This window comes from Variovorax sp. P5_A3, assembly GCF_056400665.1.
This window is the reverse complement of sequence record NZ_JBFUKW010000019.1, coordinates 57,531-114,562: the sequence shown is the minus strand read 5'-3', so window position 1 is coordinate 114,562 and position 57,032 is coordinate 57,531. Positions and strand designations below refer to the sequence as shown.

Below are 57,032 nucleotides of genomic sequence, written 5' to 3'. Positions count from 1 at the left end.
CACGCCGCGGGTCTTCACATTGGTCAGCACGCGCTGCAAGCTGCCCACGCCGACGGCCAGCGTCTGCATTTCACCGAGTCCCTTGTGGACCTGCTCGAGCCGGTCCGCGACCTGCTTGAAACTCTCGCCCAACCGGGCTTCGAGCGTGCTCTGCAACTTCTCGTCGACCGTCTTGCGCATCTCGTCCAGCTTGGCGCTGTTGTTCTGCTGGAGCTGCGAGAGCTGGGTTTCCATCGTGGCGCGCACTTCTGCGAGCCGGCGAGCATTGGATTCGCTCAACCCTTGGAGCTGGGTGTTGAGCGTGTCGGCCAACGTCTTCTGCAACAGCGTGAGCTGCTGCGCGAAGGCGTCGATCTGCGCGTTCTGCGTGCGCGTCGACTCCGCCCCCTGCTGGGTCAGCGCCTGCTGGAAGGTGGCAAAGGCCTGCGCGGTTTCCTGCCGCGCGCCGCGGGAGGATTCGCCGATCTCGTGGCGCAACTCGCGCTCGATGCGCTCGTTGCCCGCTCCCAGCGTCGCGACCAGCGCCGAATGGTCGGGCGCTGGCTGCTTTCGCAGCAACAGCCAAAGGATGAGGATGAAATTCAGGGCGGCAAGGGCCAGCAGGATCCAGGTTTCGGTCACGGGAATGGTTGTCTTCTTACTTGGCCGCAATGACTGCGGGATTGAGCGGCGTGACCGGCTTCCGGTTCACCAGGTAGCCGATGAGATTGTCGACCGCCAGGTCGGCCATCGCGCGCCGCGTCGGCACGGTGGCGCTCGCGATGTGCGGCGTGAGGACGACGTTGGGTACGGCAAGCAGATCGGGATGCACCTTCGGTTCGCCCTCGAACACGTCGAGGCCGGCCGCCGCAATGCGTTTGTCACGCAGCGCCATTGCCAGCGCCGCATCGTCGACGATCCCGCCACGCGCGATGTTGATGAGCGTGGCGGTAGGCTTCATCAGCGCCAGTTCGGCCGCGCCGATGGTGTGATGCGATGCCGGCGTGTAAGGCACCACGAGCACGACGTGATCGGCCGTCTTCAGGAGTTCTTCCTTGCTGGCATAGCTGGCCTTGCATTCCGCCTCGAGCCTCGCGTCGAGCCGTGAGCGGTTGTGATAGATCACCTTCATCCCGAAGCCGTGCGCGCCGCGCTTCGCAATGCCCTGCCCGATCCTGCCCATGCCGATGATGCCGAGCGTGGCGCCGTGGATGTCGGAGCCGGAGAACATGTCGTAGCTCCACTTTTCCCACTTGCCCGCGCGCAGGAAATGCTCGCTCTCCGCGATGCGGCGAGCCGTTGCCATGAGCAGCGCGAAGCCGAAGTCCGCCGTGGTTTCGGTCAGCACATCCGGCGCATTAGTGCCCAGGACGCCGTGCGCCGTCATCGCGTCGATGTCGAAATTGTTGTACCCGACGGCCATGTTGGCGCAGATCTTGAGATCGGGGCAGGCATCGAGCACCTCGGCGTCGATGCGCTCGCTGCCGGTGGTGAACGCGCCCTGCTTCCCCTGGAGCTTTTCGATCAGCGTGGCCTTGCTCCAGGTCTCGTCGTTCGGGTTGGACTCGACCTCGAAGTGTTCCTCGAGCCGGGCAATGGTCTCGGGAAAGATCGAACGGGCCACGAGGATCTTGGGTTTGCTCATGATCAGCGGAAGAAGATGAAGGTGGCAATGATGAAGAGCGGCACCAGGATGACGCCCGACCACAGCATGTAGCCGAAGAAGGTCGGCATCCGCACCCCGCGGCTTTCAGCGATGGCCTTGACCATCAGGTTGGGCGCGTTCCCGATGTAGGTGTTCGCGCCCATGAACACGGCGCCGGCCGAGATCGCCGCCAGCGTCGCCGCGTAGGTGGTCATCAGCGCCTGCGGATCGCCGCCGGCGGTGTTGAAGAACACCAGGTAGGTCGGTGCATTGTCCAGGAAGGAACTCAGGATCCCGGTGGCCCAGAAATACATGGCGGGATCAGGCTGGCCATCGGGACGCGTCACGGCCGAGACAACGGCGCCGAACGGTCCGTTCACACCCGCCTTGAGCATGGCGATCACCGGAACGATCGTCAGGAAGATGCCGGCGAACAGCTTGGCGACCTCGATCATCGGCTCCCAGCCGAACTGGTTGGCGGCATGCACCTTGGGCGATGTGATCTTGAGCGAGATGAGCGTGATCACGACCAGCGCCACATCGCGCACGACGCCCGGAAGACCGACGTAGGTGCCGAAGACGTCGAAGGCCACCGGCGACTTCCAGATACCGCTCAGCAGCACGAAGAAGAGGACACCCGCCAGCAGCAGGAAATTGATCGCCCCATCGAAGCCGATCGATTCCGTATCGGGCGTCGGATCGAAGGGCAGCACGCCTTCGTTGCGAAAGTAGAAGCTGTCGAGCGCGAAGAAGATGACCAGGAGTGCGCCGACGACGAACAGGGTGTCGGGAAAGATGTTCCTCGCGGTCCAGAAGAACTCGACGCCCTTCAGGAAGCCCAGGAAAAGCGGCGGATCGCCCAGCGGCGTCAGCGACCCGCCCACGTTCGACACGATGAAGATGAAGAACACGACCACGTGAACCTTGTGCTTGCGGTCGTCGTTCGCGCGGATCAGCGGCCGGATGAGGAGCATCGACGCACCCGTCGTGCCCATGATGCTGGCGAGCACGGCGCCGATCGCCAGGATCGCCGTGTTGAGCTTCGGCGATCCGCGCAGATTGCCGCGAATGTGGATGCCGCCTGCCACGGCGAAAAGCGCCCCGAGCAGGATGATGAACGGGATGTATTCGGCCAGCAGTGCGTGCACCAGTTGGGCGCCCCCCAGCGGGAAGCCGTAGACCGCCGCAAAGGGCAGCAGGAAGGCCAGCGCCCAGGCCGCCGTCACCTTGCCATAGTGGTGATGCCAGAAAGACGATGCCAGGAGCGGCATCAACGCGATCGACAGCAGGAGGCCCGCGAACGGCACGCCCCACAGCGGCGAGAGTTGGCTACCGTCGACATCGGCCGCAAAGGCCATGGCCGGCGCCATCGTCAGCAGCACGGCGGCCGCGAGCAAGCGCGAGGCGCTCTTCAGGGAGGGAGGGGTCGTCATGCGGCAGGCTGCGCGATCTCGAACACCTGGCGCAGGTAAGCCAGATACCTTTCGTCTTCACACATGTTCTTGGAAGGGGTGTCCGACAGCTTGGCCACCGGCTGGTCGTTGCAACGGATCATCTTGATCACGATCTGCAGCGGCTCGTAGCCCAGGTCATTGGTGAGGTTGGTGCCGATGCCGAAGGCCAGTTGGCATCGGCCGCGGAACTGCTGGTAGAGCTCGATGGTCTTGGGCACCGTCAGGCCGTCGCTGAAGATCAGTGTCTTGGTGCGCGGGTCGACGCGATTGGCAATGTAGTGGGCCAGCATGCGCTCGCCCCACTGGAAGGGGTCGCCGCTGTCGTGCCGCGCGCCGTCGAACAGCTTGCAGAAATACAGGTCGAAGTCGCGCAGGAAGGCCGTCATGCCGTAGACATCCGACAGTGCAATTCCCAGGTCGCCGCGGTACTCCCGTGCCCACGACTCGAAGCCGAAGATCTGGCTGTCGCGCAGCCGCGGCCCGAGCGCCTGGCAGGCCTGCAGATACTCGTGCGCCATGGTGCCCAGCGGGATCAGGCCGAGCTTCATGGCGTACAGCACGTTGCTCGTCCCCGCCAATTGCGGCAGCTTCGCCAGGGCATTCGGCTGATGGGGCGCAGTCACGGCGCCCAGCCGCGATGCCAGCGTACGCAGCACCTCTTCGTGCCAGTCCTTCGAGAAGCGGCGGCGCGTGCCGTAGTCGGCGATCTTGAGATCCGCCAGGCCTTCGTCCTGCAGTTGCGCGATCTTGGTGTCGAGCCTCCGGCGGCCCTCGGCGATGTCCGGCCGGGGCTGGGTATTGCGGAAGTACACCTCGTTGACGATCGCCAGCACCGGGATCTCGAACAGAATGGTGTGAAGCCAAGGCCCCTCGATGCGGATCTCGAGTTCGCCGGAAGCCTTCGGGATGATGTTGATGTACTTCTCGTTGAGCCGGAACAGGCCGAGGAAGTCTACGAAATCGCTTTTGATGAAGCGCATCGTGCGCAGGTAGCTCAGCTCGGCATCCTTGAACTGCACGGAGCAGAGGTGGCGCACCTCGTCTCGAATCTGGCCGGCGAACTGCGCCAGGTCGATGCCGGGATTGCGGCACTTGAAGCGGTACTCCACGCGCGCGCCCGGAAAGTGATGCAGGACCACCTGCATCATCGTGAACTTGTAGAGGTCGGTGTCGAGCAGGCTGTGGATGATCATGGTGCGGGACGCTGTCTCCGGGTTCGATGTGCGTTCGATTATCACGGGCCGCGTCGGCATGTGCCTACGACCCGTTCCCTGAGCGTCCTACCGGTGTACCGATGGCTTGACGCAACAGTGTCTTCACGCCGGCCAGCACACGTTTCAGGCCGGCGACGAAACCTGATCGGAAGGAGATACGTCATGAACAAGGACACCGTCGAAGGGAACTGGAAACAGCTCAAGGGAAAGATCAAGGAGCAGTGGGGCAAGCTCACCGACGATGACTTCGATGTCATCGCCGGCAAGCGTGACCAACTCCTCGGCCGCATCCAGGAACGCCACGGCATCAGCCGCGACGAGGCCGAAAAACAGGTGGCCGACTGGGAATCCCGTGATGGCCGCACCCCTGCCGCCATCTGGATGGAACGGGTCTGATCCCTTCCATTCAACAACCGATTTCACAACTCTAGAGGTAACTGCCATGAAAAAACATCTGCTCATGATCGCCATTGCATCCACGTGTCTGATCGCCGGTCAGGCCGCCAGCGCAATGACCTCGGACGAATACAAGGTCGCGAAGGAAAAGATCGAAGCCGACTACAAGGTCGACAAGGCGAAGTGCGACACGTTGAAGGACAACGCGAAGGATGTTTGCGACAAGGAAGCCAAGGGCAAGGAAAACGTTGCCAAGGCCGAACTGGAACAGCAATACAAGCCCAGTGAAAGCCACGCTCGCAACGTCAAGGAAGAACAGGTGAAGGCCGCCTATTCGGTCGCGAAGGAAAAGTGCGACGACCTGAAGGGCGATGCCAAGAGCGCCTGCGAGAAGCAAGCCAAGGCTGACGAAGCCAAAGGCATGGCCGACGTGAAGGCCATGAAGACCAGCTCCCGCTGACGAACTCGAACTCACCAACGAAAAACGGCGTCCTGGGACGCCGTTTTTCTTGTGGGCGATCAGATCCTGAGCTCGTCCACCACGGCTTGCAACGCTTGTGGCAGCTTGACGGGCCGCTGACTCGCCCGGTCGACGTACACGTGGATGAAATGCCCTTGAGCGGCGGCCGTTTCTGCCCCTTGCGCAAACAGTCCGATCTCGTAGCGCACACTGGAACTGCCCGCGTGCGCCACCCGTATCCCTGCTTCCACTGTCTGCGGAAAGGCCAGCGGAGAAAAGTAGTTGCATTGGGTCTCCACGACAAAACCGACCGTGGTGCCGTGATGAATGTCCAGCGCGCCCCGCTCGATCAACAGCGCATTGACGGCGGTGTCGAACCAGCCGTAGTAGACGACGTTGTTGACGTGCCCGTACATGTCGTTGTCGGCCCACCGCGTGGGGATGCTGCGAAAGGCGCGGTAGCTGCTGCGGAGTTCGGGGGAAGGTCGGGCGCTCATGGCGCGGCATTTTGCCAGCGCCGCCAGTATTCGAAGGCGACCTTGAAGGTGCCGAGTTGCACCTGAACCGTCTCCGCGATGTCGCTGGCATAGCCGCCGGCCATTGCGAAGGCCAGCGGAATGCGTCGCTGCCACGCGAAATCGAAGACGCGCCGGTCGCGAGCCTCCAGGCCGTCGAAACTCAACTTGAGTCGCCCCAGGCGGTCGCGTTCGAAGGGATCCGCACCGGCAAGATAGATCACCAGGCCCGGCTTGAACCGTCGGTCCAGCTCATCCAGCGCGAGCTCCAAGGCCGCAAGGTACTCGTCGTCGCGACAGCCGTCAGGCAATTCGACATCGAGATCGCTCGCTTCCTTTCGGAAGGGAAAGTTCTTCTGACCGTGCATCGACAGGGTGAACACGCTGGGATCGTCGCGAAAGATGCTGGCGGTGCCGTTGCCCTGGTGCACGTCCAGATCAATGACGGCGACGCGCAACGCGGTTTTCCCTCGCCGGCCGTGCTCGGCCTGCATGAGCCTTGCCGCCACCGCCGAATCGTTGAAGACGCAGAAGCCGCCACCCTTCCCCGCGCTCGCATGGTGCGTCCCGCCGGCCATGTTGGCGGAGACCCCTTCGGTCAAGGCGGTCCGGCAGGCGGCGATGGTCGCCCCGGTCGACCGGCGAGAGCGCTCGACCATGGCTTCGCTCCACGGGAAGCCGATCTCGCGCATCGCCTCGGCACTGACGCTCCCGTCGCTGATCGACGCGATCCATTGCGGGGTGTGCGCCAGCGCCAATTCGCCATCAGTGGCGCGCGGCGCTTCGAACATCCGGACCCGGGGAAGGTGCCCTTCGAGCTGTTCGCGCAACAGCGCATACCGGCTCATCGGAAATCGATGGCCTGCGGGCAGCGGCAAGACGAACTGGCCTGAATAAAACGCACGCATCGGGGACATTGGACCCGAATTAGAAAGCGGCTTCTAAATTGCTGCGATGCAGCAGAAAAGCCTTGTTCCCAAAGCGAAGCTGCCTATACTTGAGCCCATGCTGCACTGCAACAAGAGTTCAGGTCAGCTTACCGAGAATTCGCCTCAATTCCCTTACTTATTTGTTTAACTGGAGCACTACATGGCCCTCACCGCTGACCAAATCATCTCTGCTCAAAAAGCCAGCCTGGAAACCCTTTTCGGCCTGACCACCAAGGCTTTCGAAGGCGTCGAGAAGATCGTCGAGCTCAACGTGACCGCCTCCAAGGCAGCACTGACCGAAGCCGCCGGCACGACGCAAGCCCTGCTGAGCGTCAAGGATGCGCAAGAGTTGCTCGCCCTGCAAGCCAGCCTGTATCAGCCCCTGGCTGAAAAGACCGCTGCCTACAGCCGTCACCTGTACGACATCGCCCAAGGCACCAGCGCCGAATTCACCAAGGCTTTCGAAGTCAAGGCCGCTGAAGCCCAGCAAGCCTTCGTCGGCCTGGTCGACAGCGCCGCCAAGAACGCACCCGCCGGTTCGGAAACCGCCGTTGCCGTGATGAAGAGCGCCGTGGCTGCTGCCAACAACGCTTTCGAATCGGTGCAAAAGGCTGTCAAGCAAGCTTCCGACGTCGCCGAAGCCAACTTCCAGGCTGTGCAGACCACGGCTGTGAACGCAGCCAAGAGCACCGCTCAAACCGCTACGCGCAAGCGCTGATCTTCCAAGCCCGCACGACAGCGGGCGAGATTGTCTCCTTGGGTCCTTCGGGATCCAATTCAGGGGCCCCATCCTTTGGATGGGGCCTTTTTTTATGCTCGCCCCCAGGCTTGCCCACTTCGTGTGGCCGCCTACCCCCTGACCGGGGGCAACACCGGTGGACCGGCGGAGCCGGATCCACGGTGTTTCTGGAAGGGGCCTGGCTTCGCCGGCCACTGGTCGAAGGCGGGAATAATCTCGTACTCATATCGTTCAGGAGATTTCTTATGCAGATCGACGGCAAGGTTTTCATCGTCACAGGCGGCGCTTCGGGGCTGGGTGAGGGTACGGCGCGGATGCTGGCGGCGAACGGCGGCAAGGTCGTCATCGCGGACATGCAGGCGGACAAAGGCGAGGCGGTTGCCAAGGAAATTGGTGGCGTTTTCGTCAAGTGCGACGTCAGCCAGGAGGCGGACGGGCAGGCGGCCGTGGCTGCTGCGCAGAAACTGGGCAAGTTGATGGGGTTGGTCAACTGCGCGGGGATCGCGCCGGCCGAGAAGACGGTGGGCAAGACGGGTCCGCATGCGCTGGCGGTGTTCAGCAAGACGGTCACGGTCAATCTGATCGGCAGCTTCAACATGATTCGCCTTGCGGCCGATGCGATGAGCAAGAACGAGCCCGAGTCGACCGGCGAGCGCGGCGTGCTGATCTCGACCGCCTCGGTGGCGGCGTATGACGGGCAGATCGGCCAGGCGGCCTACAGCGCTTCCAAGGGCGGCGTCGTCGGCATGACACTGCCGATCGCGCGTGACCTGGCACGCAACGGCATCCGCAACATGACGATCGCGCCCGGCATCTTCGGTACGCCGATGCTGTTCGGCATGCCCCAGGAGGTGCAGGATGCGCTGGCCGCGAGCGTGCCCTTCCCTTCGCGCCTCGGAACGCCGGAGGACTACGCCAAGCTCGCCAGGCACATCATCGAAAACGACATGCTCAACGGCGAGGTGATCCGACTCGACGGCGCGATCCGGCTGGCGCCGCGCTGACGCTTCCGAGTGCGCCCTCGGTGTCATCGAGCGGCGTCACCAAGCCCGTTCGCTCGAGGCGCTCGTATTGGGCGATCACCTGGGCGCCGAAAAGCACCAGCGTGGCGGCAATCTCCAGGCTGAGCAGCACGACGATTGCCGTCGTCAACGAACCGTAGACGACGTTCACCTGCGACAACGTCGCGAAGTAGAGCACCAGTACCCGGCGCGTGACCTCCCACAGCAGCGCCGCGGTCACCCCGCCCAGCAAGGCATGCCGCAGGCGGAGCCGGCCCACCGGCATCACCAGGTAGAGCGAGGTCAGCATGAAGATCTCGCCGGCCAGGCCCAGCAGGTACAGCAGCACGCCCGATACACCCGACAGCGACCAGCTGCGGCCGAGCAGGTCGATGCTCTCCTCCCCGATCACCTGCAGCGCGCCCGAAACCAGCGTGACCAGCATCAGCCCGATGCACAGGCACAGGATGTAGATGTAGGGCATCACCACCGAGATGAGGAAATGGCGTGAATGGTCCGCCTTGCGGTGATGGAAGATCACCGCCATGGCGCTTTCGAGCACAGTGAAGGCGAGTGAGCTGAAGAAGATCATCGTGACCAGGAGCACCGGCCCCAGCACGTCGGCGTGGGTCAGAAAGTTCGACAGCTCGGCGATGATCGCGCGTGACTGGCCGGGCAGGAGCCATTCAAGATAGCGCCCGACCGCGTTCAGCAGCGCCGCCTGCTCGATGAAATGCGAGAGCCCGATCACACTCACGATCAGCAGCGGCACGATCGACAGCAGCGCGTAATAGGCGACCGCGCCCGCGAGCAGCAGGCCCTGGTTGGCCTTGAAGCCCTTCAGCGCCTGCCACATGAATCGCATCGGATGGCGCAGCAAGGGCGCTGCATGAGTGATGGTTCGGCGGATCATGCGTCGATTTTCGGGAGGCCAGTATGCCGCCGACCGGCGACGTGTTCGTGGCTTGCGTATCATTTGCCGCTCTCCGCCTACATGACCATCCCCGCTTCATTCATCCAGGAACTGATCGCACGTGCCGACGTGGTGGAAATCGTCGGCCGTTACGTTCAGCTCAAGAAGGCGGGCGCCAATTTCATGGGGCTTTGCCCATTTCATGGGGAGAAGTCACCCTCCTTCTCGGTCAGCCCGACCAAGCAGTTCTATCACTGCTTCGGCTGCGGCGTGCATGGCAACGCGATCGGATTCCTGATGGAGCATGCCGGGATGGGCTTTGTCGAAGCCGTGCACGACCTGGCAGGCCAGTACGGCATGCAGGTGCCGGAGGACGACGCGTCACCCGAGGAGCGCGCCCGCGCCGCCGGCCAGCGCCAGAAACAGGCCACGCTGTCCGAAGTGCTGGAAAAAGCGGGAGAGGCCTATCGGAAGCACCTGCGCCAGTCGCCCGGCGCGATCGGCTACCTCAAGGGACGCGGGGTTTCGGGCGAGATCGCCAAGCAGTTCGGCATCGGCTACGCGCCGGCAGGCTGGCGGACCCTGGCGAGCGTGTTTCCGGATTACGACGACCCCCTGTTGGCGGAAAGTGGCCTGGTCATCGCCGGCGAATCCGACGACAACGGGGATGGCAAGCGCTACGACCGCTTCCGCGATCGCGTGATGTTCCCGATCCGCAACGTCAAGGGCGAGTGCATCGGCTTCGGTGGACGGGTGCTGGGGGACGAAAAACCCAAATACCTCAACTCGCCCGAGACGCCGGTCTTCAGCAAGGGCCGGGAGCTCTATGGGTTGTACGAAGCGCGCGCCGCTTTCCGCGACCGCGGCTATGCCCTGGTGACCGAGGGCTATATGGACGTGGTGGCGCTCGCGCAGCTGGGCTTTCCGAATGCAGTCGCGACCCTGGGCACGGCCTGCACGCCGGAGCACGTGCAGAAGCTGTTCCGCTTCACCGAGTCCGTCGTGTTCAGCTTCGATGGCGACGCCGCCGGCCGGCGGGCCGCGCGCAAGGCGCTCGACGGCGCCCTGTCCTACGCCACGGATGTGCGCAGCATCAAGTTCCTGTTCCTGCCATCGGAGCACGATCCGGACAGCTTCATCCGCGAGTTCGGCGCCGACGCGTTCGCACGCTTCGTGAACGAGGCGACGCCGCTGAGCCGCTTCATGATCGAGGCCGCCCGCGAAGGCTGCGATCTCGGGACGGCAGAGGGTCGCGCGCACATGGCCAGCAACGCGCGGCCGCTCTGGAGCGCCCTGCCCGAGGGCGCGCTCAAACGCCAATTGCTGGGCGAGATCGCCACACTGGTCCAGCTGAGCGGCCAGGAACTGGGCGAGTTGTGGGCGCCGGCCGCGCCGCGCGCACCGGCGCCTTCCGCGCCGGCACGTTCCGACGGCGATTGGAGCGACTGGAATGACCGGAGCGAGCGCGTCGAATGGATCGACGAACTCCCTCGGCCTTCGTCTTCGACGGGGAAGCGGCGCTCGAGGTTCTCGCGGTCGCCCCCGTCGCCTCGCCCGCCGCCCGGTGGCCGGAAGCTGCCGACCAGCCGTCCCGACGTGGCGGCACGGCTCATTCTGTCGAACATGACGGAATGGGAGCGCCTCTCGCAGGAGTTGCACGCGCTGCTGTGCGACCTGCCGGGCGAACACGGCCAGCTCTTCGCCTGGCTCGACAGCCAGGCGCACGAGCACGGAATGCAGCCCTGGGCGGCACTGCGCGAAGGCCTGCGGGACACGCCCTTCGAGGCGCTCGCACTGCGCGTCATGACGGGGCCCGACGGCGGGCCCATCGGCGACGCCGAGGGCGAACAGGCGGCCGACTCGGCCCGGGAACTGCGCAACGTGCTCGACTACATGCTGGACGACCTTCTCAAGGTCCAGCAGAGCGAAGCGATCGCCGCGGTAGGGACCGATCCGCGCGCCCTGGAGCGGTACAAGGCGCTGGAAGCCCGGCGCCTGGAGTTGCGAAATCGCCTCAATCCCGGTTCAAACACTGCTTGAAAATTCAGCACCGCGCTATAATTTAAGGCTTCGCTAGACGCGAAACAGGCAAGAGCGACAGCAGCACCTCCGGGCCGACCCCATGCGCAATGCACTTCCCAACGGGAAACGGGTCAATACACCGCAAGGACTGCACACCAAATGTTCGCCCGACATCTTGCCTATTGAAGGCTCTTCGAGGACTTGTGTCCTCCTGGCCTCATTGTTTGTGCTCCTGCCTGCGCCGGGTTTGTGGCGCGTGTGATTCCGCTTGGTCCATCTTGTTGTATTGAGGTTGTATGCCCAGTTCAAAGAAGCCTGCCGTGTCCGCTGCCAAGAAGCCCGCTGCAGATCAAAAGCCGTCCAGGGCCGCCGCCCTGCCGGCAACCAAGACAGGTGCCGCCGCGTCCAAGGCGTCTGCCGCAACGAAAGTGAAAACCGTGCCCACGAAATCGACCATCGCCGAAGAAACTCTGAAACCAGCCGCCAAGAAGGTAGGCCGTCCCCCCAAGGCTGCAGGCGCCCCCGCCGCAGCCGGCGGCGCCAAGCGCGGACGCAAGCCCAAGGCCGCAAATGAGGCGCCTTCGAGCGACGTCGACCTATCCGACATCGAAGACGAACTGGTCGGCGACGAGCCCTCCGCCTCGACGACCGAGGAAAAGGTCAAGCCGCTGCGCATGAAGATCAGCAAGGCGAAGGAACGCGCCTTGATGAAGGAATTCGGCCTGGACGAAACCGTCCTGTCCGAGGAAGACCTCGCCAAGCGCCGCTCGCGCCTGAAGACCCTGATCACGCTGGGCAAGACGCGCGGCTACCTCACGCACGGCGAAATCTCCGACCACCTGCCCGACAAGCTGGTCGACGCCGAGACCATGGAAGTCGTGGTCACCATGCTCAACGACATGGGCGTGGCCGTCTACGAGCAGACCCCCGATGCGGAAACCCTGCTGCTGAACAACACCGCCCCGACCGCCACGACGGTCGAGGAAGCCGAGGAAGAAGCCGAAGCCGCCCTCTCCACCGTCGACAGCGAATTCGGCCGCACCACCGACCCTGTGCGTATGTACATGCGCGAAATGGGCACGGTCGAACTGCTGACCCGCGAAGGCGAAATCGAGATCGCCAAGCGCATCGAGGGTGGCCTGATGGCCATGATGGAAGCCATCTCCGCTTCGCCCGCGACGATCGCCGAGATCCTGCGCCTGGGCCAGGAAATCCGTGACGGCAAGGTCGTCATCTCGACCATCGTCGACGGCTTCTCGAACCCGAACGAGGCCGACGACTACGTGGCCGAAGAAGACTTCGATGAATTCGACGAGGAAGACGACGACGACGGCAAGGGCGGCTCCAAGGCGCTGACCAAGAAGCTCGAGGAACTCAAGCGCGACGCGCTGGAGCGCTTCGACCGCATCGCCGTGATGTTCGAGAAGGTCCACAAGATCTACGACAAGGAAGGCTACGGCACGCCGGCCTACCAGAAGGCGCAGCACTCGCTTTCCGAGGAGCTGATGACCATCCGCTTCACCGCCCGCACTATCGAGAAGCTGTGCGACCTGGTGCGCACGCAGGTCGACGACGTCCGCAAGAAGGAGCGCGAACTGCGCCGCATCATCGTGGACAAGTGCGGCTTCCCGCAGGAAGAGTTCATCCGCGACTTCAGCGGCTACGACAAGAACGGCAACCGCGTCGCGTCCAACCTGCTCAACCTCAAGTGGGTCGAGAAGCAGGCCGCCGCCGGCAAGCCCTGGAGCGCCGTGCTCGCGCGCAACATCCCGCCGGTGCAGGAACTCCAGCAGCGCCTCGCCGACATCCAGTCGCGCGTGGTGGTGCCGCTCGCCGAGCTCAAGGACATCAACAAGCGCATGAACGAAGGCGAATCGTCTTCGCGTGACGCCAAGAAGGAAATGATCGAGGCCAACCTGCGCCTCGTGATCTCCATCGCCAAGAAGTACACCAACCGCGGCCTGCAGTTCCTCGACCTGATCCAGGAAGGCAACATCGGCCTGATGAAGGCGGTCGACAAGTTCGAATACCGTCGCGGCTACAAATTCTCGACCTATGCGACGTGGTGGATCCGCCAGGCGATCACCCGATCGATCGCCGACCAGGCGCGCACCATCCGCATCCCGGTGCACATGATCGAGACGATCAACAAGATGAACCGCATCAGCCGCCAGCATCTGCAGGAGTTCGGCTTCGAGCCCGACGCCGGCATCCTGGCCGCGAAGATGGAGATCCCGGAAGACAAGATCCGCAAGATCATGAAGATCGCGAAAGAGCCGATCTCGATGGAAACCCCCATCGGCGACGACGACGATTCGCACCTGGGCGACTTCATCGAGGACAGCAGCAACACGGCGCCGATCGAGGCCGCGATGCAGGCTGGCCTGCGCGACGTGGTCAAGGACATCCTCGACAGCCTCACGCCGCGCGAAGCCAAGGTGCTGCGCATGCGCTTCGGCATCGAGATGTCGACCGACCACACGCTGGAAGAAGTCGGCAAGCAGTTCGACGTGACGCGTGAGCGCATCCGCCAGATCGAGGCGAAGGCGCTGCGCAAGCTGAAGCATCCGAGCCGCAGCGACAAGCTTCGCAGCTTCATCGATACCCTGTAAGCTCGCACTCGCTGCAAGCTGGAACGAAGAAGGCGCCCTCGGGCGCCCTTCTTTTTTCAGGACACCAGGAAATCGAACGGAGACACCGCGCATGAACCCCGACGCCCACAAACTCTGGCTGGCCCCGCGCTGGGCGCTGGCCGTGCTGCTGGCGGTGCTGGGCATGCTCGGTCCGTTTTCCATCGACACCTATATCCCCGCGTTCTCGGGCATCGCACGTTCGATCGGCGCCACGCCGGTCGAGATGCAGCAGACGCTCTCGGCCTACCTCTTCGGCTTCGCGTTCATGAACCTGTTCCACGGCGCGCTGTCGGACAGTTTCGGCCGCAGGCCGGTCGTGCTGTGGGGCCTGGCGGTGTTCACGATCGCCTCGCTGGGCTGCGCGCTCTCGCAGACCATCGGGCAGCTTGTCCTGTTCCGGGCGCTGCAAGGGCTTTCGACCGGTGCCGGCATCGTGGTCTCGCGCGCGGTGATCCGTGACATGTTCCCACCGGCGGAGGCTCAGAAGGTGATGAGTCAGGTCACGATCTATTTCGGCATCGCACCGGCCATCGCGCCGATCGTGGGGGGCTTCCTCTTTGTGCACCTCGGATGGCATAGCATCTTCTGGTTCCTCGTGGCGGTCGGCGTGGTGCTGTTCGCCGCCAACTACAAGTTGCTGCCCGAGACCCTGCACCTTGATCAGCGCCAGCCCTTCGAGGTGCGGCACCTCATGCGCGGCTACTGGGACCTGTGCTCGGACCCGCGCTTTCTCCTCCTCGCGCTGGCAAGCGGCGTCCCGTTCAACGGCATGTTCCTCTATGTGCTGGCCGCACCCGCCTTCCTCGGCGAACACCTCGCACTGGAGCCCACGCAGTTCTTCTGGTTCTTCCTGCTGACCATCGGCGGCATCATGGCCGGCGCATGGGCCAGCGGTCGCATGGCGGGCAAGGTCGCGCCGAAGCGGCAGATACGCGACGGCTTCGTGATCATGTTGGCGACCTCGATCGTCAACGTGGTGGCCAACGCCCTGTTCACGCCACACGCGGCTTGGGCGCTCTGGCCGCTGGCCGTGTTCGCCTTCGGCTGGGCGCTGATGGTGCCGGTGGTGACCTTGCTGGTGCTCGACCTTCACCCCGAACGTCGCGGCATGGCCTCGTCGCTGCAGGCGGTGATCGGCTCCACCGCCAACGGCATCGTGGCCGGCGTGATCGCGCCGCTGGTGATGCATTCCACATTCGCGCTGGCGGCGACGTCGATCCTCATGCTCGGCATCGGCCTGGTCGCCTGGGTCTGGCTGCACGGCCGGTGGCCCGAGATCGGACGCCTCGTAGCCGGCGAAGCGGCCTGACGACGATGCGTCTGGAGACTCTCGCAACATTCGCTCGCGCCTGGATTCCGGGTCCGACGGTCGTCGACGGACGGGAACGGCTGAGGGCCGTCGGCGGCGCAGCGCTGGGACTCCTGTTCACGGCTCTGGTCTGCCAGTTCCTGGCCGGGCCGTCGGCCAGCGGCAACTGGCTGATCGCCCCCTTGGGCGCCAGCGCGGTGCTGGTGTTCGCGCTACCGGCGAGCCCGCTCGCGCAGCCCTGGCCGGTGATCGGCGGCAACACCCTTGCGGCCCTGGTCGGCGTGGCCTGCGCCCGATGGCTGCCTGATGCGTGGTGGGTCGGCGCAGTCGCGACCGCCCTCGCCATCGGGCTCATGTTCAGTCTTCGCTGCCTGCATCCGCCGGGCGGCGCGGTCGCGTTGCTGGCCGTGCTGACACACACGCCGGAGTTTCCCTTCGCCATCTCCCCGGTGCTGACCGATTCGCTCCTGCTGGTGCTGGCCGGGGTGCTCTACAACAGCTTGACCGGTCGGCGCTATCCGCACGTGCAGATCACCCAGCGACAGGCTGCGGGCGACACGCGCTTCAGCTCTGCCGACATCGACGCCGTGCTGGCGCGCTACAACCAGGTGCTCGACATCAGCCGCGACGACCTGGAGTCCCTGATCCAGCAGACCGAGATGGAATCCTGGCACCGCCGTCTCGGCACCGTGCACTGCGTCGACATCATGTCGCGCGAACCAGTGACGGTCGAATTCGGTACCCCGCTGCAGGAGGCCTGGTCGCTGATGCACGAGCGGCGCATCAAGGCGCTTCCGGTGACCGACCGCACCCGGCGAGTGATCGGCATCGTCACCCAGGCCGACTTCTTCCGGCACATCGACCTGCAGCACCACGAGGGCCTGGGCGGCCGGTTGCGCGACTTCATCCGGGCGACGCGAACGGTGATGTCGAACAAGCCCGAGGTCGTCGGTCAGATCATGACGCGGCAGGTGCGCGTCTCGAGCGAGGACCGCCCTTTGGCCGACCTGGTACCGCTGTTCTCCGAAGGCGGCCACCACCACATCCCCATCATCGATGGCGAGCGACGGCTCGCCGGCATGATCACCCAATCCGATTTCGTGCGGGCGCTGTATCGCGCCGTTGGCCCGCAGGCCTAGATCGCTTGCCTTCGGCGGCTCCCTGGGGCCAGTACCGGCCATCGGCAAGTCGATCCACGAGGAAGTCGAGCAGCGCGCGCAACGAGGCCGGCATCTGGCGCCGTGAGCCATAGAGCCCGTAGACGCCCAGTCCCTGCGGCACGACGCCTGGAAGCAACGCAACGAGCTTTCCCTGCGCGATCGGCCCGCTCGCCGAATACACCGGCTGCATCGCAATGCCCGCGCCTTCGATGGCCGCAGCGAGCAGCACCTGCGATTCGTTCGCGCAGAGATTGCCGCTGACAGGCACGGCGACGCCTTCCCCTTCGTACTCGAAATGCCACAGGCTCTTGCCGAAGTACGAATAGGTCAGGCAGTTGTGCGTTGCCAGATCGTGGACGCTGCGCGGCGTGCCACGGGCGGCCAGGTAGGCAGGCGATGCGCAGATAACCGAAGCGCAATGGCCCAGCGGGCGCGCAATGAGGTTTGGGTCGAGGTCGTTGGTGATGCGGATCGCCAGATCGATGCGCTGTTCGACGAGATTCACCGGCCGCGCGTCGATGTGCAAGTCGATTGCGGCCAGCGGATAGCGGCGCAGGTATTCCGCCAGTGCCGAAGCCAGCACGTCCTGCGCAAGCGACTGCGCACAAGCCACTCGCAGCAGGCCTCTCGGCACGTCGGCTTCGGCGGCCGGCGCGATGGCCATGTCGGCAGCCACTTCGAGCATGCGTCGGCAGCGCGCGAGCGTTTCCTCGCCCGCCTCCGTCAGGCTCAGGCGCCGGGTCGTTCGATGAAGCAGGCGCGCACCCGCCCACTGCTCCATCTGCGCCAGATAGCGCGTGACCATGGCGCGCGACATGTCGAGCGCATCTGCCGCGCTTGTCATGCTCGCGCGCTCGGCGATGCAGACGAACACTTCGGCGGCGGCAATGCGGTCCATATTCGATCGATCTGGGCAACAAATATGTGCATGCTAAGTCCTTTTTCGATCGAATAAAGCAACATACGATCGTGCCCTCACAGCAACCGAATCCAAGGACCACCACCCCATGAGCAAGATCGTCATCCTCGGCATCACGGGCCGCGCAGGCTCGCGCATCGCGAACGAGCTGCTGCAACGCGGCCACACCGTCACAGGCATCGCCCGCAAGGTCGAAGGCGCCGAAGCGCGACCCGGCCTGTCGTTGAAAAAGGCGGATGCGACCTCCGTCGATGCGCTGGTCCCCCTGCTACGCGGCCACGATGCGGTGATCAGCGCTACCCATTTCGCGGGCGGTCCGGACGCCGCGACCCTCGTTGCAGCGGTCACGCAGGCCGGCGTGCCGCGCCTGCTGGTCGTCGGCGGCGCAGGAAGCCTCGAAGTCGCGCCCGGCAAGGCGTTGCTCGACACGCCCGAGTTCCCCGACGCCTACAAGGCCGAAGCGCAGGCCGGCGGCGTCATGCTCAAGGCGCTTCGCGCCGAGAAGGAACTTGACTGGACTTTTCTCTCGCCCTCCGCGCTATTCGCACCCGGCGAGCGCACCGGCAAGTTCCGCCTCGGCGGCGACAGCCTCCTGAGCGATGCGAACGGCAAGAGCTGGATCTCGATGGAGGACTACGCGATTGCCCTGGCAGACGAGGTCGAGGCGCCAAAGCATTCGCGCCAGCGCTTCACCGTGGGGTACTAGGGACTCCCTCAGGCTTGCCCACTTCGTGTGGCCGCCCACCCCCTCGAGGGGGCAATGCCGGCGGACCGGCGGAGCCGGATCCGCGGCATTGCCGGGATCTGGGGGCGGGCGCTATTGCTCCAGTTGTTTTTTCATTGCCTGCATGCCTGCCTGGATCATGGCGCTGATGGGCTGCTCCATCTTGTTGGGCAACAGATCGGCGATCCAGACGAGTCGGCTGTGCGACGCGTCTTCGGCGAACACCTGCAATGACGCGTTGTGATGCGTCAAGCGCTCGCCGGTTGCGGACCAGACCACACGCCGCGCGGCATCGTCGAGGTCCACGATGACTTCGCGCGCTACGACGCCATTGGCGAAGGTGACGATTCGCGCGTCGCCTTCGAGTCTGCAGTCGGTCACGAAGCCCGGCACCAACCGGTGGTGGATCTCGCCGACATCGCGAACGGCGTCCCATATCTTCTCGGCGCTCGCCGCAACCTGAATTTCCTGTCGAATGGATGCCATGACGTCACTCCAGCGAGGAAAGAGACCCGGCGAGTTTAAGGCTCGACACGCCTGCCGGACAGTCCTGCAGACCTACCTCTTGACCCCCAGCAGCCGCTCGAGCACCTCGGGCTGCGCGGCCAGCGTGGCCGCATGGTCGGCATGCACCACGGTGCCGTGATCCAGCACCACCGCTTCGTCAGAGATCGCGAGGATCGCCTGCGGATGCTGCTCGACGACGATGGCGGCCAGGCCCTCGTCCCGCGTGATGCGCCGGATGGCTCGCAGGAGTTCCTCCACGATGATCGGCGCCAGGCCTTCCAGCGGCTCATCGAGCAGCAGCAAGGTCGGATTGACCACCAGCGCGCGTCCGACGGCCAGCATCTGCTGCTCCCCGCCCGACAGCTGCGTGCCCAGGTTGCCCTTGCGTTCCGCGAGCCGCGGGAACATCTCGTAGACGCGCTGCGGATTCCACTTGCCGGGACGCTCGACCGCCGTCAGGTTCTCGTGCACCGTGAGCGACTTGAAGATGTTTCGCTCCTGCGGCACCCAGCCGATGCCGGCTGCCGCGCGCTGGTGCGGCGACAACTTGTGCAGGGCCACACCGCCAAGCGCGATGGTGCCGCCATGCTGGCGCGTCGCGCCGGCCAGCGTGTTGATCAGCGTGGTCTTGCCGGTGCCGTTGCGGCCCAGCAGCGCCAGGGTCTGGCCCTGGCCCAGCGAGAGGGCGATGTCGTGCAACACGACCGCTTCGCCGTAGCCCGCGCTCAGGTTCTCGATGCGCAACAGTTCAGACATGCGCGGCTCCATGGCCCAGGTAGACCTCTTTCACTTTCGGGTCGTTGGCGATCGTGTCGGGGTCGCCTTCGGTCAGGAGGGTGCCGTTGACCAGTACCGTCATGCGATCGGCAAAGCTGAACACCAGGTCCATGTCGTGCTCGATCAGGAGCACCGACACGTCCGCCGGTAGTGCGGCGACGGTTTCCAGCAGTTCCTCGCGCTCGCCCGCAGGCACACCGGCCACAGGCTCGTCGAGCAACAGAACGCGCGGCTCGCAGGCCAGCGCGATGGCGATTTCCAGCAGGCGGCGCTTGCCATAGGCGAGATGCTTCGTCTGCTGTTGCGCGACGTCGGCGAGCCGGAACTGCTCCAGCAGCGTCCCCGCCCGCTCGGCCACACGCTTCGACGCGCCGAGCGGCTTCCACCACTGGCCGCCGAGGCCCGTGTGCTGCGAGACCACGAGCGCCAGCGTTTCCAGCGGCGTCATCGAGTCGAAGAGCTGGTTGATCTGGAAGGTACGGACCATGCCGCGCGAGACCCGGCGGTGTGGCGCGAGGCGGGTGATGTCCTCGCCTTCGAGCACGATGCGGCCTTCGGTCGGCGTGAGAACGCCGGTCAGGAGGTTGATGAGTGTCGTCTTGCCGGCGCCGTTGGGGCCGATCAGCGCATGGCGCGCGCCACGCCGCAGGTTGAGCGAAACGTTGTTGGTGGCCGTGATCCCGCCGAAGCGCATCACCAGTCCCGTCGCCGACAGGACGATGTCGTTCACGTTGTCTTTCACACTGCTCATGGCTTGGCGCTCCCGCGCGCGCCGAACCATGTCCACGGCCTGAGCAGCCGATCGCGACCGACCAGCACCAGCAGCACCAGGATCAGGCCGATCCAGAACATCCAGTACTGCGGCGTGACCGTGGAGAGCGCGTCCTGCAGGAGCTTGAAGACGATCGCGCCCGCGATGCCGCCATAGAGCCAGCCCACGCCGCCGATGACCAGCATCAGCAGCACATCCGCCGAGCGATCGAACGCCAGCACGTCCAGCGAAGCAAAGCCCGTGGTTTGCGCGAGCAATGCACCCGCCGCACCCGCGATCGCGGCAGCGACGGTGTAGATCACGGCCAGGCGCGATACGACCGGGATGCCGATCGCCATCGCCCGCAGGCGGTTGTCGCGGATCGCCTTGAGCGTGGCGCCGAAAGGCGAATGCACCAGCCGCCGCATCAGCAGGAACAGCACAAGCATCACCGAGAGCGAATACCACGCAGCGGTGCGGCCATACAGATCGAAGTCGAAGAGACCGAGCACCGGCCCCATCACGACGCCTTGCAGCCCGTCCGCGCCCCCGGTGAGCCAGTCGAGCTTGTTGGCGAGTTCGAGCAGCAGCAGCGCCGTGCCGAGCGTGACCATGAGGCGCGTCAGGTCAGTGCCTCGCAGGATGGTGACGCTCGCAATGGCGCCCAGCGCGGCGCTCAGCATGATGGCGACCAGCAGTCCCACCGTCGGGTCCGGCATCACCAGCTTCGCGAACAACGCCGCGGTGTAGGCGCCGAAGCCGAAGAACGCCGCGTGCCCGAGCGACACGATGCCCGTGTAGCCCAGGATGAGGTCCAGCGACATCGCGAAGAGCGCGACGATCGCGATCTCGTTGATCATCAGCGCATGCGACGGGACGAGCAGCGGCAGCACGAACGCGACCGCCCATATCCCGAATTCCCACGGCCGCCAGCGCGCCTTGCGCAGCAATCCAGCTTGGAAGTCCATCAGCGGCCTCCCTTGCGCGTGAACAGGCCCTGCGGCCGCCACATCAGGATCATGATCATCAGCAGGTAGACCGTGAAGGCGCCCATCTTCGGAATGAAGTACTTGCCCGCCACGTCCGCGATGCCGAGCAACAGCGCGGCCAGCAGCGGCCCCGTGATCGACGAGGTGCCGCCGACGGACACGACGATGAGGAAATAGATCATGTACTTGAGCGGAAAGGTCGGGTCGAGCCCCAGGATCTCGGCGCCCAATGCACCCCCGAGCCCGGCGAGCCCCGAGCCCACGGCAAAGGTCAGCAGGAACACCACGTTCACGTTGATGCCCAGTCCCGCCGCCACGCGCGGATCGTCGACCGCCGCACGCAGACGGCTGCCGAAGCGCGTCTTCGAGAGAATCAGTTGCAGCACCACCGTGAGCAGAGCGCACAACACGATGATGAAGATGCGGTAGTGCCCCATGCCCAGCATGAATGCGCCGTCGCCGATTTCGGTGCGGCCGCGCAGCCAGTCGGGCAGATGGATGTTCTGCTGCGACGACCCGACGAAGTAGTCGATCCCCGCCACTGCCATGAACGCCAGCCCGATCGAGAACAGCACCTGGTCGAGATGCGGCTTGCCGTACATCGGCCGGTACAGTGTGCGCTCCATCAGTGCGCCCACCAGCGCCACCACGATGAACGCGAGCGGCAGGCAGGCGAGAAAGGGCACCCCCAGCTTCTGCATCGCGAACACCGTGAGGTACCCGCCCGCCATCGCAAAGGCGCCGTGCGCGAGGTTGATGAAGTTCATCAGCCCCAGCGTCACGGCCAGCCCGACCGCCAGCACAAAAAGCAGCATGCCGTACGCAATGCCATCAAACAGAATCGTCAACATAAATAGTAGGGCTCGCCCCCAGGTTGCCCGCACTTCGTGTCGGGCGCCCACCCCCTACCGGGGGCAACACCTGCGGCCCGGCGCAGCCGGTTCCGCGGTGTTCCCCGACTGGCGTGGGGCAGGTTCATGTGTGCAGAGGTTCGTTTGCTATGGGGTCAGGGTTTCGCCTTGCCCGGGTCCTTCACGGCCTTGATCACGTCGAACTCGACGTTGTAGAGCTGACCGTCCTTCTTCTCGACCTTGCGCAGGTACACGTCCTGCGTGATGTCGCGCGTCTGCGCATCGATCAGCACCTCGCCGCGCGGGCTTTCGAAGACCTGCCCCTTCATCGCCGCGAGCAGTGCATCGCCGCCGCCCTGGCCCTTGGTGGTCTTCAGCGCCTCGTAGATCACGCGCATGCCGTCATAGCCGCCGACAGCCATGAAGTTCGGGCGCATGCCCTTGTTGGCCTTCTGGAAGGCGTCGACGAACTTCTTGTTCATCGCGGACGGGTGCGCAGCCGAGTAGTGGTGCGTGGTCACCACGCCGAGGGCGCCGTCGCCCATGTCGTTGAGTTGGTCGTCATCGGTCACGTCGCCGGTGGCGATCATCTTGATGCCGGCCTTGTCCATGCCGCGCTCGAGGAACTGCTTCATCACAGCCGCGCCCGCGCCGGACGGCACGAAGACGAACAGCGCATCGGGCTTGGCGTCACGCACCTTCTGCAGGAAGGGCGCGAAGTCGGGGTTGCGCAGCGGCACGCGCAGAGACTCGATCACCTTGCCGCCGTTGAGCTCGAAGCGCTCCTTGAAGTACTTCTCGGCGTCGTTGCCGGGGCCGTAGTCGCTGACCAGCGTCACTACCGACTTGATGCCGTTCTTCGGCGCCCAGTCGCCCATGGCGACGGAGACCTGCGGCAGTGTGAAGCTGGAGCGCACGATGTACGGCGAGGCTTGCGTGATGCTCGACGTTGCAGCGGCCATCACGACCAGCGGCGTCTTCGACTGCGTGGCGATCGGCGCGGCGGCCAGCGCGGCCGGCGTGACGCCGAAGCCGGCGAGCACATTGACCTTGTCGTTGACCACCAGTTCCTGCGCCAGGCGCTTCGTGACGTCCGGCAGCGCGGTGTCGTCCTTGACGATCAGCTCGATCTTCCTGCCCGCCACGGTGTCGCCGTTCTGTGCCATGTAGAGGCGCGCCGCAGCTTCGATCTGGCGGCCGGTGGACGCCTGCTGTCCGGTCATGGGCAGGATCAGGCCGATCTTGAACGTTTCGGCGGCATGGGCCAGGGGGATGGCCAGCGCGATGGCGGTCAAGCTGGCGGCCTGGACGAGGTGGCGACGTAGCATAAAGCTCTCCTTCATGGATGGATGCTGGAACGGGGGATATTGTGACCAGATGCAAATGCACCGGGACGTCGGCAAACACCTAGCTTGTCGAAGGCAATGAGCGTTTCTGCGCGATCAGCAAATGGGCCGCGCGATCATCGCGCAAAGCGTGTGCTCTCTCATGGACTTTCGGGTCTCCATGCCGAATCGAGCGTGATCGTGCCGACCGCGCGCGACACGCAGGCGCAGATGCGGCGGCCCGCCTGCTTCTCGTGCTCGCTCAGGAAAACATCCCGGTGATCGATTTCGCCATCGACCGCCAGGACATCCATGGCGCACAGGCCGCACTCGCCGCGGCGGCAGTCCCACAGGGTCTGGACGCCGGCACCTTCGAGCGCTTCGAGCAGCGTGCTGCCGGCTGGGACCGTGATCGCCATGTCGTGGCGCGGGATGCGCACCTCGAAGGCTTGTGCCGCGAGCCGACCGCTGCTGCCGAAGGTCTCGAAGCGAAGATCGGCCGTCGGCCGGCCGGCGGCGGACCACGCGCGCTTGACGGCTTCGAGCATCGGCACCGGCCCGCAGGTGTAGAGCTGGCCGCCAGCGGGCAGGGCCGCGATTTCCGAAGCGAAGTCGATCGGCGCGCTGCCGACGTGGGCCTGCACGCTGGTCGTCGTGCACTGGCCGAATGCCTCCTGCAGCGCCGGGAGATAGGCGAGTTCCTGCTCGCTGCGCGCGCCGTACAGCATGCGCACCTTCACGCCGCTGCGTTGCGCCAGCGTCGCGAGGCGCTGGGCCATGAAGACCAGCGGCGTGATGCCGATACCGCCCGCCACCAGCAGGTAACCGGGCGCGCTGACGTCGAGTCCGAAGTGGCTCTGCGGCTCGCTCACCAGCAGCCGGTCGCCAGTCGCGAGCCGCCACATCGCGAGCGAACCGCCGCGGCCGTCGTCCAGCCGCTTGACGGCGATGCGCCACGCGCGGTCGTCGGGCGCGCCCACCACCGAATAGGAACGGGTCTGCACGCGCCCCGAGCCCGGCTCGCCGACCAGCACCTGCACCTGCAAATGCGCTCCGGGCTCATGCCCGGCGACGATGCCTGACTCGGGTGTGATCTCGAACTCGCGCACCGTCGGCGTGAGGTCGCGGCAGGCCGTGATGCGCGCCGGCATCCAGTGGATATCGCTTTTCATCTTGAAACTGCTTCAGGCCCGGCGGCGGATGAGTTGCACGCCCGGCAAGGGATGGTTCTGCGCGCCATGCAGCGCTTCACGGAGATTGCGCTGCGCAATGCGGCTGTGCTCGCGCATCAGCGCCTCGGCGCGCGAGCCTTCGCGGTTCTCGATGGCGTCGAGTACCTGTCCGTGTTGATCCTGCGCGATCAGCAACATGTCGCGCGCGGCGGGCGAGTTCGCCTGCACGACCACGAAGCCGGAGGGCGATGCGAACGGCAGGTTGATCACCCGCTCCAGCTGTTGCGCGATCAGCGTGCTGCCCGACATCTCGGTCAGCAGGCGGTGGAATTCTTCATTGAACGCGACGTAGCGCGAGAACGCCGCGTCGTCGAGCGCGGGGTCGCGCAGCAGTTCGTCGATGCGCTTCAGGCAGGCGCGAGCCTCACGCATCACGACGGGTGGCGCGCCCCGCTCGGCAGCGAGCCGGGCCGACAGCCCTTCGAGCGTGCCGCGCAGCTCGATCGCGTCGGCCACGTCGCGCTCGGAAAAGGTGCGCACGGCATAGCCACCGTTCGGCAAGGCCTCCAGCAGACCTTCCTGTTCCAGACGCATGAGCGCGCTGCGCACCGGCGTGCGTGAGACACCAAGCAACTCGGAGATCGCGACCTCGGCAATGCGCGCGCCGCCCGGCAACTCGCCCGCCAGCACCATTTCGCGCAACCGCAACTGGGCCTTGACCGCCTGGGACCCCCCGGCTTCGGCCGCTTCGCCCGTGGCGGGCGCCACCGTCGTGTTCACGCGCGCTCCGTCACGGCCGGCTGGATCGGAATGGTCTCCGCGCGCGGCTTCTCGCGCGCGATCATCTGGTCGATGAGCCGCCGCGCCCACATGGCGCCGGCGTCGATGTTGAGGTTGTAGAAGCTGTAGTCGGGCCGCTCGTCGATGGCCCGCTGCTGCGCTTCGAGCACCACTTCGTCTTCGCGGAAGATGCCGGCCACGCCTTCGCGCAGTTCATGAGTCAGACGCTGCTCCCCGATGCAGTAGTTGCGCGCGAAGGCCCAGAAATAGAGGCAAGTCTTGTCGGTCTCGGGCGTGACGGTGTTGAGCACGAAGCCGTTGACGCCCTTGCTCCGGTCGCCCGGCGAACCGTCACGCGGCACCGCCCCGCTGCCCGCCTCGGCCACGCCGACGTCGATGTTGACGGTGCATGGCCCTTCGAAGCGAATGATCTGCCAGCGATCGACCTTGCCCCGATAGCCGTGCGCGTGTTGGATCTGCCCGGCCCAGAATGGCGGCGCGTCGATGTCTTCCATCCAGCGCGTCACAGTGGCCGAACGGTCGCCGTGGGTCGCCACAAAGGGCGCCTCGGCCACGGCGCGGTTGCCGATCGACGAGCCGTGCACGAAGGTCTCGTGCGTGAGGTCCATGAGGTTGTCGACGACCAGGCGGTAGTCGCACGCCACGCGGATCATCTTGCCGTCGCCGGCCCATTCGGGGTCGTCGTTCCAGTGCATGTCGGGCACCAGCGCGGGATCGGCCTTGGCCGGATCGCCCGGCCAGACCCAGACGAAGCGATGCTTCTCGACGACGGGATACGAACGCACGCAGGCCGAGGGATTCAGCGTCTCCTGGCTCGGCATGAAGGTGCAGCGACCCTGGCTGTTGTAGACGAGGCCGTGATAGCCGCAGACGAGTTCATCGCCTTCGAGCCGACCGAGCGACAAGGGCATCAACCTGTGCCAGCAGGCATCCTCCAGTGCCGCGACCTGGCCGTCGGTGCGCCGATACAGCACCAGTTTCTGGTTGCAGATCGTGCGTGCCAAAAGTGCGTGCTTGACTTCGACGTCGTACGCCGCGGCGTACCAGGCGTTCAGCGGAAACGGGCTCGTGGAGGCTTTCATGGATACTGACTGTATACATCGAACGCCTAAAATCCAGTCTTTTCGCCATTTTTCAGGGTAAACACCAGTCTCAATGTATCCACAACGGGCATGCCCTGAACGGATACGATCGACCGTTCTTTTCCAGATTCGACGGAGCACCCCATGTCCCAGCACGCCGCCCTGCCTGCCCGCTACGACCACGTCGGCAGCTTCCTGCGCCCCAAATACCTGCTCGAAGCGCGCGAGCAGAAAGCCAAGGGCGAGATCACGCCCGAACAACTTCGCAAGGTCGAAGACAAGGCCATCACCGAGATCGTCAAGTTCCAGGAAGACGTCGGCCTGAAGAGCATCACCGACGGCGAATTCCGCCGCACCTACTTCCACATCGACTTCCTCGAGCAGCTCGGCGGCGTCAAGACCGACATCCCGGTCACCATCCGCAAGCCCGATGGCACGGAGGAGCTCGCACCGCCCGTCATGCGCGTCATCGACAAGGTGCGCCACGCCAAGAACATCCAGCTGGCGGACTTCCAGTACCTCAAGAGCCAGGTGTCGGCCGGCAACACGCCCAAGGTCACCATCCCCTCGCCCACGATGCTGCACTTCCGCGGCGGCCGCGCCGGCATCAGCAAGGAGGCCTACCCCGAGCTCGACCCCACCTTCTACGACGACGTCGCCAAGGCCTACGGCGACGAACTTCGCTCGCTGGCCGAAGCCGGTTGCACCTACGTGCAGATGGACGACACCAACCTCGCCTACCTCTGCGATGAGCGGATGCGCGAAGCCGCCCGCCAGCGCGGCGACGACCCGAACGAACTGCCGCACCGCTACGCCGCCTTCATCAACAAGGTGGTCGCGCAGAAGCCGGCCGGCATGACGCTCGCGATGCACCTGTGCCGCGGCAATTTCAAGAGCACCCACGCGGCAGCCGGCAACTACGAGCCCGTGGCCGAAGCGCTGCTCAAGGAGATGGACCTCGACGCCTACTTCCTCGAATACGACGATGCCCGCTCCGGCGATTTCCGCCCGCTGCGCTTCCTGCCCAAGGGCAAGACCGTGGTGCTGGGCCTGGTGACCACCAAGTTCGGCGAGATGGAAGACAAGGACGAGCTCAAGAGCCGCATCGAGGCCGCCGCCAAGTACGTGTCGCTCGACCAGCTCGCGCTGTCGCCGCAGTGCGGCTTCTCGAGCACGGTGCATGGCAACAACATCGCCGTGGAGGCGCAACGCGCCAAGCTGCGCCTGGTCGTGGAAACCGCGCAGGAAGTCTGGGGTAGCTGAGCTGCCGGGGGCAACACCTGCGGCCCGGCGAAGCCGGTTCCGCGGTGTTTCACAAAGGACTGGCCTTTTGAGGCCGTTTGTTTTGGGGCTCCGGTGAAGTAGGCTTCGCCACATGAAGCTTTTCACTGGTCCCCTCAGCATGTTCGGCGCCAAGGCGCAGATCGCGTTGCTCGAAAAAGAGCTCGCGTTCGAATGCGTCATGGTGCCCTTCGACCGCGACGACAACTACGAGCCCAGGCAACCCGAGGTTCTGCGCGTCAATCCGAAGCGGCAGGTGCCGGTGCTGATCGACGGCGAGGTCGAGCTGTTCGATTCGACGCAGATCTTCGAATACCTCGAAGACCGCGCCCCCCTTCCCCCGCTCTGGCCCGCCGATGTCGCCGCGAGGGCGCGGGCCCGGCAGTTGGAACTCAAGTCGGACGAGGTGTATTTCCCCCACGTGGTGAAGCTCTTCGGCCTTCAGCACGACATGCAAAGCCCTGCGGCGGTGGCGGCCTGCGGTGCCTGCGCCCGATTTCACGGGGAACTGGATCAGCTGCTGGCCGACCGCGACTATCTCGCGGGCACCTATTCCTACGCCGACATCGCCTTCTACATGGCGCATGTGTTCGCCGACCGCAAGGGCGCGGGCATGACCGAGGCCACCCCACGGCTGGTGAAATGGCGCGATCGCGTCGGTGCACGGCCTGCCGTGCGCGAAGTGGTCGGCGCAATGATGGGCTTCCTTGCCTCGGAGGGCCGCCCGGTGCCTGCCTTCCTGCAGCACCTCCGCACGTGAACCGGCTCGACGACCTGCTCGACGAGCTGCTGGACTGGCTGCCTTCGCCGTCGCAGCATTTGCTGGTCGTCACCTTCGCGCTGCTGGTCTACGTACTGACGACGCGCGCACGGCGCGAACAGCGCGCGCCCAGCACGGCGATCGCATGGGTCATGGGCCTCGTGCTGGTGCCCTACATCATCCTCCCGATGTACCTGCTGTTCGGGCAGCGCAAATTGCGGCCGTCGGGCTCGCCCCGCCCGCCGCGGTCCGCACCGGCCGGCCACTGGGCTGCCGATCTGATCGAGAGCTTCGGCCTCGCCTCGCCGGGTCGCTGTGCCCCGCGCTTTCATTCCGATGGCGGTGCCGCGCGCGATGCCTTGTTCGAGGTGATCGAGGGCGCGCGTGAGCGCCTCGACGTGTGCACGTTCATCATCGGCGACGACGCGCTCGGCCACGACGTGATCAACCGGCTGTCGCGCCGAGCTCGCGAAGGCATCATGGTGCGCGTGCTGCTAGATGGCTTCGGCGCGCTGTCGCTGCCGCGCTCGCACTTCGACGCGCTGCGCGAAGCAGGGGCCGAGGTCGCCGTGTTCCGCCCCATCTTCAGCCTGCGCCGAACCGGCCCGCGCAACCTGCGCAACCACCGCAAGCTCACCATCGCGGACGACAGCCGGCTCTGGTCGGGCGGCCGCAATCTCGCGGGCGAATACTTCACGGGCAACGACAATCATCCGACGCCATGGCGCGACCTGTCCTTCGACCTCCAGGGCAGCGTGGCCGCCGCGGCGGCGCGGCAGTTCGACCACGACTGGACATCGGTGCGCAAACGCAAACCGCGCGCGATCTCGGCGGAAGACGACCCGTCCGCCGACGGCCAGGCGCAGTTCCTGCCCAGCGGTCCCGACCAGACGGAAGACACGGCGCACGCGCTGCTGATCGACGCCTGCTTTCGCGCCGAGCATCGCGTACTGGCGATCACCCCCTACTTCGTACCCGGCGACGGCTTGCGCGACGCCCTGCGCCTTGCCGCGCGGCGCGGCGTGCAGGTCACCATCGCGATGCCCGCGCAGTCGAACCACCGGCTGGCCGACTTCGTGCGCGCCCGCGCCATGCGCGACCTCGCGCGAGCCGGCGTCATCTTCCGGATGCTGCCCTTCATGGCGCATGCGAAGGCGGTCGTCGTCGACGACAACCTGGCGCTCTGCGGCTCCATCAATCTCGACATGCGCAGCCTGCTGCTGAATCACGAGGCGGCGGTGGTGTTCTACGGCCACGACGAGGTCGAATGGCTGGCCCAGTGGATCGAGACCACGTCCTCCGCCGGCGAGTCCTATCGTGCGCGCCGGCCGGGGCTGATGCGTGATGTGGCCGAAGGGCTGCTGCTCACGATCGCTTTCCAGCTCTAGCCTTGTTGGTGTAGCTCGCGTTGCCCAGGCCGGTGCCGATGGTCAGCACGGCCCAGCGCTTCACGTCCTGCATGAACGGCAGCTCGCTCAGGCCCTGGACGACTGCGTCGTTGTGCATCAGAGCCTCGGTGGTCTCGCCGTCGATGACAGGGATCCTCTTGCAGAGCTCGCTGGGCAGATGGAAGTTGTCGCTCTCCCAGTCGCCAGGGAGGTTCTGTGCGCCGCGCGAGATCGAGCCGTCCTTGCGGATCAGCCCCGGGCAGCCGATGCCGATGAAGGGCGCGAGCCTGATGCCCTTCTTCCTGCAATAGCGGATCTGCGATTCGAGCATTTCCGCCAGACGGTCGATCAGCACCTTGCGATTGGGTCCGTCATCCGCGTGGCGCCACTTTTCGCGCCGGAGCACCTTGGCCCGCGACAGATCCCTGGCGCGGTTCCTCCGCGTCTTGACTATGCCGCAGCGCACATTGGTGCCGCCGATGTCCAGCGCGAGGATCGCGTCGTACTTCTTGAGCATGGCCCGCGGCGTGAGGTGCACCCAGCCCAGCAGGCCGCCGTCGTCCGTCTCGTGGCCGATGCGCCCGAGTTGCACCGACACCTTCATTTCCTGAAGGATCGCCGCCGCCTGCAGGATCGCGCGCTCGCCGACGTCGCTCTCCGGAAAGCCGCCGCCGATCACGATCCGCTCGACGCCTTGCCACGAAGGCTGGCGCATGAAGCGCTCGATCACCCAGGCCAGTTCCCTGGCGAACTCCTCGATCACGCCGTGGAGCACATCGGCCGCCTCCGAAGCCTTCGCCTGGCCGAGCGCCTCGTCGAGCGTGCGCTTGCTCAGGTCCTTGGAATGGCGTCCGCCAAGCGGGTCCTTGCCCTTGCGACGGCGCCGTTGGCGCCATCGTTCCAGCAATTCGCGGAACGCGGTCTGGCTGGCCTGGTCCCCGATGAAGCCATCCTTGTCCCGCAACTGAAGGCTGTAGCCCTCGACGATGACGGAGGCCAGTTCGCGAGCGCCGTGGACGTCGGGAAGCGGAAGCAAGTCTCGTTCGGAAGGCATCAGATCTTTCATGAAGCCGTCAATCGGCGGTGGTCTCCAGGATCAGGCGAGCCGTTTCCTCCGGCGCGTCCCAATGGGGAAAATGGCCGCACCGCTCGAACCAGTGCAGGCGGGCATCCGGAAACAGCTTCTGCGCGCGCGCCGCCTGCCGGGGAAAGCACACCCGGTCGAGCCGGCCCCAGCCGATCACCATCGGCTTGGACAGGCTCCCGATCGCCAGTCCTTCCTGTGGCAAGCCGCTCACCATATCGCGCAGCATCACGCTGAAGGACGCCGACGAAGCGTAGCTCCGCATCTCTTCCAGCACCAGTGCCGGTGACAACCTGGCGGCTTGTGCCGACAGCTGCGTCAGGAGCAGCGCACGCGACCAGTCATGGCATGCGATCGCCGGCATCGCAAACTGCAGAGCGCGAACCACCCGCATCGAGAAGCAGATCGAACTCTGGTACGCATAGCGCTCCCATCCAGCCCAGAAGCCACCCGGCCCCAGTGAGATGACCGAGCCCAGCACCCCGCCCCGTCGCGCCAGTTCGAGCACCAGGCGAGCGCCCAATGAACTGCCGACCGCATCGGTTCCCACCAGATCGTGCTCCCACAGGAACTGGGCGACCGCGCTGGCGAGCGTGCGCACCGACACCTCCCCTGCGAGCGGGGGACTCTTGCCGAAACCCGGCAGGTCGATCGCGACCACGGCACGCTCGGCGGCAAGCGGATTCAGCACGGTCTGCCATGAGCGCCAACTGCTGCCGAGGCCGTGAATGAGCAACAGAGGCTTCCCTTCACCGCGTCGGACATAGTTGATCTGCACGTGTTCAGTTTGCATTCACACAGTGCGCCGACACATCAGCCTGCCGCACGAGCCGCTGTAGGAGAACGAGCCCCTCGCCACCACCACCACCACCGATACACTGGACCGATGCTTTCACTGCGCCACCCCTGGCTCGTCACCTGCCGGGGCCTGCTCTGCCTGGGGCTGCTCTGCGCCGTCGCGTTCGCCCACGCGCAGGAACAGGGATTGCGCATCGGTTCCAAGCGCTTCACCGAGTCGTACATCCTGGCGGAGGTCCTGGCCCAGACCGCCGCGCCCGAAATGCCGACACCGCCCGTGGTCCGGCAAGGGCTCGGCAACACCGCGATCGTCTACGAGGCCCTGCGCTCCGGGAGCATCGATCTCTATGCCGAGTACACCGGCACGATCGCGCTGGAGATCCTGAAGGGCTCCCAGTCGATGTCGCGCGAAGCGATGAACGCGGCCCTCGCGCCGCTGGGGCTGGGTGTCGCGATTCCGCTGGGCTTCAACGACGGCTATGCGCTCGCCATGCGAGCGGCCGATGCGGACCGGCTCGGCATTCGCACGCTGAGCGACCTGGCAAGCCATCCTGACCTCAAGCTCGGCCTGTCGAATGAGTTCATCGGCCGCGCGGACGGGTGGCAGGGTCTCGCTGCGCGCTACGGATTCAAGCAGACGCCCACCGGCCTCGACCACGGACTCGCGTACGAAGCGATCGGCGCCAGGCAGATCGACGTGATCGACATCTACACCACCGACGCCAAGATCGATCACCTGGGCCTGCGCGTCCTGCAGGACGACCGCGGCTACTTCCCGCGCTATGACGCCGTGGTGCTGTATCGGCTCGACGTGCCCACGCGCTGGCCGACAGCATGGGCGGCGCTGCAGAAGCTCGAAGGCCGCATCGACGAACGCGCCATGATCGCGATGAATGCGCGTGCGGAACTGCAAGGCGTCGCCTTCGACGTGGTCGCCCGCGACTTCCTCGCACAAGGCCACGCCGCCCCTGCGGATGCGGCTTCGCGCGGCTTCGTCGCCAAGCTGTTCGGCCCCGACCTGGGCCGGCTCACGCGGCAGCACCTGATGCTCGTCCTGGTCTCGGTCGGGGTGGCGATCCTCATCGCGGTGCCAGTCGGGATCCTCGTGTTTCCGCACTTGCGGGCGCGCGCGCTGGTCCTGGGTCTCACGGGGCTCTTGCAGACCATCCCCTCGCTGGCGCTGCTCGCGGTGCTGATCTCGCTGATCGGGGCGATCGGCACGCTGCCTGCGCTGGTCGCGCTCACGCTCTATGCATTGCTGCCCATCATGCGCAACACGGTCACCGGCTTGACCGAGGTTCCCGCAGGACTGCGACAGGCAGCCACCGCGCTCGGCATGACGGGCGGGCAGAGCCTGCGCGCGGTGCTATTGCCGCTGGCGCTGCCCACCTTGCTGGCCGGCGTGCGAACGGCGACCACCATCGCCATCGGCACCGCAACCATCGCGGCCTTCGTCGGAGCGGGCGGCTTCGGCGAACGCATCGTGACCGGGCTCGCACTCAACGACCGCGAACTGCTGATGGCCGGCGCGGTCCCCGCCGCCGTGCTGGCGCTGCTGAGCGAGGCCCTGTTCGAGACCATCGAATACCTGATGCGCCGGCGCACGCAAACCTGAATCCGTCCAACCGGAGGATCTCTCGCCCAATCCCTTACACTCGGCCGGTCAGGAGAGAGCCCCGCGACAGCGGTGCCGCCGAAGGCGCAGGTCCCCTCATCACAAGGGCCCGAACGCTCAGGCAAAAGGACTGACGAGGCGCTCTTTCACACGGGGCGTTTCCTTGCTGGAGAGAGGCGGCCCGTCACTACGTCGGAGGGCCGTCCACCGAAGGAGCAAACCCCGATCGTGGGGCGAATCTCTCAGGTAAAGCGGACAGCAGGGGTGGCCCATGGCTCCGGTCATGGATCTGGACTGCCCCTTTGGAGAGTGCCTTGGCCTCCGCATCGACCAACGATCTTCTGAAGACACCGCTTCACACCCTGCACGTGGAGCTTGGCGCCCGCATGGTTCCCTTCGCGGGCTACTCGATGCCGGTGCAATACCCCGCCGGCCTGATGGCCGAGCACAAGCACACGCGCGAGGCCGCCGGCCTGTTCGACATATCCCACATGGGCCAGCTGCGCCTGGTCGGTCCCGACGCCGCGGCGGCCTTCGAGACCCTCATGCCGGTCGACGTGATCGGACTGGCGCCGGGCAAGCAGCGCTACGGCCTGCTGCTCAATGACGAGGGCGGCATCCTCGACGACCTGATGTTCTTCAACGAAGGCCACGACTCGCTGTTCGTGATCGTGAACGGCGCGTGCAAGGCGGCTGACATTGCGCACATCACGGCGAAGATCGGCCAGCGTTGCCAGGTCCTGCCGATGCCCGACCATGCCCTGCTGGCGCTGCAGGGGCCGCAGGCTGCGGCGACGCTGGCGCGTCTGTCGCCCGGCGTCGAGCGTTTCGTCTTCATGACCGGCGGCGCGGTCCAGATCGGCGGCCTGCCGGCCTTCGTCACACGCAGCGGCTACACGGGCGAAGACGGCTTCGAGATCTCGGTCGCGGCCAAGGATGCCGAAGCCCTGGCCCGCCTGCTGCTCGCACAACCTGAGGTCAAGCCCATCGGCTTGGGCGCGCGCAATTCGCTGCGGCTCGAAGCTGGACTCTGTCTCTACGGCAACGACATCGACGAGACCACGACGCCGGTCGAGGCTTCGCTCGGCTGGGCGATGCAGAAAGTGCGGCGCACCGGAGGCGCGCGCGAAGGCGGTTTTCCGGGTGCGGACAAGATCCTCGCCCAACTCACGGCCGCCAGCGGCACGGCAGGCCATCTCGACCACGAGACGCTGAAACGCAAGCGCGTCGGCCTGGTGGCGCTGGAGCGCGTTCCGGTGCGCGATGGCACGCTCCTTGAATCATTCGAAGGCCTTGCCATCGGCCAAGTGACCAGCGGCTTGCTCGGTCCGACGGTCGATCGGCCGGTGGCGATGGGGTACGTCGCGCTGGCCTATGCGGAGCCCGGCACGCGCATCCAGGGGATCGTTCGTGGCAAGCCTGTGCTCATGGAAGTGAGCACCATGCCTTTCGTCCCCGCCCGGTACTTCCGCGGCTGATTCCCCACTGACATTCTTTTTCCCCAAGGAGCTTCTTTCATGACGATCAAGTACACCAAGGACCACGAGTGGGTCAAAGAGGACGACGCAACCCTCGTGACCGTGGGCATCACGGTACATGCGCAGGACGCGCTGGGCGACGTGGTGTTCGTCGACCTGCCGGAAGTCGGCAAGACCTTCAACCAGGGCGAAGTCGCGGGCGTGGTCGAGTCGGTCAAGGCCGCAGCCGACGTGTACATGCCCGTCTCGGGCGAGATCACCGAAGTCAACGAGGCGCTACGCGCCGATCCGTCGCTCGCCAACAGCGCGCCGATGGACGCCGGCTGGTTCTTCAAGGTCCGGATCAGCGATGCGACCCAACTCGAAGCATTGCTGGACGAAACGGCCTACACGAAGTTCTCGGAAGAGAACTGATCCCTCACCGCCCCTCCTGCCTGACCCACCCATCACCTCCATGTCGACGCCCGTCCTGCCAACCCTCCCCTCGCTCGGCGAACTCGAGAACGCCGAGGAATTCATCGCTCGCCACATCGGCATCGAAGCCGGAGACGAGACGCGCATGCTGGCCGCCATCGGCTCGACGACGCGCGCCGAGCTGATCGACGGCATCGTGCCGCCGGCCATCCGCCGCAGCCGTCCGATGCGCCTGCCGGCGCCGGTGACGGAAGCCGACGCGCTGGCCGAACTCAAGGCCATCGCGGCGAAGAACAAGGTGGCGCGCAGCTTCATCGGCCAGGGCTACCACGGGACGCACACGCCCGGCGTGATCCTGCGCAACGTGCTGGAGAACCCCGCCTGGTACACGGCCTACACGCCCTACCAGGCCGAGATCTCGCAGGGCCGCATGGAGGCGCTGGTCAATTTCCAGACGATGGTCTGCGACCTGACCGGCATGGCCATCGCCAATGCGTCGATGCTCGACGAAGCCACGGCCGCCGCCGAGGCGATGACGCTGGCCAAGCGCAGCGTCAAGAGCAAGAGCAACGTCTTCCTGGTGTCGGGCGACTGCCATCCGCAGACCATCGAGGTCATCAAGACACGTGCCGCGCCGCTGGGCATCGAGGTCAAGGTCAGCACCGTGTCCGAGACCCTGCCGCACCTCATGGCGAGCAGCGAATTCTTCGGCGTGCTGGCGCAATACCCCGCCACCACCGGGCATGTGCACGACCTGCGTCCGCTCGCGGGCCACGCGCACCAGTTCGGCGCCGCCTTCTGCGTGGCGGCCGACCTGCTCGCGCTGACGCTCCTGGCGCCTCCCGGCGAATGGGACGCGGACATCGTCTGCGGCACCACCCAGCGCTTCGGCATGCCCATGTGCAACGGCGGCCCGCACGCGGCCTACCTGGCCTGCCGCGACGAGTACAAGCGCTCGCTGCCCGGCCGGATCGTCGGGGTGAGCGTCGACACGCACGGCGCGCCCGCCTACCGCCTCGCGCTACAGACGCGCGAGCAGCACATCCGCCGCGAGAAGGCCACCTCCAATATCTGCACCGCGCAGGTGCTTCCGGCCGTCGTCGCCAGCATGTACGCGGTCTATCACGGCCCGGAAGGGCTGCGGCGCATCGCGCAGCGCGTCGCGGCGCTCACCGCGGTGCTTGCGCAGGGGCTGGAGCAGATGGGCCGCGAGCTGGTCAATGCGACCGCCTTCGACACCGTCACCGTGAAAACCGGCGAGGACACCGCCAGGATCATCGAACGCGCCGAGGCGGCCAGCTTCAACCTGCGCCACCGCGTACAGAACCACCTGGGCATCTCGCTCGACGAGACCACGACGCGCGCCGACATCGAGACGCTGTGGGCCCTGTTCGTGCCCACGGGCAGGCCGATGCCGCGCTTCGATGACCTCGCGGGTCGCATCACGCCGCGCATTCCCGAGGACCTGCGCCGCACCAGCGACTTCCTCACGCACCCGGTGTTCAACACCCACAAGAGCGAGACCGCGATGCTGCGCTACATCCGCAGCCTCAGCGACAAGGACCTCGCGCTCGACCGCAGCATGATTCCGCTCGGCAGCTGCACGATGAAGCTCAACGCGACGAGCGAGATGATCCCGATCACCTGGCCCGAGTTCGCGAACATCCACCCTTTCGCGCCGGCCGAGCAATTGCAAGGCTACGCCCAGCTCGACAAGCAACTGCGCGCCTGGCTCTGCGAGGCGACCGGCTATGCCGGCATCAGCCTGCAGCCCAACGCTGGCTCGCAGGGCGAATATGCGGGCCTGCTGGCGATCAAGGCCTTCCACGAAGCGAAGGGCGAAGGCCACCGCAACGTGTGCCTGATTCCCTCGTCGGCGCACGGCACCAACCCGGCGAGTGCACAGATGGTCGGCATGCAGGTGGTGGTGACCGCCTGCGACGCCGATGGCAATGTCGACATCGACGACCTCAAGCGCGCCTGCGGCACCCACGGCGACAGGCTCGCGGCGGTGATGATCACCTACCCCAGCACCCACGGCGTGTTCGAGACCCGTGTCAAGGAACTCTGCGAGATCGTGCACGCACACGGCGGCCGCGTCTACGTGGACGGCGCCAACATGAACGCCCTGGTCGGCGTGGCCGCGCCCGGCGAATTCGGCGGCGACGTGAGCCACCTGAATCTGCACAAGACCTTCTGCATCCCGCACGGAGGCGGCGGGCCCGGTGTGGGGCCGGTCTGCGTGGTCGAGGATCTCGTGCCGTATCTTCCCGGCCATGCGACCGGTGGTATCGCCTCGCACGGCGTGGGCGCCGTGTCGGCGGCACCGCTGGGCAATGCCGCTGTGCTGCCGATCAGCTGGATGTATTGTCGGATGATGGGCGCGGTGGGCCTCAAGGCCGCGACCGAGATCGCCATCCTCAGCGCCAACTACATCAGTTCTCGCCTGAAGGACCACTACCCGACGCTGTACGCCAGCCCGAACGGCCACGTCGCGCACGAGTGCATCCTCGACCTGCGACCGCTCAAGGATGCCAGCGGCGTGACCGCGGAGGACGTCGCCAAGCGGCTGATCGACTACGGCTTCCATGCACCGACGCTGAGCTTTCCGGTGCCCGGCACGCTGATGGTCGAGCCAACCGAGAGCGAACCGCTGGCCGAACTCGACCGCTTCATCGACGCGATGATCGCCATCCGCGGCGAGATCCGCCGCGTCGAGGAAGGCGTCTGGCCCAAGGACGACAACCCGCTCAAGAACGCGCCGCACACCGCGGTCAGCCTGCTCGGCAGCGAATGGACGAGGCCCTATTCGCGCGAGCTCGGCGGTTTTCCGCTGGCCACGCTCAAGCAGGCCAAGTACTGGCCGCCGATCGGGCGCGTCGACAACGTCTACGGCGACCGCAACCTGTTCTGCAGTTGCGTGCCGGTGGGCGACTACGCGAAGGCCTGAACCCCGGGTCGACATTTTTTTACAACGACGGTCGAAAAGCTGTCGATTTCGCAGTCGCTGCTTCGACGTTGAAGTAGAGCCCCGGAAAAAGCCCCGGTCACACCGACCGGATGCCGGGCTCCCAATTCAATCCAGGAGCAACGACATGCGATTCATGGTGATAGTCAAGGCCAGCAAGGAATCCGAAGCCGGCGTCATGCCCACCGAGGCCATGCTGACGGCGATGGGCAAGTACAACGAAGAGCTGGTCAAGGCCGGCGTCATGCTGGCGGGCGAAGGCCTGCAGACCAGCTCGAAGGGCGCACGCGTGCGCTTTTCAGGCAAGCAGCGGACCGTGATCGACGGCCCCTTCAGCGAGACCAAGGAGCTGATCGCCGGCTTCTGGCTCTGGCAGGTCCGTTCGAAGGAAGAAGCCATCGAATGGCTCAAGCGCGCGCCCTTCGAGGACGGCGAGGAAATCGAGTTGCGCCAGGTCTTCGAGATGGAGGACTTCGGCGCCGAACTCACGCCGGAACTGCGCGAGCAGGAAAAGCGCCTTGCGGCCGAAATTGCCGCCAAGAAGTCCTGACCGCACGCCCCAAACCACAAGGAGATCCGACGATGAAATTCATGATCATCCGCAAGGCCGACAAGGACACCGAGGCCGGCATGATGCCCACCGAGCAGCTCGTCACCGACATGATGAAATACAACGAGGAGATGATCAAAGCGGGCGTGATGTTCGGCGGCATGGGCCTGCAGCCCACCGTGAAAGGTGCGCGCATCAAGTTCAACGGCGGCAAGCCCACGATCACCGACGGCCCCTTCGCCGAGGCCAAGGAACTGATCGCGGGCTTCACGCTGATCCAGGTCAAGTCGCGCGAGGAAGCACTTGAATGGGTCAAGCGCTGGCCACCCATCGACGGCAACGGCAATGTGGAGCTGGAGCTGCGCCAGGTCTACGAGGCCGAAGATTTCGGCGCCGAGTTCACGCCCGAGATCCGCAAGCAGGAAGAACTGCTGCGCGAAAGCGCGGCCGCGCGCGAGAGTTCGTGACGGCCGCCGAAACGCATCGCACCATCAACGCCGTCTGGCGCATCGAGTCCGCCAGGATCATCGGCGCGCTGGCGCGGATGGTGCGCGACGTCGGCGTGGCGGAAGAACTGGCGCAGGATGCACTGGTCGCCGCACTCGAACAATGGCCGCGCGACGGCATTCCGGACAACCCCGGTGCCTGGCTCACCGCCACCGCGAAGCGGCGCGCGATCGACCTGCTTCGCAAGCGGACGCTGCATGCCAGCAAGGAAGAGGAGATCGGCCGGGAGCTCGACGCCCAGCACGCCATGGCCTCCGACGATTTCGCCGAAGCGGTGGACGCGGCGCTCGATGACGAGGTGGGCGACGACATCCTGCGCCTGGTGTTCACCGCCTGCCACCCCGTGCTCTCGCCCGAAGCCCGCGTCGCACTGACCTTGCGCCTGCTCGGCGGGCTGACCACCGATGAGATCGCGCGTTCCTTCCTCGTGCCCGAGCCGACCATCGCGCAGCGCATCGCGCGGGCCAAGCGGACGCTGGCCGCCGCGCGCGTGCCCTTCGAGGCGCCTCGCGCCAACGAACTCGCAGCGCGGCTCGCATCGGCGCTCGAAGTCATCTACCTGGTCTTCAACGAAGGCTACTCGGCCACCACCGGCGACGACTGGATGCGCCCCGCGTTGTGCGAGGAGGCGCTGCGGCTCGGCCGCATCCTGGCCGAACTCATGCCCGACGAGGCGGAGGTCCACGGGCTCGTCGCGCTGATGGAGATCCAGGCTTCGCGTGCCGCAGCGCGCGTCGACGCCAACGGCGACCCGATCCTCTTGCTCGAACAGAACCGGGGGCGTTGGAACCAGTTGTTGATCCGACGCGGCCTCGCTGCGCTGGAGCGTGCCGAAAAGCTCGGCGGTGCGCTGGGACCCTATGCGTTGCAGGCTGCGATAGCGGCATGCCATGGGCGCGCTCGCGTTGCCGCCGACACCGACTGGGCGCGCATCGCCGCCTTGTACGAAGCCCTCGCGCAACTCGCGCCCTCTCCGATCGTGGAACTGAACCGCGCGGTCGCGCTGTCCATGGCCTTAGGGCCTGCCGTGGGCCTCGAACTCGTCGACACGCTGCGTTCGGAGCCGCAACTGCAGGGCTACCACCTGCTGCCGAGCGTGCGCGGCGACCTGCTCGCCAAGCTGGGCCGCACCGGCGAGGCCTACCTCGAATTCAAGCGGGCAGCCGAACTCACGCGCAATGCGCGCGAACGCAAGTTGCTGCTGATGCGCGCGCTGGCGTGCTCGGGCGGCGCGGCCGCTTCGGCTGCCGACTGAGCCGGCGTCACGCTACTTCTTCGCGATCGCACCGGTCGCGATCTGGCGGCGAAAGTCGGTCAGCTTGGCCTTCATGCGCCGCTCGTTGACCGGCCCCATCCGGATCAGCATCTTCTGCCCCGCCGATAGCGATTCGAGCTCCGGATCCACGAACTCGTAGCGCACCCATGGGCGTTCGGACTGCATCTCGCCCTTCACTTCCGTGAGCTTCACCTGCACCGGGCCATTCGGTACGGGCGTCTGCAACAGGTGGTCGATCACCGCGACAAGACGGTCGTTGAAATAGCGCCCGGGATAACCGAGTTCCTCGTAAGCCTGCTGGAACAGCGGGTAAAGCTTGGCATACAGCGCCACCGCGCGCGCCGTGTCGACCGATTCCGCGAAGAGCACGAAGGGGGTGTAGCGGTTGCCGTTGTCGGGGCTGATCGTCCGCGCCTCGCCATTGCCCTGCACGGTGAAGCGATCCGGCGCGGGATTCGTCGGCCAGACGCGGGACGTCGCCTGTGCGCGGGGCAGGTTGTCGACCGTCGCTACCACGCGCCGCACGAAGCCATCGGTCTGGAGGAAGGACGCGACGGATTTCTTGCCTAGCAGCTCGTTGAGCGCCGCGTTGACGCGTGCATCGGCGTCATTCAGCGGCGGCAACGTCGCGTCGGGTTCGGCCAATGCGTCGACCGGGTTCTGTGGGCCCACGGGCTCCGGCGGCGGCGCGGGCGCATCAGCCGGCGCGCCTTGCGGCTGCGGCACGGTCGCGACGGGCGCCTCCGACGGCGCTTCCTTTTGCAATGACCAGCGCCACCACGCGAATGCGGCCGCGAGAATCACCACAACGACAATCGCCAGGGTCCAGACCGAGGATTCGCGTGCTGGCCTGAATTCTGCTGAGTCCCGTTCGGGCATGGTGGAATCGTCCTTTCATCTGCGGTCGGAGACGCGCGGTCCATTTGAAACCACGAACGCGCTTCGTGCCGTAACGCCCTGTGACCGCCATGGAACCCCTATGAACATCGACTTCTCGACCCTCACCGAGCACCAGCGCTACAAACTCATGGCAAGCCTGATCGTGCCACGCCCGATCGCGCTCGTCACCACGATCGGCCCCGATGGCATCGTCAACGCCGCGCCTTTCAGCATGTTCAACATGCTGGGCGAGGAACCGCCGATCGTGATGATCAGCGTCAACCGCCTTCAGGACGGCGTGCTCAAGGACACCGCCGCCAACATTGTCCGCACCGGCGAATTCGTCGTGCACCTGGCAGATGAGGACATCGCCGAGCAGATGCACCGCTGCGGCGACCGCCACCCGCCGCACGTGAGCGAACTCGAGGTCGTTGGATTCACCCCCTTGCCGAGCAGCGCGGTGAAGCCGCCCCGCATCGCCGAGGCTCCCGTCGCCTTCGAATGCACGCTGTGGGAAACGCTGGAGACCGAGAGCCGGCAGATCTTCATTGGCCGGGTTCGCTGGATGCATGCACGTGACGAGCTGATCGACACCGAAACCTGGCGCGTGCGGCTGCAGCATTACTTCCCGGTCGGCCGCTTCGGCGCGAGCTTCTACGTGAAGACACGCGAACGCTACTCCCTGGCGGCGCAGGGCGAGGCCCGCAGCACGTCGATCGACGAGATGTAGGCCAGGGGGACCCCTACGCAATCTACCGTTTTGCCAACAAAGTAATCATCGGCCGTGCGGTCTACCCCTAAGGTAGGCGCAGCCCTACATGCACGAACCGTCAATTGAAGTTAAAAAAGGCGCCTGTTACGGCTTCAGCGACGGAGGATCTGATGTTCAGTTTTTTCCAACCCAACCGAAACGGCCACTTGCGACGTGTCATGACGCTGCTCGAAGAGGCCCATCTGGCCCGCATCGAGCACCAGGCGGCGGCGGAGCATCACGGCGCCCTCGCCCGCATGTACGCCGAACGCGCCAAGCGGCTGGAGCGCGAGGTCTACGGATCGACGCACGTTCCGCTGGGCGAAGGCGGGACGGCCCCCCACAAGACTTCCGATGAAAAGCCCGTCGTCTATGCGCTGGACGCGGGCCGCCGTCTCGAAGGACAAGCCAAAGGCTGAGTGCTCAGAATATCCAGCTCAGGCTGGCGCGGACGCCGTTGTCTCGCATGCCACTGCCGGCCTGTCCCGCATAGGACATGCTGAACACGGCGTTCCTGGCGATCGGCGCCTCCACCCCGAGTTCGAGCACGGCCGTGTCCCGCGCAATGGGTACCCCGGCCACGCTGAAGGCACTCGAGCCGTTGAAGGAAAGCAAACTGGTCGGCACCGTGCCGCCATACGCATGGCGCCAGCCCAGCATGCCTCGCGCCGTCCAGTCGGTGCCCCCCGCCTTGAAAGTGGATGCGGCATGCACGCCGAGCGTGGAAAAGGTGGCGCTGGTGTCGTCGCTGCGGCCGGTCACGGCGCCGACGGTTCCCTGCTCCATGAATCCGTCCGTTGACTGCCGGACGTAGGCCAGGCTTGCGAACGGTTCGTACTGGATATTCCCCGCGTCGATGCGTTGGCCCAGTTCGCCGAAGACCTGGGTCGTACCCGCGTTGTATTTGCCGCCAAGTCGATCGGTGTAGCCGGGGAAGGAAACAGAGCGGCTGGTATCGATGGAGTGCCACGTGTAGGCCGTTCCCAGTCGCAGGCCCAGATCGCCCCATTGCGTGCCGCCATAGACGCCGATGTCATAGTCGTCACTACTGCCCGACGCGTTGCGATCGTGCGCGTTGAAGCTCGAACGGCTGTACCCGGCCATCATGCCGATGCGCCAGGTGTCGAACACGCGCGAATCGACGCCGCCGAACAGACCGCCGATCGAGCGATCCAGCTTGGCGGCATTGCCGTCAGTATCGGTGCTGCCCCACGAACCGAAAGACCGCGCCCAGACCACGGGGCGGTCCGGATTGCACTCCATGGCTGCGAGCGTCGACACTTCTCCGATGGCCTTTGCACTGGTCCGGGGATCGGCGCCGCCGACGGCGCAAAGGGCTTGCCGCACGCGATCGGTCGAGGCATCGCGCACGAAATGGCTTGCCTCGATCATCTGCGTCTTGGCGGAAGCGTGAATCTCGCCCGACAACTGGTTGAAGGCGTCGCGTGCCTGGGCGTCGGTCGCCAGCAAGCCGACCGCATCCTTCAGCTGGCTTCCGTTCGGCAGATCGTTCAGGCTGCGGGCTGTCGCGATCTCGTTGGGCGTCTGCGCGGCGCTGACGAAATTCCTGACCTGCTCGGGCATCAGGTAGACGTTGTTGGCGTCGTAGGAATCGATGAGCCTGAAAAAGGTGCCGGAAGTGTCTCCGCTGAGCGTGTACCTGCCGGTCACGCCATTCGCGGCAGTCAGCACCGTATAGCGCGAGTTCAGCGAATACGCGCCAGGCGTGACCTTGGTCACGTTGAGAACGGAGCCGCTCTCCAGCGTCGCCGAGCCACTGACCTTGATCCGATCCGACGCAGTGCTGTTCGGGACCACCTGCGCCTGGTAGACGGATCCCGCGGCCTGGGTGAAGTTGCCGTTGATCGACAACGTGCCGACGGAATTGCCTGGCGCAATCGTGCCGCCTGCACGGACTGCGGTGGCCCCGACCACGCCGTTGCCGCCCAGCGTCGCGCCGTTGAGCACCTGGACCGCGGAGTTGGCCAGCGAACCGTTGACCGCGAGCAGCCCCGCGGCCACCGTCGTGGGGCCTGACAGTGCGCTCGTACCCGTCAGGTCGAGCGCGCCCGCTCCTGCCTTGGTGAAGCTTCCCGTGCCGTTGACGGCATTGGTGAAGCTGGCGTCGGCAGGCTGGTCGATGATCAGCGCTGCGTTGTCGAGGATCGCACCCGAGCCGAAGCTGGTCGCCGAACCGACCAGCGTGCCCGCCGCGATCGTCGTCCCGCCGGCATACGTATTCGCAGCGCTCAGCGTTGTGGTGCCGCCGCCGGCCTGGATGACTGCACCGGCTCCGCTGATCACGCCGGGGAAGGTCAAGTCGCTCGATCGATTGAAAGCCAGGGTGCCGTTGTCGAGCACGTCTCCGACGATCGAACCCGTCGGGCCGCCGTTGCCCAGTTGCAATGTCCCCTGGGAGATGGTCGTTCCACCGGCGTAGCTGTTCGCCCCGGTCAGGACCAGGGTGCCAAGATCGGTCTTGTCCACGCCACCGGAGCCGCTCAGCTCGGCGCCGATGGTGGCGACGTAGCCTGTGCCTGCCTCGGTCCCGTCGCCGACGCGGAAGACATGGATACCGGGGACCAGCGTGATGGGCGCGCCCTCGATCGCATAGCCGTTGGTCGCGAACTGCATGCCCGACGACGTGACCGCGCCGACACTGTCGTCTACCGTCACCGTACCTGGGGTGCCGGCAAAGATCGCGAAGGAGCCGTCCGTATAGGACGAGTTCACCCCGCCAGAGATGTCCGCCCAGTTGTCGTTGCCGATCGAGGCTTGCCAGATGCCGGATCCGCCCTTGACGCCCCCGTCGAACTTGGCGCCTGCGCCGTCCCAGAAGTTGATCGACAAGCCGGCCGTATTGACCAGGTTGACCTGTCCGGCGAGAGCGGTCTGGACGTAGAGCGAAGTTCCGCCCGGCACTGCGCCGAGCGCGAAACCGTTGTCGGTCAGCGTGCCGCCGTAACCAATGATGCGATAGAGCCCTGGCTCGAAGGGAGCGCCGCTCGGTGCCGCGACATTCACCGTGCCGTCGAGCGTCAAGTTTCCGCCGACCACGGTCAGGTCATTGAAGGCACCGCCGACGACACCGGCCTGCCCGAAATCGTAGCGAAGCAATGCGGAGCTGGCGAGCGACAGGTTGCCGCCGATGGTCAGCGTGCCGATCGACTCGCCGGGCGCCAGGGTGCCATCGGCGATGGATACGTTGCCGCCGAGGCTGCCGCGCCCGGCGATCGTGCCGCCGGTGGCGACGGACAGCGAGCTGATGCTGCTGCCGAGGGCGCCATCCACTCGCAGCGTGCCGCTGGTTACGCTCGTGGTGCCCGAGAAGGTGCCGTTGTTGCCGGTCAGGAGGCTCGTGCCTGCGCCGATGTGGTGGATGGCTCCCGCGCCGCTGATGTCGCCGGCGAAGGTCACGGCATCCGATCGATTGAAGACCAGCGTTCCGTTGTCCACCACATTGCCGGCGATCGATCCGGTGGTGCCGCCGCTGCCCAGTTCCAGCGCGCCCGCCCAGATCACCGTGCCCCCTGCATAGGTGTTGCTGGCGGTCAGCGTGGTGGTGCCGCCGCCGACCTGATGGACAGACCCGGTGCCGCTGATCACGCCCGCGAACGTCATGGCGTCCGAGCGGCCGAAGGCCAGCGCGCCGTTGTCGACCACATTTCCGACGATCGAGCCGGTGGTGCCGCCACTGCCCAATTGCAGGACGCCGCGGGAAATCGTCGTGCCGCCCGTGTAGGTGTTCGCCGCGGTCAGCGTGGTTGCCCCTGCACCGACCTGGGTGACCGCGCCCGCGCCACTGATCGCGCCCGCAAAGGTCACGGCATCCGAGCGGTCGAAGACCAGGGTGCCGTTGTCGAGCACGTCGCCGACGATTGAGCCAGTGGTGCCGCCGCTGCCCAACTGCAATGCGCCTGCCGAGATCGTTGTGCCGCCGGTGTAGGCGTTGTCCGCAGTCAGGGTGGTGGCACCCGGACCGCGTTGCACGACCGCACCGCTGCCGCTGATCACGCCACCGAAGCTCACTGCATCGGAACGGTTGAAGGCCAGCGTGCCGTTGTCGACCACGTTGCCGAGGATCGATCCGGCCGTAGCGCCATTGCCCAGCAGCAGCGCGCCGCCGGAGATCGTCGTGCCGCCCGTGTACGTGTTGTCGGCAGTCAGCGTCGTGGTGCCGGTACCGGCTTGATGGATCGCGCCGCTGCCGCTGATCACGCCGCCCAGAGCCACGGAATCCGAACGGTTGATGATGAGAGTGCCGTTGTCGAGCACGTTCCCGACGATCGAGCCGGTGGTGCCGCCGTTGCCCAACTGCAAGGTGCCCGCGGCGATGGTGGTGCCGCCGCCGTAGGTGTTGTCTGCAGTCAGGACTGTCGTGCCCCCTATCTGGTGGACCGCACCGCTGCCGCTGATCGCGCCCGCAAAGTTGGTGACGCCCGGGTTGTCGAAGGCCAGCGTGCCGTTGTCCACCACATCCCCGAGGATCGACCCTGTCGCCACGCCATCGCCGAGCTGCAGCGTCCCGGCGGAAATGGTCGTGCCCCCGCTGTAGGTGTTGGCTGCCGTGAGCACCAGCGTGCCCAGGTCGGTCTTGTCGACACCGCCCGTGCCGCCCAGCACGGAGCCGATGGTGGCCACATAGCCCGCACCTGCCCCGGTGCCGTCGCCGACGCGCACGATGTTGCTGCCCGCGGCCAGCGTGATCGGGCCGCCCTGCACCACATAGCCCCCGGTGGCGAACTGCATGCCCGACGAGTTGACCGCGCCGAGGCTGTTGTCCACGGTCACGGTGCCGGGCGTGCCGGCGAATATGGCGAAGGTGCCATTCGCATAGGGCGCGTTGATCGCGCCGGTGGCCTCGGTCCAGTTCAAGTTGCCGGCAGCGGAAGCCTGCCAGGAGCCGCTGCCGCCATCGATCTGGCCGTTGAAGCCGCCGCTCGCGCCATCCCAGTAGTCGAGTGCCAGGCCGGCCGTGTTGACCAGGTTGACCTGTCCGGCCAGGGCGGTGTTCACGAAGGTGTCGCTGCCCGGAGGCGTCGTGCCGAGCACGAGGCCGTTGTCGGTGAGCGTGCCGCCGTAGCTGATGACGCGATAGAGCCCGGGGCCGAAGGTACCGCCGCTGGAGGTCGTCACGTTGAGCGTGCCGTCCAGGGTGAGATTGCCGCCGACCACGGTCAGGTCGTTGAGGGTGCCGCCGGGTGCGCCGGCTTGTCCGAATTCGTAGTTCAGGGTCGAGGTGCCGGCAAGCGTCAGGTCCCCGCCGATCGTCAGCGTGCCCGGCGAGGTGCCCGGCGCCAGGATGCCGTCGGCGATCGACACGTTGCCGCCGATGGTGCCGTTGCCCCCGAGCCTGCCGCCGGTGGCCACCGACAGCGTGCTGGCCGCGGAGCCCAGGGTTCCGTTCACCTGCAGCGTCCCGTTCGTGACGCTGGTGCTGCCGGCGAAGGTGCCGCTGTTGCCGGTGAGGACCGTAGTGCCGCTGCCGGCCTGTTGGAGGGCTCCACTGCCGCTGATCGCACCAGCGAAGGCGACGGCATCGGAGCGGTTGAAGGCCAGGGTGCCGTTGTCGACGACATCGCCCACGATCGAGCCAGTGGTGCCTCCGCTGCCCAGTTGCAAGGTGCCGGCGGTGATCGTCGTGCCGCCCGTATAGGTGTTGTCGCCTGTCAGCGTCGTGGAGCCGCTGCCGACTTGATTGACCGCGCCGCTGCCGCTGATCGCGCCGGCGAAGGTGGTCGCATCGGAGCGATTGAAGGCAAGCGTGCCGTTGTCGACCACGTCGCCGACGATCGAACCGGTGGTGCCACCGCTGCCCAACTGCAAGGTGCCGGCGCTGATCGTCGTGCCGCCCGTGTAGGTGTTGTCAGCAGTCAGCGTGGTGGTGCCTGTGCCCAGTTGCGTGACCGCGCCGCTTCCGCTGATCGCACCCGCGAACGTAGTCGCATCGGAGCGGTTGAAGGCCAGGACGCCGTTGTCGACCACGTTGCCGACGATCGAACCCGTGGTGCCCCCGTTGCCCAACTGCAAGGTGCCAGCGCTGATCGTCGTGCCGCCCGTGTAGGTGTTGTCGGCAGAGAGCACCAGCGTGCCGGCGCCGTTCTTTGTCAACGTCGTGCCGTCCCATCCGGTGCCGGACGCTGTCTGGCCGGCGAGCACCACGTCGACATCGAAGATGTCCGCCGGATTCACCAGCGTGAAGATGCCGTTGCCTGCGGTCGTGCCCGCCAGCCAAGTCAAGCCGAACCCCACGTCGTAGTCGGCGCCGTTCGCCTGCCCCCGAAGGGTCAGGTAGTCGACAGGGTTCGCCACCGGGCTCGACGCGAAGCTGGTGAAATCGCCGGTGATCCCCGTGCCGGTGGTTTGGATCACGGTGTAGAAGGTCGTCGGCAAGGCACTTGCCAAAGCGGGCGCATTGCCGGAAAAGCCGGTGACATTCAACGCTCCGCTCAGCGCAGCCGAAGCGGCGGTGATCGGTATGGCCGCCCCGATGTCGACATTCAACGCGGACCCCGCGGCCTGGGTCAGTGCGCCCGTCAAGGTCAGTTGGGAATTGGCTCCCACATTGGTTGTCGCGCCGGCACCCGTCGACAAGCTCGTCGCCGCAAACACGCCGTTCTGCTCGAAATCCAACGTGCCGGCCGTCACGGTCACTGCGCCTGCGGTCGAGTTTTGCGCCGTCAGCGTTGCCACGCCTGCCCCGGTATTCTGCAGAGCACCGGTGCCCGTCAACGAGTTCGCGAACGTGCTGTCGGTGGCGAAATCGAGTTGGAGCGCGCCGCTGTTTGCCACCGCGCCGGGGCCCAGCGCGTTGCCGTTGGTCGCGGTCAGCGTACCGCCGGCCAGAATGGTTGTACCGCCGGTGTAGGTATTCGCCGCATTGGAAAGCGTCAGGTTTCCGGTTCCCGACTTGATGACGCTTCCAGAACCGGTGATGGTGCCGGCATAGATCGACGACGCCGTGCTGACATCGGTCAACACAGCGGAACCCAGAAGAATCGAGCCGTTGCCCGAAAGATTCCCGACCGTCTGATCGAGGTTGTTTCGGGCGAGATCGAGTGTTCCGTCCACGGTCACGTTGGCACTCGTGGCATAGGCGTTGGCGACAGCGCCGACCAGCGTTGCGCCGGCTGTCACGATGGTGCTGCCCGTATTCGCATTCGTCGCATTCGAAAGCTCCAGCACCCCTGTGCCCTGAACCGTCAATCCGCCCGTGCCGGTGAGGCGCCCCGTCAGATTCAAATCGCCTGCGCCGAGGTCCGCAACCACCGACCCGGTCAGATTGATGTTGCCCGATGCGGCCAAGATCCCGTTGCCCGTGAATCGAGCGCCGGACTGGAAATTGATCGTCGGCGCATCGAGCGTGAAGGTGCCGCCGGTCACATTGACGGTTCCGCCATCGGCCACCGTGAGGGTCAGTGCGCGCAAGCTCGAATTGGCGCCGCCCTGCACCGTTCCCGCTGTGCCGCTCCCTGTATTGACGAGGAATGCCCCGCCCGTGGTGCTTCCGTAGTTCACGCCGTCAGCGAGCGTGAAGAAGCCGCCCTGTACCGTCGTGTTCGCCTGTATGGTCGAATCGAACTGCGTCGTCGCGCCGTTGTCCCCGTGGAAAACAACTTCCCCATCCCCCGTCTTCGTCACCGTGACGGTAGACCCGGCAATCGAACCGATCGGATCGAAGAACCGGATCTGCTGCCCGGCATTGGCATTCAGATTGAGGCTGCCCGACGATCCCAGATAAATGGCATTGGGCGTCCCTGTGCCGGCAACCGGTAGTCCTCCGGAAACGGAAACGCCCTGACGATTTCCCTGGAACAGGATGCTGTCCGTCAAGGCATTGAGCGAGATGGTACCGGCTTGCAGATAAATGGCACCACCGCTGGTCGACGCCGAATTATTGAGAAATTGGGTACCGGAAGTCAAACTGACCGACGCAGCGGCTGAATCATAGAAAATTGCTCCGCCATAACCGCCGCCCGCCCCGGTTCCAGTCTTGATCGCATAGTTGTTCGTGAATATGGCCGGCGCCGTGAAAATGTACCGATAATCGTAGGAGGCACCACTTCCGAACGCGTTGATCGCCCCGCCCCGCGCATTGCCGCCAGCACCTGAGGAGGCAACGAAATTTCCATCGAACGTGACGGTGTCGTTGAATTGCACGATCGAAGCACCCGTTCCCGGGCTCAAGTCGCCGATGTTGATGGCGCCGCCCCGCGTATTGGCCGTGGCACTGTTGACGTAGTTTCCGGAAAACGTCGTCGGACCATTGAAGGTCAGAGTCGAAGCGCCGCCCCAGATGTCGATCGCTCCCCCATAGTAAAAATTTGCATGATTGTTTAGGAAAGTCGCCGGGCCGTTGAAATTCAATACTCCAGCGGCCTGATACATTGAAATGGCCCCGCCATAGTTGCCGGTCGTGTTCGAGTCGAACGTGACTTTTCCGTTGAAATTCAACGTACCCGCATACATTCCGATAGCGCCAGCGGCATCACCCGCTGCAGTATTATTGGAATAGGTCACACCGTTTGTACCGCCCGCAGTGATGTTCACTGTCGGTCCGTTCGCCACGCGCATGACACTTCCCTCCCCGCCACTGCCGCCCGTGAAACCGGAGAATCTGACATCATTCAGGTTCAGATTGGACGTAACGCCAGCAACGTCGTGGTAGAAGACGGGCCATAGGTCGGCGGCGGTCCCAAGAAAAGTCACATTCGAAATCGTGGCCGTCGTTGGTGTAACGTTCAACACCGGATCCAGAATAGGACCGGTGATGGCTCCGATCGTTATCGTATTTCCTGCACCGTCGAGCGTCAGCTGTGCGTGCGGCGCAGTTTGGGAAACAACCGTGTTCCAGGTTGAATTGCCTGCAAGAATAAAATTGTTGTTGACGGCGCTCAGATTGGTATTCAAGTAGGCGCCGATATTTGTTCCTTCTGGAATCACAATTTGACCGGACACCGAAATTGGAATGGAAAATCCAATGGCCAAAAATGGCAAGAAAAATCGACGGCAAGCGTTTCCGGGATCCTTTGGCTTCGAACTCATACTGCAAATACCGCCACCCGTTCCTTTTCCTGCGGTTTTCGTGCGCTCGGATACGACAACGACCCGGCCAGTGCGCGAGTTCCAGATAGCGCGGAAAACTTTGTTCATTTAGCTTCCTCGTTGATGTTTGGCCCCGACCGTGGGCACTTCCGATCGCTGTCCCGCCGCACGACTGGCTTTTTCAATGTGGCATTCCTTAATCGAGGTGTCTATTCATCCGAATCTGGACGTACGCCAAGCAATGAACTTGACAAATTGATTGGCGTGATCGCCGGTCCGTGCGGCATGCTTGTGCCCTGCGCATCGTCATTGCGGGGGAGGAACGTCCCGCCGAAACCCGGCCAGAATCAGGATTTGCGCGCGGCGCAGGCTTGAATGTGTGCGCAAGGAGATCCTGGACAGATGGCTGATGAATCCGTCGACGTGCTGATCGTGGGGGCCGGACTCTCCGGTATCGGCGCGGCTTCCCACTTGCGACGCCTGTGCCCGGGTCGCAGCGTCGCGATCCTCGAGGCGCGCCATGCTCTGGGCGGCACCTGGGACCTCTTCCGCTATCCCGGCATCCGCTCCGACTCGGACATGTACACGCTGGGCTACTCGTTCCGGCCCTGGACGGGAACCCAATCCATTGCCGACGGCCCCTCCATCCTCCAGTACCTCCAGGAAACCGCACGCGAACAGGGCATCGAGCGCCTCATCCGTTTCGGCCACCGGGTGCAACGCGCAAGTTGGTCCTCCGACGAAGCGCACTGGACTGTCGACGTCAAACGCGATTCCGGCGAAGTCGCTTCCATGCGTTGCGCCTTCCTGCTGGTGTGCGGCGGCTACTACGACTACGCCGAGGGCTATACGCCGGACTTTCCCGGCCGCGAGCGATTCGCCGGGCGCATCGTGCATCCGCAGCAATGGACCAGCGACATCGACCACGTGGGCAAGCGCGTCGTCGTGATCGGCAGCGGCGCGACCGCCGTCACGCTGGTGCCCGAACTGGCCAAGCAGGCCGATCACGTGACGATGCTGCAGCGCTCGCCCAGCTACGTGCTCTCGGTACCGTCGGTGGATCGCATGGCCGGCTGGCTCCTGCGCCACATGGGTCCCTCCACCGCCCACGGCCTCACGCGCTGGCGAAACGTGATGCTGGCGATCGGCCTCTACGCGCTCTGCCGCGGCAAGCCCAGGTTCGCGAGAGACACCATGCTCAAGCTGGTCCGCCGGCAGGTCGGTCCCGACTTCGACGTCGATACGCATTTCACGCCCACGTACAACCCTTGGGAACAACGCCTGTGCTTCGTGCCCGACGGCGACCTCTTCAAGGCCATTCGCGAACAGCGCGTCAGCGTGGTGACGGACCGCATCGAGTCCTTCACCGAAACCGGACTGAAGCTCGCCAGCGGCGCAGAACTGGCCGCGGACCTCGTGGTCACGGCCACCGGCCTGAAGTTGAAGCTGATCGGGGGCGTCGAACTCAGCTTGGACGGGCGTCGTCTCCAGTCATCCGAACTCGTCAACTACAAGGGCGTCATGTTCACCGGCGTTCCGAACTTCGCGTCGATATTCGGCTACACCAATGCGTCATGGACGCTCAAGGCCGACCTCGCCAGCCTCTACGTGTGTCGCCTTCTCAACCACATGGAACGTACGGGCGTGCGCCAATGCGTGCCGCACTCGGACGAAGAATCGATGCCGCTCCAGCCGTGGGTGGATTTCTCGTCGGGCTACTTCCAGCGTGCGATGGACCAGTTGCCCAAGCAGGGCCTGAAGAAGCCCTGGAAGCTGAACCAGAACTACCTCGCCGACCTGATGACCTTGCGGTACGGCGCGGTGGACGATGGGGTGCTGCGCTTCAAGCCCTAGGACGGCCATCGACCCGAAAAAAGGAAGAATTTCACAGGTGGCGCAGATAGCAACACAGGCTGTTCGGTGGATTCCAAATCGTGGCCGGACACATCAAAGTTCAAGTGTCAAGGTCTGGGAGATCGTCATGGATTCTGAGATTTTCACCATGATTGCGCTGGCGCTGCTGGTAGGTGGTGGCTGGGTGATCGACGTGATCCATCAACGGGGCACATCGCGTTTTCATCGCCACATGACCGACCAACTCAAGAAGTCATCGGACACGATCCGGGGTGCGCCGCTGCCCTGAACGACCGGCAGCGCGCCACCCGCTGCCCCTACTGCAGTTCCAGCTCGGCCAACTGCCTGCGCAGTGCCTGGTTCTCGGCCGTGAGTTCGGCCACGCGTTGCCGCAGTGCCTGCAACTCGTCGTCGCCGGCGACCTCTTCGGGCGCCGGCGATGCAGCCGTCGCCTCGCGCGGCCTGCGCTTCGATTCGCGAACACGCTTCGCGGCCTGCTTCAACTCATCCTTGCCCGCGTTGGCGGCGGCGACCTGCTCTTCGGCGGGCAAGGTCGCGACTGCCGCCGCCGCATTGATCGAGATCGTTCCGGACTTCACTGCCGCGACAAGCTCGGGCGCGGCCTGTTTCTGGATCTTCTCGATCATCACAACCTGGCTGCTGCTCAGGCGCGCCGCCTTGGCGATGGCCTCGCGGCTGTTGAGCGGCGCCTCGGCCGGTGCGTCGTCAATGGCTCGCGCCGGGGCCGAATCCGTTGGCATGTCAGCCGTCGTCGAGTCCGGCGCTGCGGCGGCGCGCGTGCGACGTTCCGCGACGATCTCACGCTTGCGCAACGCGAGCACGCCGCGCTGGAAATCAGAGATGCTGCGGCGACCCAGGTGCTGGTCGATCATCCAGAGATGCACGTCCTCCATCGAGCGGAAGCGCGGGTTCTGCACCGTCTGGAATGGCAGCCCATGCTTCTGGCAGATGCGATAGCGGTTGTGTCCGTCGACGAGCACGTCACCCCACAGAACGAGTGCGTCGCGGCATCCTTCGACCAGGATGCTGCGTTCGAGCGCCTCTTCTTCTTCAGAGGTCAGGGGGTCGATGTAGGCTTTGAGTTCTTCGTTGACGACGATGTCCATGGGTGTGCGATGGGAGGTTTGTCGTCCTGGAAATCTGCGCGAGGAACCCGCGCGACGTACCGGCAAAAGGGTTGCCGGTACGGATGCCCTGTGACGGCGATGGATCCGCAAGGGCGAAACTGGAGCGGGAAAAGAGTCTCGAACTCTCGACCTCAACCTTGGCAAGGTTGCGCTCTACCAACTGAGCTATTCCCGCATTTTTCGAGCTTCGAATTATAGGGGGCTCGAGAGGCCTCTTCGGACGAGTCCGAAATTTTTCATCATCGAAGACGACGCGTCACACCCCGTGGATGTGCATGGACACAAGACACTACATGGCGAACGCGAGGCGCGGCGAAGTTCCCGCGTCGAGCGGGTGAAGCGTGCCGATGCGCGACGCCTGCGCGAAGCCGGCCGCATCAAAGGTCGACAGCACGGCATCGGCGGCATCGGTGCGGCAACTGACGAGCAGGCCGCCACTGGTCTGCGGATCGGCCACCAGCGCACGTTGCCATGCGTCGGCTTGAGAGGGCCAGTCAACCTGCGATCCGTAGCCGTTCCAGTTGCGTCCGGAGGCGCCTGTGACGATGCCCTCCCGCGCGAACGTGACGGCGGCCTCGATGGTCGGCAACGCATCCAGTTGCACGCGTGCTTGCAGCTTTGCGCCACGGCAGATCTCAAGCAGATGGCCGGCGAGGCCGAAGCCCGTGACGTCCGTCATCGCATGCACGCCGTCGAGTGCGGCGAGTTCGATGCCGACGCGATTGAGTTGCGTGGTGTGACGCAGCATCTGCGCATACCCAGCATCGTCGAGCAGACCCTTCTTGAGCGCCGCAGAGAGAATGCCCACACCGAGCGGCTTGCCGAGCACCAGCACGTCGTCCGCTTTCGCGTCGGAATTGCGGCGCACGCGATCGGGATGGACCAGCCCCAATCCGACCAGGCCATAGATCGGCTCGAGCACGTCGATGCTGTGGCCGCCTGCGATCGGGATGCCGGCCTCGCGGCAGATGCTCGCACCGCCCTCCAGCACGCGGCCGATGACTTCGGGCGGCAGCTTGTCGATGGGCATGCCGACGAGCGCCAGCGCCATGATCGGCGTGCCGCCCATCGCGTAGATGTCCGACAGTGCATTGGTCGCGGCGATGCGGCCGAAGTCGTACGGGTCGTCCACGATGGGCGTGAAGAAATCCGTGGTGGCGACCAGGGCCTGCGTGTCGTTGAGGCGATAGACCGCCGCATCGTCGCTGGTCTCGATGCCGACCAGCAGCTCGGGCGGCACGATGCCTTGCGGCGCCCGTGCCAGAATCTCCGCCAGGAGGCCCGGGGCAATCTTGCAGCCGCAGCCACCGCCGTGTGAAAACCGTGTGAGAGCAATCGCTTCCATGATGAAGATATCGAAGCAGCCTATGTGATGGGCATTGTGCCAGTCACGTGTGCCTCGAACCGCTGCCGAACCCTCATGCAACGCCCCCCTGTCCGTGTCTCCGACCTGCAAGACTTCGACACCCTGATCGACGCGCGCTCGCCTGCCGAGTTCGCGCTGGACCACATTCCCGGCGCCATCAACTGCCCCGTGCTCGACGACGAGGAGCGGCGCATCGTCGGCACGCTCTACAAGCAGCAAGGCGCATTCGAAGCGCGGCGTGTCGGCGGCGCGATGGTGGCTGCCAATCTCGCAAGGCACCTGCGCGAGCGCTTCGCGGACCGGCCGTCCAACTGGAAGCCGCTCGTGTACTGCTGGCGCGGCGGCCTGCGCAGCGCATCGATGGTGACCTGGCTGCGACTGGTCGGCTGGGATGCCCAGCAACTCGCAGGCGGCTACAAGAGCTTTCGCCGCCATGTGATCGAACAACTGGAGGCGCTGTGTCCGCAATTGCCGTTGCGCATCCTCTGCGGCGCCACCGGCAGCGCAAAGACGCGCGTGCTGCAGGCGTTGGCGCGGCGCGGCGCGCAGGTGATCGACCTCGAAGACTGCGCGAAGCACAAGGGTTCGCTGCTCGGCGCCCTGCCGGGCGTCGCCCAGCCTTCACAAAAGCATTTCGAGACGCGCATTGCGCAGGCGCTCGAAGCCATCGACCTCCGACGGCCGTTGTACGTGGAAGGCGAAAGCGCCCGCATCGGCCGCATCGCCCTGCCGATGTCGCTGGTGTCGCGCATGCGCGCAAGCCCCTGCATCGAGATCGCGGCAACGCCTGAAGCGCGACTGGACTACCTGCTGCGCGACTACGCGTACCTCGGCGACGACGGCGAGGCGCTCGCCACGCAACTGGGCCTGCTCAAGGAACTGCAGGGCAAGGAGACGGTGCAGCACTGGCAGGCGTGGGCAAGAGCGAGAGATCTGGCACCGCTGTTCGCGGAGTTGATGGCCCAGCACTACGACCCCCACTACGCGCGCTCGCAGGCGCGTCACTTCATGGCGTGGTCGGATCGATGCCGCATTGACACGAGCGACTTGTCGGACGAGGGCATAGAAGCCCTGGCCGACGCCGTGCTCGCGCTCGACAGCGGGGCGCTCACTCGCGGTTCGGCGTCTCCTGACTCTCTTCCTCACCCGCCGGCAGGTGGATGAGGCCCGTGCGCAGGTCGTACTCGAACACTTCGCCGTAGCGGCCCCACTCGATGGCGGTGCGCAGCACGCGCTCCGCCGTCGCTTCGTCCAGGCTTTCCTTGAGCAGTTCGAGGAAAGGCTCCTGGCGCAATTCGCCCGCGGGTGCCTGTTCGAGGCTGTGGCGAATGTGCGCGGCGAGCGGCACATGGGCGAGCAACTGCTGGCCGAGCAATTGCTGGCGCAGGGTGTGCACGCCCGCGACATAGTGTCGACCCAGTTCGGTGAGATGCAGGTCGGCATCCGCGAGTTTTGCAAGGCCCAGCAGCGAAAGCGCCTGCGCCAGCGGCAACAGTTCGTGGTCGGTCAGCTCGGCCTCTTCGGCGAGCTGGGGCAGGTCGGCGCGGCCTTCGCGGCCATCCTCGACCAACATCTCCAGCAGCGCTTCCATGCGACCGATGTC

The 57,032-nt window shown here is 65.4% G+C and carries 48 protein-coding genes, 1 tRNA gene, 1 pseudogene and 2 riboswitches (2 of these 52 cut by a window edge); of the genes and pseudogenes, 24 read left to right on the top strand and 26 right to left on the bottom strand.

Going from position 1 to position 57,032, the window contains the following annotated elements; all coding sequences use genetic code 11:
- The 4 genes in view from AC1D3B_RS25150 to pncB are tightly spaced (at most 16 nt apart) and all read right to left on the bottom strand, a layout consistent with a single transcriptional unit that may run on beyond the window.
- Positions 1–621: the start of a DNA recombination protein RmuC gene (locus AC1D3B_RS25150; RefSeq protein WP_478193398.1), read on the bottom strand. It extends 726 nt beyond the left edge of the window; the window shows 621 of its 1,347 coding nt (coding positions 1–621); its start codon is at positions 619–621; the stop codon falls past the left edge of the window.
- 16 nt (positions 622–637) lie between these two features.
- The gene (locus AC1D3B_RS25145) at positions 638–1,624 is read right to left on the bottom strand and encodes a 2-hydroxyacid dehydrogenase (RefSeq protein ID WP_478193397.1); all 987 of its coding nucleotides are present in this window, start codon (positions 1,622–1,624) and stop codon (positions 638–640) included.
- Positions 1,625–1,626: 2 nt separating this feature from the next.
- Positions 1,627–3,057: a sodium:proton antiporter gene (locus AC1D3B_RS25140; protein WP_478193396.1), complete on the bottom strand. Its 1,431-nt coding sequence runs from the start codon at positions 3,055–3,057 to the stop codon at positions 1,627–1,629.
- Positions 3,054–4,271 carry a nicotinate phosphoribosyltransferase gene (gene pncB, locus AC1D3B_RS25135; RefSeq protein ID WP_478193395.1) on the bottom strand — a complete coding sequence of 406 codons (1,218 nt, stop codon included), beginning with the start codon at positions 4,269–4,271 and terminating at the stop codon, positions 3,054–3,056. The genes AC1D3B_RS25140 and pncB overlap by 4 nt, the downstream gene beginning before the upstream one ends.
- A gap of 183 nt (positions 4,272–4,454) precedes the next feature.
- Here pncB and AC1D3B_RS25130 point away from each other — a divergent pair, with 183 nt between their 5' ends.
- Complete coding sequence (locus AC1D3B_RS25130; RefSeq protein WP_478193394.1) at positions 4,455–4,688, top strand: CsbD family protein; 234 nt, start codon at positions 4,455–4,457, stop codon at positions 4,686–4,688.
- A 46-nt stretch (positions 4,689–4,734) separates the two neighbouring features.
- Positions 4,735–5,148, top strand: a complete 414-nt coding sequence (locus AC1D3B_RS25125) for a hypothetical protein (protein WP_478193412.1) — start codon at positions 4,735–4,737, stop codon at positions 5,146–5,148.
- A 59-nt stretch (positions 5,149–5,207) separates the two neighbouring features.
- Here the strand turns inward: AC1D3B_RS25125 and AC1D3B_RS25120 are convergent, their stop codons facing one another.
- Both AC1D3B_RS25120 and AC1D3B_RS25115 read right to left on the bottom strand, forming a co-directional pair.
- A complete protein-coding gene (locus AC1D3B_RS25120) occupies positions 5,208–5,645 on the bottom strand; it encodes an acyl-CoA thioesterase (RefSeq protein ID WP_478193393.1) in 438 nt (145 codons plus the stop codon).
- Entirely contained in the window at positions 5,642–6,571 is a 930-nt protein-coding gene (locus AC1D3B_RS25115; RefSeq protein ID WP_478193392.1) for a histone deacetylase family protein, read from the bottom strand. Before AC1D3B_RS25115 ends, AC1D3B_RS25120 begins: the two co-directional genes overlap by 4 nt.
- Before the next feature lie 181 nt (positions 6,572–6,752).
- Here AC1D3B_RS25115 and AC1D3B_RS25110 point away from each other — a divergent pair, with 181 nt between their 5' ends.
- Positions 6,753–7,310: a phasin family protein gene (locus AC1D3B_RS25110; protein WP_478193391.1), complete on the top strand. Its 558-nt coding sequence runs from the start codon at positions 6,753–6,755 to the stop codon at positions 7,308–7,310.
- A gap of 266 nt (positions 7,311–7,576) precedes the next feature.
- Complete coding sequence (locus AC1D3B_RS25105) at positions 7,577–8,335, top strand: 3-hydroxyacyl-CoA dehydrogenase (protein WP_435514818.1); 759 nt, start codon at positions 7,577–7,579, stop codon at positions 8,333–8,335.
- On the opposite strand, the gene AC1D3B_RS25100 is transcribed toward AC1D3B_RS25105, so the two are convergent.
- Positions 8,283–9,245: a YihY/virulence factor BrkB family protein gene (locus AC1D3B_RS25100; protein WP_478193390.1), complete on the bottom strand. Its 963-nt coding sequence runs from the start codon at positions 9,243–9,245 to the stop codon at positions 8,283–8,285. The genes AC1D3B_RS25105 and AC1D3B_RS25100 overlap by 53 nt on opposite strands.
- 81 nt (positions 9,246–9,326) lie before the next feature.
- On the opposite strand from AC1D3B_RS25100, the gene dnaG reads away from it, so the two are divergent.
- From dnaG to AC1D3B_RS25080, 4 genes are all read left to right on the top strand, one after another.
- Positions 9,327–11,285, top strand: a complete 1,959-nt coding sequence (dnaG, locus tag AC1D3B_RS25095) for a DNA primase (protein WP_478193389.1) — start codon at positions 9,327–9,329, stop codon at positions 11,283–11,285.
- Positions 11,286–11,563: 278 nt separating this feature from the next.
- Positions 11,564–13,879 (top strand): RNA polymerase sigma factor RpoD, encoded by a 2,316-nt coding sequence (rpoD, locus tag AC1D3B_RS25090; RefSeq protein WP_478193388.1) that lies wholly within the window; start codon positions 11,564–11,566, stop codon positions 13,877–13,879.
- A 91-nt stretch (positions 13,880–13,970) separates the two neighbouring features.
- Entirely contained in the window at positions 13,971–15,209 is a 1,239-nt protein-coding gene (locus tag AC1D3B_RS25085; RefSeq protein ID WP_478193387.1) for a multidrug effflux MFS transporter, read from the top strand.
- A 5-nt stretch (positions 15,210–15,214) separates the two neighbouring features.
- The gene (locus tag AC1D3B_RS25080; RefSeq protein WP_478193386.1) at positions 15,215–16,348 is read left to right on the top strand and encodes an HPP family protein; all 1,134 of its coding nucleotides are present in this window, start codon (positions 15,215–15,217) and stop codon (positions 16,346–16,348) included.
- Here the strand turns inward: AC1D3B_RS25080 and AC1D3B_RS25075 are convergent.
- Complete coding sequence (locus AC1D3B_RS25075; protein ID WP_478193385.1) at positions 16,293–17,267, bottom strand: LysR family transcriptional regulator; 975 nt, start codon at positions 17,265–17,267, stop codon at positions 16,293–16,295. The genes AC1D3B_RS25080 and AC1D3B_RS25075 overlap by 56 nt on opposite strands.
- Positions 17,268–17,376: 109 nt before the next feature.
- Between AC1D3B_RS25075 and AC1D3B_RS25070 the strand changes: the two genes are divergently transcribed.
- On the top strand, positions 17,377–17,994 hold the full coding sequence (locus tag AC1D3B_RS25070; RefSeq protein WP_478193384.1) for an NAD(P)-dependent oxidoreductase: 618 nt from the start codon (positions 17,377–17,379) through the stop codon (positions 17,992–17,994).
- A gap of 111 nt (positions 17,995–18,105) precedes the next feature.
- Here AC1D3B_RS25070 and AC1D3B_RS25065 read toward each other — a convergent pair whose 3' ends face one another.
- From AC1D3B_RS25065 to AC1D3B_RS25025, 9 genes are all read right to left on the bottom strand, one after another.
- A complete protein-coding gene (locus AC1D3B_RS25065) occupies positions 18,106–18,498 on the bottom strand; it encodes an SRPBCC family protein (RefSeq protein WP_478193383.1) in 393 nt (130 codons plus the stop codon).
- A 72-nt stretch (positions 18,499–18,570) separates the two neighbouring features.
- Positions 18,571–19,275 (bottom strand): ABC transporter ATP-binding protein, encoded by a 705-nt coding sequence (locus tag AC1D3B_RS25060; protein ID WP_478193382.1) that lies wholly within the window; start codon positions 19,273–19,275, stop codon positions 18,571–18,573.
- Positions 19,268–20,047, bottom strand: a complete 780-nt coding sequence (locus AC1D3B_RS25055; RefSeq protein WP_478193381.1) for an ABC transporter ATP-binding protein — start codon at positions 20,045–20,047, stop codon at positions 19,268–19,270. Before AC1D3B_RS25055 ends, AC1D3B_RS25060 begins: the two co-directional genes overlap by 8 nt.
- Positions 20,044–21,015 (bottom strand): branched-chain amino acid ABC transporter permease, encoded by a 972-nt coding sequence (locus AC1D3B_RS25050; RefSeq protein ID WP_478193380.1) that lies wholly within the window; start codon positions 21,013–21,015, stop codon positions 20,044–20,046. Before AC1D3B_RS25050 ends, AC1D3B_RS25055 begins: the two co-directional genes overlap by 4 nt.
- The gene (locus AC1D3B_RS25045; RefSeq protein ID WP_478193379.1) at positions 21,015–21,887 is read right to left on the bottom strand and encodes a branched-chain amino acid ABC transporter permease; all 873 of its coding nucleotides are present in this window, start codon (positions 21,885–21,887) and stop codon (positions 21,015–21,017) included. Before AC1D3B_RS25045 ends, AC1D3B_RS25050 begins: the two co-directional genes overlap by 1 nt.
- 155 nt (positions 21,888–22,042) lie before the next feature.
- A complete protein-coding gene (locus AC1D3B_RS25040; RefSeq protein ID WP_478193378.1) occupies positions 22,043–23,215 on the bottom strand; it encodes an ABC transporter substrate-binding protein in 1,173 nt (390 codons plus the stop codon).
- Positions 23,216–23,373: 158 nt separating this feature from the next.
- Positions 23,374–24,384, bottom strand: a complete 1,011-nt coding sequence (locus tag AC1D3B_RS25035; protein WP_478193377.1) for a PDR/VanB family oxidoreductase — start codon at positions 24,382–24,384, stop codon at positions 23,374–23,376.
- Positions 24,385–24,396: 12 nt separating this feature from the next.
- A complete protein-coding gene (locus AC1D3B_RS25030) occupies positions 24,397–25,164 on the bottom strand; it encodes a GntR family transcriptional regulator (protein ID WP_478193376.1) in 768 nt (255 codons plus the stop codon).
- On the bottom strand, positions 25,161–26,267 hold the full coding sequence (locus tag AC1D3B_RS25025; protein WP_478193375.1) for an aromatic ring-hydroxylating dioxygenase subunit alpha: 1,107 nt from the start codon (positions 26,265–26,267) through the stop codon (positions 25,161–25,163). Before AC1D3B_RS25025 ends, AC1D3B_RS25030 begins: the two co-directional genes overlap by 4 nt.
- 144 nt (positions 26,268–26,411) lie before the next feature.
- Here AC1D3B_RS25025 and AC1D3B_RS25020 point away from each other — a divergent pair, with 144 nt between their 5' ends.
- The 3 genes from AC1D3B_RS25020 (at position 26,412) to AC1D3B_RS25010 (ending at position 29,696) form a co-directional block, all read left to right on the top strand.
- On the top strand, positions 26,412–27,530 hold the full coding sequence (locus tag AC1D3B_RS25020) for a 5-methyltetrahydropteroyltriglutamate--homocysteine S-methyltransferase (protein WP_478193374.1): 1,119 nt from the start codon (positions 26,412–26,414) through the stop codon (positions 27,528–27,530).
- A gap of 112 nt (positions 27,531–27,642) precedes the next feature.
- Complete coding sequence (locus tag AC1D3B_RS25015; protein WP_478193373.1) at positions 27,643–28,308, top strand: glutathione S-transferase family protein; 666 nt, start codon at positions 27,643–27,645, stop codon at positions 28,306–28,308.
- A complete protein-coding gene (locus AC1D3B_RS25010) occupies positions 28,305–29,696 on the top strand; it encodes a phospholipase D-like domain-containing protein (protein WP_478193372.1) in 1,392 nt (463 codons plus the stop codon). The genes AC1D3B_RS25015 and AC1D3B_RS25010 overlap by 4 nt, the downstream gene beginning before the upstream one ends.
- On the opposite strand, the gene AC1D3B_RS25005 is transcribed toward AC1D3B_RS25010, so the two are convergent.
- Complete coding sequence (locus AC1D3B_RS25005; RefSeq protein ID WP_478193371.1) at positions 29,674–30,750, bottom strand: ROK family protein; 1,077 nt, start codon at positions 30,748–30,750, stop codon at positions 29,674–29,676. The genes AC1D3B_RS25010 and AC1D3B_RS25005 overlap by 23 nt on opposite strands.
- 19 nt (positions 30,751–30,769) lie before the next feature.
- Positions 30,770–31,573, bottom strand: a complete 804-nt coding sequence (locus AC1D3B_RS25000; protein ID WP_478193370.1) for an alpha/beta fold hydrolase — start codon at positions 31,571–31,573, stop codon at positions 30,770–30,772.
- A gap of 93 nt (positions 31,574–31,666) precedes the next feature.
- Between AC1D3B_RS25000 and AC1D3B_RS24995 the strand changes: the two genes are divergently transcribed.
- The 7 genes from AC1D3B_RS24995 (at position 31,667) to AC1D3B_RS24965 (ending at position 40,365) form a co-directional block, all read left to right on the top strand.
- Positions 31,667–33,193, top strand: coding sequence for an ABC transporter permease/substrate-binding protein (locus tag AC1D3B_RS24995; RefSeq protein ID WP_478193369.1), 1,527 nt, complete (start codon positions 31,667–31,669; stop codon positions 33,191–33,193).
- A 39-nt stretch (positions 33,194–33,232) separates the two neighbouring features.
- A riboswitch (glycine riboswitch) is annotated at positions 33,233–33,336 on the top strand.
- Positions 33,337–33,349: 13 nt separating this feature from the next.
- A riboswitch (glycine riboswitch) is annotated at positions 33,350–33,462 on the top strand.
- A 45-nt stretch (positions 33,463–33,507) separates the two neighbouring features.
- A complete protein-coding gene (gene gcvT, locus AC1D3B_RS24990; protein ID WP_478193368.1) occupies positions 33,508–34,671 on the top strand; it encodes a glycine cleavage system aminomethyltransferase GcvT in 1,164 nt (387 codons plus the stop codon).
- Between the two features lie 39 nt (positions 34,672–34,710).
- The gene (gcvH, locus tag AC1D3B_RS24985) at positions 34,711–35,085 is read left to right on the top strand and encodes a glycine cleavage system protein GcvH (protein ID WP_478193367.1); all 375 of its coding nucleotides are present in this window, start codon (positions 34,711–34,713) and stop codon (positions 35,083–35,085) included.
- A 40-nt stretch (positions 35,086–35,125) separates the two neighbouring features.
- Entirely contained in the window at positions 35,126–38,035 is a 2,910-nt protein-coding gene (gcvP, locus tag AC1D3B_RS24980) for an aminomethyl-transferring glycine dehydrogenase (protein ID WP_478193366.1), read from the top strand.
- 145 nt (positions 38,036–38,180) lie between these two features.
- Positions 38,181–38,603, top strand: coding sequence for a YciI family protein (locus tag AC1D3B_RS24975; protein WP_478193365.1), 423 nt, complete (start codon positions 38,181–38,183; stop codon positions 38,601–38,603).
- A 32-nt stretch (positions 38,604–38,635) separates the two neighbouring features.
- Positions 38,636–39,070, top strand: coding sequence for a YciI family protein (locus tag AC1D3B_RS24970; RefSeq protein ID WP_478193364.1), 435 nt, complete (start codon positions 38,636–38,638; stop codon positions 39,068–39,070).
- Positions 39,067–40,365, top strand: coding sequence for an RNA polymerase sigma factor (locus AC1D3B_RS24965; protein WP_478193363.1), 1,299 nt, complete (start codon positions 39,067–39,069; stop codon positions 40,363–40,365). The genes AC1D3B_RS24970 and AC1D3B_RS24965 overlap by 4 nt, the downstream gene beginning before the upstream one ends.
- 12 nt (positions 40,366–40,377) lie before the next feature.
- On the opposite strand, the gene AC1D3B_RS24960 is transcribed toward AC1D3B_RS24965, so the two are convergent.
- Positions 40,378–41,265, bottom strand: a complete 888-nt coding sequence (locus AC1D3B_RS24960) for a DUF3014 domain-containing protein (RefSeq protein ID WP_478193362.1) — start codon at positions 41,263–41,265, stop codon at positions 40,378–40,380.
- Between the two features lie 100 nt (positions 41,266–41,365).
- Here AC1D3B_RS24960 and AC1D3B_RS24955 point away from each other — a divergent pair, with 100 nt between their 5' ends.
- The gene (locus AC1D3B_RS24955; RefSeq protein ID WP_478193361.1) at positions 41,366–41,995 is read left to right on the top strand and encodes a flavin reductase family protein; all 630 of its coding nucleotides are present in this window, start codon (positions 41,366–41,368) and stop codon (positions 41,993–41,995) included.
- Positions 41,996–42,147: 152 nt separating this feature from the next.
- Positions 42,148–42,435, top strand: coding sequence for a hypothetical protein (locus AC1D3B_RS24950; RefSeq protein WP_478193360.1), 288 nt, complete (start codon positions 42,148–42,150; stop codon positions 42,433–42,435).
- Positions 42,436–42,439: 4 nt separating this feature from the next.
- On the opposite strand, the gene AC1D3B_RS24945 is transcribed toward AC1D3B_RS24950, so the two are convergent.
- Together AC1D3B_RS24945 and AC1D3B_RS24940 are read right to left on the bottom strand one after the other, a co-directional pair.
- Entirely contained in the window at positions 42,440–49,849 is a 7,410-nt protein-coding gene (locus AC1D3B_RS24945) for an autotransporter-associated beta strand repeat-containing protein (RefSeq protein WP_478193411.1), read from the bottom strand.
- A 1,269-nt stretch (positions 49,850–51,118) separates the two neighbouring features.
- Positions 51,119–51,169 (bottom strand): annotated as a pseudogene (locus tag AC1D3B_RS24940) (hypothetical protein); the annotation flags it as partial.
- A gap of 294 nt (positions 51,170–51,463) precedes the next feature.
- Between AC1D3B_RS24940 and AC1D3B_RS24935 the strand changes: the two are divergent.
- A complete protein-coding gene (locus AC1D3B_RS24935; RefSeq protein WP_478193359.1) occupies positions 51,464–52,915 on the top strand; it encodes a flavin-containing monooxygenase in 1,452 nt (483 codons plus the stop codon).
- 127 nt (positions 52,916–53,042) lie between these two features.
- The gene (locus tag AC1D3B_RS24930; RefSeq protein ID WP_478193358.1) at positions 53,043–53,204 is read left to right on the top strand and encodes a hypothetical protein; all 162 of its coding nucleotides are present in this window, start codon (positions 53,043–53,045) and stop codon (positions 53,202–53,204) included.
- Between the two features lie 28 nt (positions 53,205–53,232).
- Here AC1D3B_RS24930 and AC1D3B_RS24925 read toward each other — a convergent pair whose 3' ends face one another.
- The 3 genes from AC1D3B_RS24925 to selD form a co-directional block, all read right to left on the bottom strand.
- On the bottom strand, positions 53,233–54,042 hold the full coding sequence (locus tag AC1D3B_RS24925) for a ParB N-terminal domain-containing protein (RefSeq protein ID WP_478193357.1): 810 nt from the start codon (positions 54,040–54,042) through the stop codon (positions 53,233–53,235).
- Positions 54,043–54,162: 120 nt separating this feature from the next.
- Positions 54,163–54,238: transfer RNA gene (locus AC1D3B_RS24920), tRNA-Gly, on the bottom strand.
- 114 nt (positions 54,239–54,352) lie between these two features.
- Positions 54,353–55,408 (bottom strand): selenide, water dikinase SelD, encoded by a 1,056-nt coding sequence (gene selD, locus AC1D3B_RS24915; RefSeq protein WP_478193356.1) that lies wholly within the window; start codon positions 55,406–55,408, stop codon positions 54,353–54,355.
- Between the two features lie 75 nt (positions 55,409–55,483).
- On the opposite strand from selD, the gene mnmH reads away from it, so the two are divergent.
- Positions 55,484–56,593 carry a tRNA 2-selenouridine(34) synthase MnmH gene (gene mnmH / locus AC1D3B_RS24910; RefSeq protein WP_478193355.1) on the top strand — a complete coding sequence of 370 codons (1,110 nt, stop codon included), beginning with the start codon at positions 55,484–55,486 and terminating at the stop codon, positions 56,591–56,593.
- On the opposite strand, the gene AC1D3B_RS24905 is transcribed toward mnmH, so the two are convergent.
- Positions 56,538–57,032, bottom strand: the end of a protein-coding gene (locus AC1D3B_RS24905; protein WP_478193354.1) for an ABC transporter ATP-binding protein. Its footprint extends 831 nt past the window's final position; the window shows 495 of its 1,326 coding nt (coding positions 832–1,326); its start codon lies beyond the right edge, outside the window; it ends in the stop codon at positions 56,538–56,540. The genes mnmH and AC1D3B_RS24905 overlap by 56 nt on opposite strands.

Excerpts from the sequence above, each read along its gene's own strand:
- AC1D3B_RS25145 (WP_478193397.1), bottom strand. The coding sequence starts at position 1,624 with ATGAGCAAACCCAAGATCCTCGTGGCCCGTTCGATCTTTCCCGAGACC.
- AC1D3B_RS25140 (WP_478193396.1), bottom strand. The coding sequence starts at position 3,057 with ATGACGACCCCTCCCTCCCTGAAGAGCGCCTCGCGCTTGCTCGCGGCC.
- pncB (WP_478193395.1), bottom strand. The coding sequence starts at position 4,271 with ATGATCATCCACAGCCTGCTCGACACCGACCTCTACAAGTTCACGATG.
- AC1D3B_RS25130 (WP_478193394.1), top strand. The coding sequence starts at position 4,455 with ATGAACAAGGACACCGTCGAAGGGAACTGGAAACAGCTCAAGGGAAAG.
- AC1D3B_RS25125 (WP_478193412.1), top strand. The coding sequence starts at position 4,735 with ATGAAAAAACATCTGCTCATGATCGCCATTGCATCCACGTGTCTGATC.
- AC1D3B_RS25120 (WP_478193393.1), bottom strand. The coding sequence starts at position 5,645 with ATGAGCGCCCGACCTTCCCCCGAACTCCGCAGCAGCTACCGCGCCTTT.
- AC1D3B_RS25115 (WP_478193392.1), bottom strand. The coding sequence starts at position 6,571 with ATGCGTGCGTTTTATTCAGGCCAGTTCGTCTTGCCGCTGCCCGCAGGC.
- AC1D3B_RS25110 (WP_478193391.1), top strand. The coding sequence starts at position 6,753 with ATGGCCCTCACCGCTGACCAAATCATCTCTGCTCAAAAAGCCAGCCTG.
- AC1D3B_RS25105 (WP_435514818.1), top strand. The coding sequence starts at position 7,577 with ATGCAGATCGACGGCAAGGTTTTCATCGTCACAGGCGGCGCTTCGGGG.
- AC1D3B_RS25100 (WP_478193390.1), bottom strand. The coding sequence starts at position 9,245 with ATGATCCGCCGAACCATCACTCATGCAGCGCCCTTGCTGCGCCATCCG.
- dnaG (WP_478193389.1), top strand. The coding sequence starts at position 9,327 with ATGACCATCCCCGCTTCATTCATCCAGGAACTGATCGCACGTGCCGAC.
- rpoD (WP_478193388.1), top strand. The coding sequence starts at position 11,564 with ATGCCCAGTTCAAAGAAGCCTGCCGTGTCCGCTGCCAAGAAGCCCGCT.
- AC1D3B_RS25085 (WP_478193387.1), top strand. The coding sequence starts at position 13,971 with ATGAACCCCGACGCCCACAAACTCTGGCTGGCCCCGCGCTGGGCGCTG.
- AC1D3B_RS25080 (WP_478193386.1), top strand. The coding sequence starts at position 15,215 with ATGCGTCTGGAGACTCTCGCAACATTCGCTCGCGCCTGGATTCCGGGT.
- AC1D3B_RS25075 (WP_478193385.1), bottom strand. The coding sequence starts at position 17,267 with ATGGACCGCATTGCCGCCGCCGAAGTGTTCGTCTGCATCGCCGAGCGC.
- AC1D3B_RS25070 (WP_478193384.1), top strand. The coding sequence starts at position 17,377 with ATGAGCAAGATCGTCATCCTCGGCATCACGGGCCGCGCAGGCTCGCGC.
- AC1D3B_RS25065 (WP_478193383.1), bottom strand. The coding sequence starts at position 18,498 with ATGGCATCCATTCGACAGGAAATTCAGGTTGCGGCGAGCGCCGAGAAG.
- AC1D3B_RS25060 (WP_478193382.1), bottom strand. The coding sequence starts at position 19,275 with ATGTCTGAACTGTTGCGCATCGAGAACCTGAGCGCGGGCTACGGCGAA.
- AC1D3B_RS25055 (WP_478193381.1), bottom strand. The coding sequence starts at position 20,047 with ATGAGCAGTGTGAAAGACAACGTGAACGACATCGTCCTGTCGGCGACG.
- AC1D3B_RS25050 (WP_478193380.1), bottom strand. The coding sequence starts at position 21,015 with ATGGACTTCCAAGCTGGATTGCTGCGCAAGGCGCGCTGGCGGCCGTGG.
- AC1D3B_RS25045 (WP_478193379.1), bottom strand. The coding sequence starts at position 21,887 with ATGTTGACGATTCTGTTTGATGGCATTGCGTACGGCATGCTGCTTTTT.
- AC1D3B_RS25040 (WP_478193378.1), bottom strand. The coding sequence starts at position 23,215 with ATGCTACGTCGCCACCTCGTCCAGGCCGCCAGCTTGACCGCCATCGCG.
- AC1D3B_RS25035 (WP_478193377.1), bottom strand. The coding sequence starts at position 24,384 with ATGAAAAGCGATATCCACTGGATGCCGGCGCGCATCACGGCCTGCCGC.
- AC1D3B_RS25025 (WP_478193375.1), bottom strand. The coding sequence starts at position 26,267 with ATGAAAGCCTCCACGAGCCCGTTTCCGCTGAACGCCTGGTACGCCGCG.
- AC1D3B_RS25020 (WP_478193374.1), top strand. The coding sequence starts at position 26,412 with ATGTCCCAGCACGCCGCCCTGCCTGCCCGCTACGACCACGTCGGCAGC.
- AC1D3B_RS25015 (WP_478193373.1), top strand. The coding sequence starts at position 27,643 with ATGAAGCTTTTCACTGGTCCCCTCAGCATGTTCGGCGCCAAGGCGCAG.
- AC1D3B_RS25005 (WP_478193371.1), bottom strand. The coding sequence starts at position 30,750 with ATGCCTTCCGAACGAGACTTGCTTCCGCTTCCCGACGTCCACGGCGCT.
- AC1D3B_RS25000 (WP_478193370.1), bottom strand. The coding sequence starts at position 31,573 with ATGCAAACTGAACACGTGCAGATCAACTATGTCCGACGCGGTGAAGGG.
- AC1D3B_RS24995 (WP_478193369.1), top strand. The coding sequence starts at position 31,667 with ATGCTTTCACTGCGCCACCCCTGGCTCGTCACCTGCCGGGGCCTGCTC.
- gcvH (WP_478193367.1), top strand. The coding sequence starts at position 34,711 with ATGACGATCAAGTACACCAAGGACCACGAGTGGGTCAAAGAGGACGAC.
- gcvP (WP_478193366.1), top strand. The coding sequence starts at position 35,126 with ATGTCGACGCCCGTCCTGCCAACCCTCCCCTCGCTCGGCGAACTCGAG.
- AC1D3B_RS24975 (WP_478193365.1), top strand. The coding sequence starts at position 38,181 with ATGCGATTCATGGTGATAGTCAAGGCCAGCAAGGAATCCGAAGCCGGC.
- AC1D3B_RS24970 (WP_478193364.1), top strand. The coding sequence starts at position 38,636 with ATGAAATTCATGATCATCCGCAAGGCCGACAAGGACACCGAGGCCGGC.
- AC1D3B_RS24960 (WP_478193362.1), bottom strand. The coding sequence starts at position 41,265 with ATGCCCGAACGGGACTCAGCAGAATTCAGGCCAGCACGCGAATCCTCG.
- AC1D3B_RS24955 (WP_478193361.1), top strand. The coding sequence starts at position 41,366 with ATGAACATCGACTTCTCGACCCTCACCGAGCACCAGCGCTACAAACTC.
- AC1D3B_RS24950 (WP_478193360.1), top strand. The coding sequence starts at position 42,148 with ATGTTCAGTTTTTTCCAACCCAACCGAAACGGCCACTTGCGACGTGTC.
- AC1D3B_RS24935 (WP_478193359.1), top strand. The coding sequence starts at position 51,464 with ATGGCTGATGAATCCGTCGACGTGCTGATCGTGGGGGCCGGACTCTCC.
- AC1D3B_RS24930 (WP_478193358.1), top strand. The coding sequence starts at position 53,043 with ATGGATTCTGAGATTTTCACCATGATTGCGCTGGCGCTGCTGGTAGGT.
- AC1D3B_RS24925 (WP_478193357.1), bottom strand. The coding sequence starts at position 54,042 with ATGGACATCGTCGTCAACGAAGAACTCAAAGCCTACATCGACCCCCTG.
- selD (WP_478193356.1), bottom strand. The coding sequence starts at position 55,408 with ATGGAAGCGATTGCTCTCACACGGTTTTCACACGGCGGTGGCTGCGGC.
- mnmH (WP_478193355.1), top strand. The coding sequence starts at position 55,484 with ATGCAACGCCCCCCTGTCCGTGTCTCCGACCTGCAAGACTTCGACACC.